This is a genomic window from Streptomyces sp. NPDC102437 (assembly GCF_044765565.1).
GTDB lineage: Bacteria > Actinomycetota > Actinomycetes > Streptomycetales > Streptomycetaceae > Streptomyces.
In genome coordinates, this window is record NZ_JBIWKI010000004.1 from 176,325 (window position 1) to 232,573 (window position 56,249).

General features: G+C 71.5%; 51 protein-coding genes (2 of these 51 cut by a window edge). 27 read left to right on the forward strand and 24 right to left on the reverse strand.

The features are described from left to right. Positions 1 to 1,235 carry the 5' portion of a glycoside hydrolase family 20 protein gene (locus ACIRJP_RS07510; protein WP_404169401.1) on the reverse strand. It extends 382 nt beyond the left edge of the window, so the window shows 1,235 of its 1,617 coding nt (coding positions 1-1,235); the start codon lies at positions 1,233 to 1,235; its stop codon lies off the left edge, out of view. A 299-nt stretch (positions 1,236 to 1,534) separates the two neighbouring features. Between ACIRJP_RS07510 and ACIRJP_RS07515 the strand changes: the two genes are divergently transcribed. The 7 genes from ACIRJP_RS07515 (at position 1,535) to ACIRJP_RS07545 (ending at position 7,279) form a co-directional block, all read left to right on the forward strand. Then, a complete protein-coding gene (locus ACIRJP_RS07515) occupies positions 1,535 to 2,065 on the forward strand; it encodes a 2-oxo-4-hydroxy-4-carboxy-5-ureidoimidazoline decarboxylase (RefSeq protein ID WP_404169721.1) in 531 nt (176 codons plus the stop codon). A gap of 205 nt (positions 2,066 to 2,270) precedes the next feature. After that, the gene (gene sdhC, locus ACIRJP_RS07520; protein WP_072486591.1) at positions 2,271 to 2,651 is read left to right on the forward strand and encodes a succinate dehydrogenase, cytochrome b556 subunit; all 381 of its coding nucleotides are present in this window, start codon (positions 2,271 to 2,273) and stop codon (positions 2,649 to 2,651) included. A 5-nt stretch (positions 2,652 to 2,656) separates the two neighbouring features. After that, positions 2,657 to 3,133 carry a succinate dehydrogenase hydrophobic membrane anchor subunit gene (locus ACIRJP_RS07525; RefSeq protein ID WP_124716825.1) on the forward strand — a complete coding sequence of 159 codons (477 nt, stop codon included), beginning with the start codon at positions 2,657 to 2,659 and terminating at the stop codon, positions 3,131 to 3,133. Between the two features lie 29 nt (positions 3,134 to 3,162). Then, entirely contained in the window at positions 3,163 to 4,917 is a 1,755-nt protein-coding gene (gene sdhA, locus ACIRJP_RS07530; protein ID WP_383719675.1) for a succinate dehydrogenase flavoprotein subunit, read from the forward strand. Next, complete coding sequence (locus ACIRJP_RS07535; RefSeq protein ID WP_404169406.1) at positions 4,917 to 5,675, forward strand: succinate dehydrogenase iron-sulfur subunit; 759 nt, start codon at positions 4,917 to 4,919, stop codon at positions 5,673 to 5,675. The genes sdhA and ACIRJP_RS07535 overlap by 1 nt, the downstream gene beginning before the upstream one ends. A gap of 173 nt (positions 5,676 to 5,848) precedes the next feature. Then, positions 5,849 to 6,451, forward strand: coding sequence for a hypothetical protein (locus tag ACIRJP_RS07540; RefSeq protein WP_404169409.1), 603 nt, complete (start codon positions 5,849 to 5,851; stop codon positions 6,449 to 6,451). A gap of 12 nt (positions 6,452 to 6,463) precedes the next feature. Then, positions 6,464 to 7,279, forward strand: a complete 816-nt coding sequence (locus ACIRJP_RS07545) for a hypothetical protein (protein WP_404169412.1) — start codon at positions 6,464 to 6,466, stop codon at positions 7,277 to 7,279. Positions 7,280 to 7,286: 7 nt separating this feature from the next. On the opposite strand, the gene ACIRJP_RS07550 is transcribed toward ACIRJP_RS07545, so the two are convergent. Next, a complete protein-coding gene (locus ACIRJP_RS07550; RefSeq protein WP_404169415.1) occupies positions 7,287 to 7,796 on the reverse strand; it encodes a MarR family winged helix-turn-helix transcriptional regulator in 510 nt (169 codons plus the stop codon). Positions 7,797 to 7,884: 88 nt separating this feature from the next. On the opposite strand from ACIRJP_RS07550, the gene ACIRJP_RS07555 reads away from it, so the two are divergent. From ACIRJP_RS07555 to ACIRJP_RS07570, 4 genes are all read left to right on the forward strand, one after another. Then, positions 7,885 to 9,135, forward strand: a complete 1,251-nt coding sequence (locus tag ACIRJP_RS07555) for an MFS transporter (RefSeq protein ID WP_404169418.1) — start codon at positions 7,885 to 7,887, stop codon at positions 9,133 to 9,135. Positions 9,136 to 9,202: 67 nt separating this feature from the next. Then, positions 9,203 to 9,634, forward strand: a complete 432-nt coding sequence (locus ACIRJP_RS07560; RefSeq protein WP_404169421.1) for a hypothetical protein — start codon at positions 9,203 to 9,205, stop codon at positions 9,632 to 9,634. 5 nt (positions 9,635 to 9,639) lie between these two features. Beyond that, positions 9,640 to 10,074, forward strand: a complete 435-nt coding sequence (locus ACIRJP_RS07565) for a thiol-disulfide oxidoreductase DCC family protein (RefSeq protein WP_404169424.1) — start codon at positions 9,640 to 9,642, stop codon at positions 10,072 to 10,074. A 23-nt stretch (positions 10,075 to 10,097) separates the two neighbouring features. Beyond that, complete coding sequence (locus tag ACIRJP_RS07570; RefSeq protein WP_404169427.1) at positions 10,098 to 10,835, forward strand: TetR family transcriptional regulator; 738 nt, start codon at positions 10,098 to 10,100, stop codon at positions 10,833 to 10,835. Positions 10,836 to 10,910: 75 nt separating this feature from the next. Here ACIRJP_RS07570 and ACIRJP_RS07575 read toward each other — a convergent pair whose 3' ends face one another. The 3 genes from ACIRJP_RS07575 to ACIRJP_RS07585 form a co-directional block, all read right to left on the reverse strand. Continuing rightward, positions 10,911 to 12,467 (reverse strand): ABC transporter substrate-binding protein, encoded by a 1,557-nt coding sequence (locus tag ACIRJP_RS07575; RefSeq protein WP_404169430.1) that lies wholly within the window; start codon positions 12,465 to 12,467, stop codon positions 10,911 to 10,913. Positions 12,468 to 12,655: 188 nt separating this feature from the next. After that, complete coding sequence (locus ACIRJP_RS07580; RefSeq protein ID WP_404169433.1) at positions 12,656 to 13,993, reverse strand: metallophosphoesterase; 1,338 nt, start codon at positions 13,991 to 13,993, stop codon at positions 12,656 to 12,658. A 29-nt stretch (positions 13,994 to 14,022) separates the two neighbouring features. Continuing rightward, complete coding sequence (locus ACIRJP_RS07585) at positions 14,023 to 14,268, reverse strand: SCO4848 family membrane protein (RefSeq protein WP_093549020.1); 246 nt, start codon at positions 14,266 to 14,268, stop codon at positions 14,023 to 14,025. 121 nt (positions 14,269 to 14,389) lie between these two features. Here ACIRJP_RS07585 and ACIRJP_RS07590 point away from each other — a divergent pair, with 121 nt between their 5' ends. Continuing rightward, the gene (locus ACIRJP_RS07590; protein ID WP_404169436.1) at positions 14,390 to 15,655 is read left to right on the forward strand and encodes a D-alanyl-D-alanine carboxypeptidase family protein; all 1,266 of its coding nucleotides are present in this window, start codon (positions 14,390 to 14,392) and stop codon (positions 15,653 to 15,655) included. Here the strand turns inward: ACIRJP_RS07590 and ACIRJP_RS07595 are convergent. Continuing rightward, complete coding sequence (locus ACIRJP_RS07595) at positions 15,603 to 16,523, reverse strand: YihY/virulence factor BrkB family protein (protein ID WP_404169439.1); 921 nt, start codon at positions 16,521 to 16,523, stop codon at positions 15,603 to 15,605. The two genes, ACIRJP_RS07590 and ACIRJP_RS07595, sit on opposite strands and share 53 nt — an antisense overlap. Positions 16,524 to 16,666: 143 nt before the next feature. Between ACIRJP_RS07595 and ACIRJP_RS07600 the strand changes: the two genes are divergently transcribed. Both ACIRJP_RS07600 and ACIRJP_RS07605 read left to right on the forward strand, forming a co-directional pair. Then, entirely contained in the window at positions 16,667 to 18,016 is a 1,350-nt protein-coding gene (locus tag ACIRJP_RS07600; RefSeq protein ID WP_404169442.1) for an FAD-binding protein, read from the forward strand. A 47-nt stretch (positions 18,017 to 18,063) separates the two neighbouring features. Beyond that, entirely contained in the window at positions 18,064 to 18,915 is an 852-nt protein-coding gene (locus ACIRJP_RS07605) for an SDR family NAD(P)-dependent oxidoreductase (RefSeq protein ID WP_404169445.1), read from the forward strand. A gap of 21 nt (positions 18,916 to 18,936) precedes the next feature. Here the strand turns inward: ACIRJP_RS07605 and ACIRJP_RS07610 are convergent, their stop codons facing one another. Both ACIRJP_RS07610 and trpS read right to left on the reverse strand, forming a co-directional pair. Beyond that, a complete protein-coding gene (locus ACIRJP_RS07610; RefSeq protein WP_358944098.1) occupies positions 18,937 to 19,527 on the reverse strand; it encodes a 2'-5' RNA ligase family protein in 591 nt (196 codons plus the stop codon). A gap of 113 nt (positions 19,528 to 19,640) precedes the next feature. Further along, positions 19,641 to 20,654, reverse strand: a complete 1,014-nt coding sequence (trpS, locus tag ACIRJP_RS07615; protein ID WP_404169449.1) for a tryptophan--tRNA ligase — start codon at positions 20,652 to 20,654, stop codon at positions 19,641 to 19,643. Positions 20,655 to 20,795: 141 nt separating this feature from the next. Here trpS and rocD point away from each other — a divergent pair, with 141 nt between their 5' ends. From rocD to ACIRJP_RS07635, 4 genes are all read left to right on the forward strand, one after another. Further along, entirely contained in the window at positions 20,796 to 22,001 is a 1,206-nt protein-coding gene (gene rocD, locus ACIRJP_RS07620) for an ornithine--oxo-acid transaminase (RefSeq protein ID WP_404169452.1), read from the forward strand. Between the two features lie 70 nt (positions 22,002 to 22,071). Then, positions 22,072 to 22,860, forward strand: coding sequence for an SMI1/KNR4 family protein (locus ACIRJP_RS07625; protein WP_404169455.1), 789 nt, complete (start codon positions 22,072 to 22,074; stop codon positions 22,858 to 22,860). Positions 22,861 to 23,150: 290 nt separating this feature from the next. Beyond that, positions 23,151 to 24,023, forward strand: a complete 873-nt coding sequence (locus ACIRJP_RS07630; protein WP_404169724.1) for a hypothetical protein — start codon at positions 23,151 to 23,153, stop codon at positions 24,021 to 24,023. A 49-nt stretch (positions 24,024 to 24,072) separates the two neighbouring features. Beyond that, complete coding sequence (locus ACIRJP_RS07635) at positions 24,073 to 24,711, forward strand: LysE family translocator (protein ID WP_404169458.1); 639 nt, start codon at positions 24,073 to 24,075, stop codon at positions 24,709 to 24,711. 58 nt (positions 24,712 to 24,769) lie between these two features. Here ACIRJP_RS07635 and ACIRJP_RS07640 read toward each other — a convergent pair whose 3' ends face one another. Then, positions 24,770 to 26,188 carry a PLP-dependent aminotransferase family protein gene (locus ACIRJP_RS07640; protein ID WP_404169460.1) on the reverse strand — a complete coding sequence of 473 codons (1,419 nt, stop codon included), beginning with the start codon at positions 26,186 to 26,188 and terminating at the stop codon, positions 24,770 to 24,772. A 47-nt stretch (positions 26,189 to 26,235) separates the two neighbouring features. Between ACIRJP_RS07640 and ACIRJP_RS07645 the strand changes: the two genes are divergently transcribed. Together ACIRJP_RS07645 and ACIRJP_RS07650 are read left to right on the forward strand one after the other, a co-directional pair. Continuing rightward, positions 26,236 to 26,751: a carboxymuconolactone decarboxylase family protein gene (locus tag ACIRJP_RS07645; protein WP_382932645.1), complete on the forward strand. Its 516-nt coding sequence runs from the start codon at positions 26,236 to 26,238 to the stop codon at positions 26,749 to 26,751. 58 nt (positions 26,752 to 26,809) lie between these two features. Continuing rightward, complete coding sequence (locus ACIRJP_RS07650; protein WP_404169463.1) at positions 26,810 to 27,544, forward strand: isocitrate lyase/phosphoenolpyruvate mutase family protein; 735 nt, start codon at positions 26,810 to 26,812, stop codon at positions 27,542 to 27,544. Positions 27,545 to 27,562: 18 nt separating this feature from the next. On the opposite strand, the gene ACIRJP_RS07655 is transcribed toward ACIRJP_RS07650, so the two are convergent. The 4 genes from ACIRJP_RS07655 to ACIRJP_RS07670 form a co-directional block, all read right to left on the reverse strand. After that, positions 27,563 to 28,939, reverse strand: coding sequence for a B12-binding domain-containing radical SAM protein (locus tag ACIRJP_RS07655; RefSeq protein WP_404169466.1), 1,377 nt, complete (start codon positions 28,937 to 28,939; stop codon positions 27,563 to 27,565). 149 nt (positions 28,940 to 29,088) lie between these two features. Next, on the reverse strand, positions 29,089 to 30,078 hold the full coding sequence (locus tag ACIRJP_RS07660) for a malate dehydrogenase (RefSeq protein ID WP_404169469.1): 990 nt from the start codon (positions 30,076 to 30,078) through the stop codon (positions 29,089 to 29,091). 555 nt (positions 30,079 to 30,633) lie between these two features. Beyond that, on the reverse strand, positions 30,634 to 31,230 hold the full coding sequence (locus tag ACIRJP_RS07665) for a DUF3017 domain-containing protein (RefSeq protein ID WP_404169473.1): 597 nt from the start codon (positions 31,228 to 31,230) through the stop codon (positions 30,634 to 30,636). A gap of 29 nt (positions 31,231 to 31,259) precedes the next feature. Continuing rightward, positions 31,260 to 32,123, reverse strand: a complete 864-nt coding sequence (locus tag ACIRJP_RS07670) for a bifunctional methylenetetrahydrofolate dehydrogenase/methenyltetrahydrofolate cyclohydrolase (protein WP_404169476.1) — start codon at positions 32,121 to 32,123, stop codon at positions 31,260 to 31,262. 224 nt (positions 32,124 to 32,347) lie between these two features. Between ACIRJP_RS07670 and ACIRJP_RS07675 the strand changes: the two genes are divergently transcribed. Continuing rightward, complete coding sequence (locus ACIRJP_RS07675; RefSeq protein WP_404169478.1) at positions 32,348 to 33,103, forward strand: RDD family protein; 756 nt, start codon at positions 32,348 to 32,350, stop codon at positions 33,101 to 33,103. Between the two features lie 112 nt (positions 33,104 to 33,215). On the opposite strand, the gene purH is transcribed toward ACIRJP_RS07675, so the two are convergent. Together purH and purN are read right to left on the reverse strand one after the other, a co-directional pair. Next, the gene (gene purH / locus ACIRJP_RS07680; protein WP_376313030.1) at positions 33,216 to 34,769 is read right to left on the reverse strand and encodes a bifunctional phosphoribosylaminoimidazolecarboxamide formyltransferase/IMP cyclohydrolase; all 1,554 of its coding nucleotides are present in this window, start codon (positions 34,767 to 34,769) and stop codon (positions 33,216 to 33,218) included. Next, on the reverse strand, positions 34,756 to 35,412 hold the full coding sequence (gene purN / locus ACIRJP_RS07685) for a phosphoribosylglycinamide formyltransferase (RefSeq protein ID WP_266730257.1): 657 nt from the start codon (positions 35,410 to 35,412) through the stop codon (positions 34,756 to 34,758). Before purN ends, purH begins: the two co-directional genes overlap by 14 nt. Before the next feature lie 333 nt (positions 35,413 to 35,745). On the opposite strand from purN, the gene ACIRJP_RS07690 reads away from it, so the two are divergent. After that, positions 35,746 to 36,660 carry a hypothetical protein gene (locus ACIRJP_RS07690; RefSeq protein ID WP_404169482.1) on the forward strand — a complete coding sequence of 305 codons (915 nt, stop codon included), beginning with the start codon at positions 35,746 to 35,748 and terminating at the stop codon, positions 36,658 to 36,660. Positions 36,661 to 36,680: 20 nt separating this feature from the next. Here the strand turns inward: ACIRJP_RS07690 and ACIRJP_RS07695 are convergent, their stop codons facing one another. Continuing rightward, a complete protein-coding gene (locus ACIRJP_RS07695) occupies positions 36,681 to 38,300 on the reverse strand; it encodes a DUF6350 family protein (protein WP_404169727.1) in 1,620 nt (539 codons plus the stop codon). Positions 38,301 to 38,425: 125 nt separating this feature from the next. Here ACIRJP_RS07695 and ACIRJP_RS07700 point away from each other — a divergent pair, with 125 nt between their 5' ends. Continuing rightward, positions 38,426 to 39,751, forward strand: a complete 1,326-nt coding sequence (locus ACIRJP_RS07700) for a helix-turn-helix domain-containing protein (protein ID WP_404169485.1) — start codon at positions 38,426 to 38,428, stop codon at positions 39,749 to 39,751. Positions 39,752 to 39,913: 162 nt separating this feature from the next. Here the strand turns inward: ACIRJP_RS07700 and sucD are convergent, their stop codons facing one another. From sucD to ACIRJP_RS07730, 6 genes are all read right to left on the reverse strand, one after another. After that, a complete protein-coding gene (gene sucD, locus ACIRJP_RS07705; RefSeq protein WP_266730260.1) occupies positions 39,914 to 40,798 on the reverse strand; it encodes a succinate--CoA ligase subunit alpha in 885 nt (294 codons plus the stop codon). Positions 40,799 to 40,819: 21 nt separating this feature from the next. Continuing rightward, on the reverse strand, positions 40,820 to 42,001 hold the full coding sequence (gene sucC / locus ACIRJP_RS07710; RefSeq protein WP_266730262.1) for an ADP-forming succinate--CoA ligase subunit beta: 1,182 nt from the start codon (positions 41,999 to 42,001) through the stop codon (positions 40,820 to 40,822). Between the two features lie 199 nt (positions 42,002 to 42,200). After that, positions 42,201 to 43,520, reverse strand: a complete 1,320-nt coding sequence (locus ACIRJP_RS07715) for a VWA domain-containing protein (protein ID WP_404169489.1) — start codon at positions 43,518 to 43,520, stop codon at positions 42,201 to 42,203. Further along, positions 43,517 to 45,949 carry a DUF5682 family protein gene (locus ACIRJP_RS07720; RefSeq protein ID WP_404169492.1) on the reverse strand — a complete coding sequence of 811 codons (2,433 nt, stop codon included), beginning with the start codon at positions 45,947 to 45,949 and terminating at the stop codon, positions 43,517 to 43,519. The genes ACIRJP_RS07715 and ACIRJP_RS07720 overlap by 4 nt, the downstream gene beginning before the upstream one ends. Then, positions 45,946 to 47,058 (reverse strand): AAA family ATPase, encoded by a 1,113-nt coding sequence (locus ACIRJP_RS07725; RefSeq protein ID WP_404169495.1) that lies wholly within the window; start codon positions 47,056 to 47,058, stop codon positions 45,946 to 45,948. Before ACIRJP_RS07725 ends, ACIRJP_RS07720 begins: the two co-directional genes overlap by 4 nt. A 125-nt stretch (positions 47,059 to 47,183) precedes the next feature. After that, positions 47,184 to 47,651 (reverse strand): MmpS family transport accessory protein, encoded by a 468-nt coding sequence (locus ACIRJP_RS07730; protein WP_404169498.1) that lies wholly within the window; start codon positions 47,649 to 47,651, stop codon positions 47,184 to 47,186. Between the two features lie 132 nt (positions 47,652 to 47,783). Between ACIRJP_RS07730 and ACIRJP_RS07735 the strand changes: the two genes are divergently transcribed. After that, positions 47,784 to 49,262 (forward strand): SWIM zinc finger family protein, encoded by a 1,479-nt coding sequence (locus ACIRJP_RS07735; protein WP_404169501.1) that lies wholly within the window; start codon positions 47,784 to 47,786, stop codon positions 49,260 to 49,262. Between the two features lie 44 nt (positions 49,263 to 49,306). Further along, positions 49,307 to 50,899, forward strand: coding sequence for a DUF5691 domain-containing protein (locus tag ACIRJP_RS07740; RefSeq protein WP_404169504.1), 1,593 nt, complete (start codon positions 49,307 to 49,309; stop codon positions 50,897 to 50,899). 134 nt (positions 50,900 to 51,033) lie between these two features. Here the strand turns inward: ACIRJP_RS07740 and ACIRJP_RS07745 are convergent, their stop codons facing one another. Further along, positions 51,034 to 51,447: a cobalamin B12-binding domain-containing protein gene (locus ACIRJP_RS07745; RefSeq protein WP_351255716.1), complete on the reverse strand. Its 414-nt coding sequence runs from the start codon at positions 51,445 to 51,447 to the stop codon at positions 51,034 to 51,036. A 355-nt stretch (positions 51,448 to 51,802) separates the two neighbouring features. Between ACIRJP_RS07745 and ACIRJP_RS07750 the strand changes: the two genes are divergently transcribed. Then, a complete protein-coding gene (locus ACIRJP_RS07750) occupies positions 51,803 to 52,720 on the forward strand; it encodes an esterase/lipase family protein (protein ID WP_404169507.1) in 918 nt (305 codons plus the stop codon). A 250-nt stretch (positions 52,721 to 52,970) separates the two neighbouring features. After that, positions 52,971 to 54,545, forward strand: coding sequence for a M23 family metallopeptidase (locus ACIRJP_RS07755; RefSeq protein WP_404169510.1), 1,575 nt, complete (start codon positions 52,971 to 52,973; stop codon positions 54,543 to 54,545). Between the two features lie 54 nt (positions 54,546 to 54,599). On the opposite strand, the gene pcrA is transcribed toward ACIRJP_RS07755, so the two are convergent. After that, on the reverse strand, positions 54,600 to 56,249 hold the 3' portion of the coding sequence (gene pcrA, locus ACIRJP_RS07760) for a DNA helicase PcrA (protein WP_404169513.1). The gene runs 825 nt beyond the window's last position; only the last 1,650 of its 2,475 coding nucleotides appear in the window; the start codon falls outside the window, past its right edge; the stop codon is at positions 54,600 to 54,602.

The following is a 56,249-nucleotide window of genomic DNA, read 5'->3' on the forward strand; positions in this document are numbered from 1 at the left end:
CCCGTCCAGTACTCGACCTCGATGTCCTTGTCGGCGTGCACGGTCCCGTCGCGGAAGAAGCCGTCGTTCCACGCCTTGGGCCGCTTGCCGTGCGGGCGCACCACCGCCGCGCGGTCGTTCAGCCAGCCGGTGGCGAGGTCCTTGATGCTCGCCCCCGCCCCGTACTTCTGCTGGGCGGCGCGTTGCAGCTGCGGGTACGAGGCGGCCGGGTCCCGCGCCATCAGGGCGAGGTACTCGTCGGCGCCCAGGTGCCAGTACGCGCCGTGAAACAGCTCGGTGAACTCGCCGAGGAGCTGGTCGACGAGCTCGGCCGAGCGCGGGTCGGAGATGTCGAGCGATCCGGGCGAGCGCGTCCCCGCCACATTGCGCAGCTGGAGGTCGGGGTGGGCCCGCAGCACCGCGCCGAGATGGCCCGGGGAGTCGATCTCCGGGACGACCTCGATGTGCAGCCGGGCCGCGAGATCGACGATCCGCCGCACTTCCGCCTGGGTCAGGTGCTGCGGCGACACCACCTCGGGGTGGGTGCGGGACTCGATGCGGAAGGCCTGGTCGTCGGAGAAGTGCAGGCCGAGCTGATTGAGCTTGAGGTCGGCCATCTCCCGCAGCCGGTCCTCGATCCAGGCCGGGGTGTAGTACTTGCGTGCGATGTCGAGGTTGAGTCCGCGCTGCGGCCGGTCGGGGCGGTCGCGCACCTCGCCCTCCGGCATCGCGCCGTCGGCGCGCACCGACTGCTTCAGGGTGCGGGTCCCGTAGAAGACCCCGGCCTGGTCGGGCCCGCTGATGGTGACGCGTCCGTCGTGGACACCGAGGGTGTACGACTCGGGGGCGCCCTTGCCCGGGACCAGGGCCAGCTCCACGTCGCCCGCGCGGGCCGGGACGTCGCCCCGGTAACGGATCTTCAGCTCCTGGGCGAGCAGCTGTCCCTCGTCGACGAGCGTCCCGCTGCCGCGGGCGATGACGACCCCGGTGTCCGGGCCGGGGCGCCAGCCGGGCCCCCGGGCCGCGATGTGCTCGCGTACCGCGGGGATGGTGCGCGGGGCGGTGGAGAGAGGGTAGCTCCGGGTGGGCGAAGGGGTCGGCGTGGCGGCCGGGGAGGACGCGGGGGTGCGGGCGTTCGAGGACTGTCCGGCGAGTCCGTTGTCGGAGCCTTCCGGCCAGACGACGACGGCGATCGTCGCGGCGGCCGCCGCGGTGAGGACCGCACCGGCCACGAGAGCGCCACGTGAGGGCGACATCTGTCAGAAACCTCCGATATTTACGGACAACGAGGTAGAAGCAGGGAGACAGCCGGGCATTCTCCTTGGAATACGGCGCGTCAGACAGTCCGAAACTTTCCCGTCCGGGTGAAGTTCGCGCATCTGTCGGACGTCCGTTGCCCCGCCTCGCTAGCTTTGAGGCACATTCGTCTCTCCTTTCACCCCCGCATCTGCCTGGTTTCATCCCCCTCCCCCCCCAGGGTCACAGATGCCGTTGACCCGCCGAGGAGCCCACGCTGTCCAGGTCCAGCGAGTCCCACGCCGGCCTCCCGGAGCAACTGCGCCAGCCGGCCACCCGGACGGCCGTACCCGTCCAGAACTCCGCCGCCGAGGAGGTCCCCGCCCATGTCCCGGGCCTCGACCACTTCAACGCCGTGCCGCCCGCCGAGGCCGAGGCCGCCCTGCTGGAGTGCTGCGGCAGCCGCCGCTGGGCGCAGCGGCTGGCCGCCCACCGCCCCTATCCCGACCTGGACGCGCTGCTGGCCGCGGCCGACGAGGCGGGCTACGACCTGGCCCCGGCAGACCTCGCCGAGGCGCTCACCGCCGAGGTCTCCCCCGGGCTGCACCACGCCGCGCCGCACTCCGCCCACCTGGCGCTGCGGGCCGCGCACGCCGCGTACGAGTCGCGCTTCGGGCATGTCTTCGTGATCTGCCTGGACGGCCTGGAGCCGGCCGAGCAGCCGGACCAGGTGCTCGCCGGGATCCGGGCCAGGCTGGCCCACGAGCCCGACCAGGAGCGGGTGGTGACCGCGGAGGAGATGCGCCGGCTCGCCCGGGGCCGCATCATCGAGCTGGTATCGGGTTCATAACGGAACGGGCTCGGTAAAGGCGTGTAGCGGCTCTTTCTAGCCCGTCCGTGCCTGTTTGATTGCCACTTTGATCACACCGCGGGCCCCCGCGCGAACGAACCGACAAACCGTCGCTACGATGGCCGGGGCCGGTGGACCGTACCCGGCCGGGTCAGACCGACAGCAAGCCGGCCGGCCCCAATCCCCGCTCCCGGAGGGTTCTTCCGTGCCGGCTGGAACGCTGTACCGCGGCCGGGAAGGCATGTGGTCCTGGGTGGCTCATCGAGTCACCGGTGTCCTCATTTTCTTCTTCCTGTTCGTACACGTCCTGGACACCGCTCTCGTCCGCGTCTCCCCCGAGGCCTACGACGACGTCGTGGCCACGTACAAGACGCCGATCGTCGCGCTCCTCGAATACGGCCTGGTGGCCGCGATTCTCTTCCACGCGCTGAACGGTCTCCGGATCGTCGCCGTGGACTTCTGGGCCAAGGGCCCGCGCTACCAGAAGCAGATGCTCTGGTCGGTCGTGGGCATCTGGGTCGTGCTGATGGTCGGGGCGCTGTACCCGGTCCTCGGCCACGCCGTACGCGAAGTATTCGGGAGCTGAGGCCAATGTCCACCGAGTCCTCCGCCGCGATCGGCTCCGTCGAGGGCGTCAGCCTGTACGACGTAGACAACCCGGCCCCGGTCATCGAGCCGCCGCGCAAGCGGACCGGCAAGACCCCCAAGGGTTCGCGCACCAACTTCGAGATGTACGCCTGGCTCTTCATGCGCCTGTCGGGCATCGTCCTGGTCGTCCTGGTCCTGGGCCACCTGCTGATCCAGCTGGTGCTGGACGGCGGCGTCTCCAAGATCGGCTTCGCCTTCGTGGCGGGCCGCTGGGCCTCGCCGTTCTGGCAGCTCTGGGACCTCGGGATGCTGTGGCTGGCCATGCTGCACGGCGCCAATGGTCTCCGTACGGTCATCAACGACTACGCCGAGCGGGAGAACACCCGTTTCTGGCTGAAGATGCTGCTGTACACCGCCACGGTGTTCACCGTCCTGCTGGGCACGCTGGTGATCTTCACCTTCGACCCGAACATCCGCTAGGCGCCGGGCCAGAGGGACCAGAGGAAATCATGCAGATCCACAAGTACGACACCGTCATCGTCGGCGCCGGCGGCGCCGGTATGCGCGCGGCCATCGAGTCCACGAAGCGCAGCCGTACCGCCGTGCTCACGAAGCTGTACCCGACCCGCTCCCACACGGGCGCCGCGCAGGGCGGCATGGCCGCCGCGCTCGCCAACGTGGAGGAGGACAACTGGGAGTGGCACACCTTCGACACCATCAAGGGCGGCGACTACCTGGTCGACCAGGACGCCGCCGAGATCCTGTCGAAGGAGGCCATCGACGCCGTCCTCGACCTGGAGAAGATGGGCCTGCCGTTCAACCGCACGCCCGAGGGCAAGATCGACCAGCGCCGGTTCGGCGGTCACACCCGTAGCCACGGCGAGGCCCCGGTCCGCCGGTCCTGCTACGCCTCGGACCGCACCGGCCACATGATCCTCCAGACGCTGTACCAGAACTGCGTCAAGGAGGGTGTGGAGTTCTTCAACGAGTTCTACGTCCTGGATCTGCTGCTCCAGGAGGTGGACGGGGTCAAGAAGTCCGCCGGCGTCGTCGCGTACGAGCTGGCGACCGGTGAGATCCACGTCTTCCAGGCGAAGGCGATCATCTTCGCCTCCGGCGGCACCGGCAAGTTCTTCAAGGTGACGTCCAACGCGCACACCCTGACCGGTGACGGCCAGGCCGCCGCCTGGCGCCGGGGCCTGCCGCTGGAGGACATGGAGTTCTTCCAGTTCCACCCGACGGGCATCTGGCGCATGGGCATCCTGCTGACGGAGGGCGCCCGCGGTGAGGGCGGCATCCTCCGCAACAAGGACGGCGAGCGCTTCATGGAGAAGTACGCGCCGGTCATGAAGGACCTCGCGTCCCGTGACGTCGTGTCCCGCTCCATCTACACGGAGATCCGTGAGGGCCGCGGCTGCGGTCCCGAGGGCGACCACGTCTACCTCGACCTCACGCACCTGCCGCCGGAGCAGCTGGACGCCAAGCTCCCGGACATCACCGAGTTCGCGCGTACGTACCTCGGTATCGAGCCCTACACGGACCCGATCCCGATCCAGCCGACCGCGCACTACGCCATGGGCGGCATCCCGACCAACGTCGAGGGCGAGGTGCTGGCCGACAACACCACCGTCGTCCCGGGCCTGTACGCCGCCGGCGAGGTCGCGTGTGTCTCCGTGCACGGCGCCAACCGGCTGGGCACCAACTCGCTGCTCGACATCAACGTCTTCGGGCGTCGTTCGGGCATCGCCGCCGCCGAGTACTCCGCCAAGCACGACTTCGTCGAGCTTCCCGAGAACCCGGCGCAGATGGTCGAGGACCAGGTCGAGCGGCTGCTCTCCTCGACGGGCACCGAGCGGGTCGCGGCACTCCGTCTGGAGCTGCAGGAGTGCATGGACGCCAATGTGATGGTGTTCCGCACCGAGCAGACCATCAAGACGGCCGTCGACAAGATCGCCGAGCTGCGCGAGCGCTACCTCAACGTGTCCATCCAGGACAAGGGCAAGCGGTTCAACACGGACCTCCTGGAGGCCATCGAGCTGGGCAACCTGCTCGACCTGGCCGAGGTCATGGCGACCTCCGCGCTGGCCCGCAAGGAGTCCCGCGGCGGTCACTACCGCGAGGACTTCCCGAACCGCGACGACGTCAACTTCATGCGCCACACCATGGCGTACCGCGAGGTCTCGGCCGACGGCACCGAGTCGATCCGACTCGACTACAAGCCGGTCGTCCAGACCCGCTACCAGCCGATGGAGCGTAAGTACTGATGGCTACCCCGATTCTGGACAAGGTCGAGGCGGAGTCCGCCGCCTCCCCGTACATCACGGTCACCTTCCGGATCCGCCGCTTCAACCCCGAGGTCTCCGACGAGGCCCAGTGGCAGGACTTCCAGATCGAGATCGACCCGAAGGAGCGTGTGCTCGACGCCCTTCACAAGATCAAGTGGGACCTCGACGGCACGCTGACGTTCCGCCGCTCCTGCGCGCACGGCATCTGCGGCTCCGACGCGATGCGGATCAACGGCAAGAACAGGCTCGCCTGCAAGACGCTGATCAAGGACGTCAACCCGGAGAAGCCGGTCACGGTCGAGGCCATAAAGGGCCTGACGGTCCTCAAGGACCTCGTGGTCGACATGGACCCGTTCTTCCAGGCGTACCGCGACGTCATGCCCTTCCTCATCACCAAGGGGAACGAGCCGACCCGCGAGCGCCTGCAGTCCGCCGAGGACCGCGAGCGCTTCGACGACACCACCAAGTGCATCCTCTGCGCCGCGTGCACGTCCTCGTGCCCGGTGTTCTGGAACGACGGCCAGTACTTCGGCCCGGCGGCGATCGTCAACGCGCACCGCTTCATCTTCGACTCGCGCGACGAGGGCGGCGAGCAGCGCCTGGAGATCCTCAACGACCGTGACGGTGTGTGGCGCTGCCGCACCACCTTCAACTGCACGGACGCCTGCCCGCGTGGCATCGAGGTCACCAAGGCGATCCAGGAGGTCAAGCGGGCGCTGATCACGCGCCGCTTCTGACCGCCACCGGCACAGCAGTCGCATCCGGCCCCGTTCTCCGCGGCAACACCGCGGGGAACGGGGCCGCTTGGTGCGCCGCCGGGGTCTTGACGGTACGGTCGTGCGGAACCGGAACCGGTTCGCCGCCGGGGCAGCAGGCCCGGGGCGCACAGCCTGATCGAGAGCGGGGAACCTTGAGCGATCCGAATCCGTACGCGGACGACTCATACAAGTGGGGGCCGGCTCCCCAGCAGCCGGACAATCCGCCCACCGTCGCGGACGGCCAGGCGCAGCCCGGTCCGGGCACCCCGGCGTACGGCTACCCGCAGCCGCTGCCCGAGTCCGCGGTCGAACCCGGCCCCGGTTACGGCTACCCGCAGGGCGTCGCGGCCCAGCCGGCCATGCCCGGTCACGGCTTCCCGCAGCAGCCGGGCGCCCCGATGGGCGGCTCCGGAATGCCGGTCCTGACGTTCGGTGACATCGCCGTGATGCAGGACCAGATCGTGACGCCGTCCGGCCCGATGCCGCTCAAGGGCGCCGTGTGGACGGCGACCGACCTCACCCGCACCGAGGAGAAGATCCCGACGGTGGCGATCGTGCTCGCGATCGTCTTCGCGCTGTTCTGCCTGGTCGGTCTGCTGTTCCTGCTGATGAAGGAGAAGCAGACGACCGGCTTCGTCCAGGTCTCGGTGTCCAGCGGCGGCCGGCACCACTCGACGATGATCCCGGCGGCCGACCAGAACACCTTCCCCATGGTGATGGCCCAGCTCAACACGGCCCGCGCGATGAGCATCTGACGGCCGGCCGCGATGGCCCGCCTCAGCCACACCGTCACCGTCCTCGCACCGGACCGCGAGCTGCTCCACGCCTGTGCCCCGCTGCTCTGGGACCTCGCCGAGTCCACCCGGGCCCGGGGCCGGGACATCGTGCTGCCGGACGGGCGAAAGGTCCCCGGCCTCGCCCTGGTCAAGGGGCGCCATCTGCGGGCGGGCGCCCGGTACGAGTCCAGCGGCTCCGGCACGGGGGAGACGGAGACGACGGTGATACGGGAGTGGCGGCGCGGCAGTGCGATCGCCGTCGAGCAGCTGCTGCGGTCACCGGAGCTGTCCGGGCGGATGTCCATGCGGCTGCGCGGCCCGGACCGTCCGGCGGCGCTGGAGATCGCGGGTCGGGTCCGGGGTCCCGAGGGCTCGGGTTCGCTGCATCGCCTGTCGGGCAGGGCGTCGCTCGATCTGACCGCCTGGTGGGCGGCGGCCGCCCTGGCGCCCGGGGCGCCCCCGGTGGCCCGCGCACCGGCCGAGGCACGGCTGAGGCACCGGCTGGGGATCGCCCGCCTGTATCTGCGGCCGCGCCCGGCGGAGCAGGGCCTGTGGCACGTCGATGTCACGCTGAGCGTGCACGGGCGGCTGCTGCTGCGGCCGGTCGCCGCGTTCGCGCTGCTGCTCGCGGGCGTGCCGCTGCGCCGCGGCTTCCGTTCCTCGGTGGAGCGGGCGGCCGGGCAGTGGAACGAGGCGCTCGGGCAGATACTCGCGATGAGCCCCGACGAGCTGCGCGCGGAGCTGGCCGGACACCTCGTCACCGGCCCCGACGACGTCGGAGCCGACGGCACGGAGCGGACCGGCTGAGCGCCCGTCAGTCCCAGGGTGCGGCGCCCCGGTCCTCGGCGACCACCATGATGCGCCGCAGCATGTCGTTGAGCAGCGCACGTTCGTCCCTGCCGAGCACGCCGAGCAGCCGGTACTCCTCGTGGCCGAGCACATCCATCGCGCCCAGCCAGGTCGAGCGGCCCGCGTCGGTGAGTTCCACGTCGACCCGTCGGCGGTCGGTGGTGGAGGGGGTACGGCGGACGAAGCCGCGCCGTTCGAGCGCGTCCAGCCGGCCGGTGACGGAGGCGGGCGCGAGGTCCAGGTCGGCGGCGAGCTCGGAGGGGGCCGCCTTGCCGCCGCGTCCGGCCAGCTTGTGGAGCGTGTCGAACTCCTGGCGGTCCAGGTCGAAGTCGACCAGGGACTGCTCGCGTACCCGGCGCAGGTGGACGGAGAGTTTCTTCATGCGGGTCACGGCACCCTCGACATCGGGATCGAGGCCGGGAAGGACGGGCTTCCAGCGCTCCACATGTCCGTCGGTCCAGTCGCGTCGCTCCATGGGGAAAGCGTACGCCGGGACCACAACTACCCTTCGGGATCAAATATTTCGTTGACGAATAGTTCGGTAACGAAATAGATTCCGGCGCATGCCGCATCCTCTGCTCACGCGCGCCTTCCGCCTGCTCTTCATCGGCCGCACCCTCTCCCTCCTCGGCGACGCCGTCATCCCCACCGCCCTCTCGCTGGCCGTCTACCTGGCCACCGGCTCGACCGGGGCGCTCGCACTGGTTCTGGGCTGCGCGATGGTTCCCAAGCTGCTCCTGCTGCCGCTGGGCGGCGTCGTGGGCGACCGCTTCAACGCCCGTACGGTCGCACTCACCACGGACCTCGTGCGGTGCGCGACCCAGCTCTTCGTCGGCGCGGAGCTGCTCGGCGGCTCCCCCGCGCTCTGGCAGATCGCGCTCGCCGAGGCGGTCGGCGGCGCCGCCGGGGCATTCGCGATGCCGACCGTGTCACCGCTGATCCGCGGCACCGTGGCCGAATCCGGGCTGCTGCGCGCCAACTCCCTGATGGCGGTGGTCAACAGCGCCACCCGGCTCGGCGGCCCGGCCCTCGCCGGGGTGCTGATCCTCACCGCGGGGCCGGGCTGGGCCTTCGTGCTGGACGGTGCCAGCTTCGCGGTGAGCGCCGCGCTGCTGTCCGCCGTCGAGGTCCGGCACGTACCCATCCCCCGGCGCTCGCTGTTCACCGACCTCAAGGAGGGCTGGGGCGAGGTCCGCAGCCGCGACTGGTACTGGACGAGCCTGATCGGGCACGCCACCTGGAACGGCGCGGCGGCCGTCCTGATGACCGTCGGCCCGGCGCTCTTCGTCCGGGAGCTGGGCGGCAAGGGCGTCTGGGTCGCCCTGCTCCAGACCGGCGCGGTCGGCCTGCTCCTCGGCTCGCTGCTGGCCGGCCGGGCCCGCCCCCGCCGCCCCGTACTGGTGGCCAACCTGGGGCTCGCCACGTACGCCCTGCCGCTCGGCCTGCTGGCCGCCCACGCGCCCGTCGCGCTCTCCATCGCCGCGTACGGCGTCGCCCAGGCCGGCCTCGGCTTCCTCGGCCCGGTCTGGGAGACCTCGGTCCAGTCCGCCGTACCGGCCCACGCGCTGGCACGGGTGACCTCGTACGACTGGCTGCTCTCCCTCGGCGCGATGCCGCTCGGCTACGCCCTGGCCCCGCTCGCGGCCTCGGCCTGGGGCACCGAAGTGCCGCTGGCCGTCGCCGCGGTGGCGGTCGGCGCGGCCTGCCTGGGGACGGCGGCGGTGCCGGGCGTACGGCGCTTCGCGGCGTCCGGCGATAAGGCGGGGCGAGCACCCGGCGAGAAGGCGGGACGAGCACCCGAACTCCCCGCTTGAACATGTTCAATTACAGGTCTACAGTCCATGACAACAGCTTTTGAACGCGTTCAAGGGAGGGTGGGGCATGGACCTCACTGTTGTCGCGTACGTCATCTATCTGCTGATCAGCGTGGCGCTGACCGTCTGGGTCGCACGCACGCTCAGCCGCAACGGCAAGGTGTTCCTCGCCGATGTGCTGCACGGGAACGAGAAGCTCGCCGATGCCGTCAACCACCTGCTGGTGGTCGGCTTCTACCTGGTCAACCTGGGCTTCGTCACCCTCTACCTGAGGAACTCCGACGCCGTCACCGACGCCCGCGGACTCTTCGAGGCACTGTCGGTGAAGCTCGGCGTCGTCCTGCTCGTCCTCGGTGTGATGCACCTCGGCAATGTGTATGTGCTCAACAAGATCCGTCGCCGCGGTCTGATGGAGCGCGAGCAGACTCCGCCCGTGACCCCGCAGGGCTGGACGGGACCGGGCAACGGCCCGTGGGCGGCGCCCGCCCCGAGGGCCTGAGCGCCATGACGGGCCTGCCCGGCGGGCAGCGGCTCTCCGTCGAGCGCCTGACGGTGCTGTACGACGCCCGGTGCTCACTCTGCCTGCATCTGCGGCAGTGGCTGACGAAGCAGCGGCAGCTCGTCCCGCTCGACCTCGTCCCGGCGGCCTCCGAGGAGGCGCGCCGCCGCTTCCCCGGGCTCGACCACGCCGGGACGCTGGACGAGATCACGGTGATCGGCGACCGGGGGCAGATCTACCGCGGGACCTCCGCGTGGATCGTCTGCCTCTGGGCGCTGGCCGAGCACCGGCCCAGGGCCCACTGGCTGACCACCCCGGCGGGCCGCCCGTTCGCGCGGGCCACCGTGCTCGCCGCCGCGAAGTACCGTTCCCTGACCGCCGCGCCGTGCGGCCGGGAGGGCGGGGACGGTGCCTGTACGGTCCCCGGACCCGAGGGCTGACCGCGACGGATACCCTCGGGACTGTGGTGAAGGAAGCGAAGGACGTGAAGGAAGTCAAGGCTCCCAAGAGCGAGCAGACCCGCACACTCATCCTCGAAACGGCGCTCCGGCTCTTCCAGGAGCGCGGTTACGACAAGACGACGATGCGGGCCATCGCCCAGGAGGCCGGCGTCTCCGTGGGGAACGCCTACTACTACTTCACGAACAAGGAACATCTCGTCCAGGGCTTCTACGACCGGCTCGCGGCGGAGCACGCGGCGGCCGTGCAGCCGGTCCTGGACGGTGACAAGGACCTCGCGGTGCGCATGCGCGGGGTCCTGCTCACCTGGCTGGACGTGGCGGAGCCGTACCACCGCTTCGCCGCCCAGTTCTTCAAGAACGCCGCCGACCCGGAGAGCCCGCTCAGCCCGTTCTCGGCGGATTCGGTCGCGGCCCGCGAGGCGGCGATCTCCATCCACCGGCGGTGCCTGGACGGGTCCGACACCAAGACCGACCCCGAACTGGCCGAACTGCTGCCGGAGTTGATGTGGCTGATACAGATGGGCCTGGTGCTGTACTGGGTGTACGACCGCACGGAGCACACCGAACGCAGCCGCCGCCTGGTCGAGCGCTCCGCCCCGATCGGCGCCCGCGCCATCGCCCTCTCCCGGTTCCGGGTGCTGCGGCCGCTGGTGCGGCAGATCCACGAGGTGCTGGAGGAGTTCCTGCCCGGCGCCGTGAAGGCGCGGGACCGGGGCCGGGCAGGCCCTGGCAAGCCCTGACGAGCCCTCGAAGGACGACGGGGCGGCCGGCCGGCGTTCGCCGGCGGACCGCCCCGTGTGCTGCCTTGCGGACCGTCAGATCCGCCTCAGTTCCCAGAGGCGCCAGAGGCCGGTGCCGTCCGAGAGGTACTGCGAACCGGAGACGTCCGTCGTGCTGACGACGTAGTCCTTCTTCTGCCACAGCGGGACCAGCGGCACGTCCTCGCCGACCTGTGCCTGGAGCTCCTTGAAGTCGGCCGCGGTGCGCCCGCGGTCGCTGTACTGGAGCGTGGCGCCGATGAGGCTGTCCACCTTCTTGCTGGAGTAGCCGTTGTGGAGGCTGTTGTTTCGGCCGACCAACGGCTGGCTGAAGGTGTCGGGGTCCGGGTAGTCGGGGAGCCAGCCGACCGTGTACGCGTCGTACTTGCCGGCCGCGTAGTCCTTCTGGAACTTCTGCCAGTCGACGGCGTGGACCGTGACCTTGAAGAGCCCGTCGGCCTCCAGCTGTTGGCGGAGCTCCGCGGTCTCCTTCGCATAGGTCTCGTCCCCACCGCGGTAGCCGAAGCTGATGTTCAACGGGGTCTGCACGCCGGCGTCCTTCATCAGTTGCTTGGCGCGCTCCGGGTCGGGCGTGGGGTAGGCGTCGAAGAACGGCGTGCTGTGCCCGATGTAGCCCTGCGGGATCAGCGAGTAGAGCGGCGCGACCGCGCCCTTGTAGATGCCGGTCACCAGCGGCCCGCGGTCGATGAGCGAGGCGATGGCCTGCCGGACCTTCTTGTCGGCCAGCGGCGAACCCGGCCGGACGTTGAAGACGAGATTGCGGATCTCGGCGCTGTCCGCCTCGGTGACGCGCAGGTCGGGGTCGCCGGGGTTCAGCTCGGCGATCGTGGCCGGCGGCAGTTCGCGGTGCGTGACGTCGACCTGCTTGGCGTTCCAAGCGGCCAGGAGATCGTCCGACTTGTCGTAGTAGTGCACGGTGACCGGGACACCGGTCTTGCTCAGCGCGCCCTTGTAAAGGGGGTTGGGGACCAGTTCGGCGATCTCGCCCGACCGGTACGACTTCAGGAGGTACGGGCCCGAGCCGTCGATGGTGTTGCCCTTGCGGAGCTTGTCCGCCGGGTACGACTCGCGGTCGACGATCGAACCGGCGCCGGTGGCGAGCTTCTGCGGGAAGGTCGCGTCGCGCGAGGAGAGGTTGAAGGTGACGGTGCGTCCGTCCGCCACCACGTTCTTGAGGCTCGGGAAGAGCACCCAGGGACCGACGTCCGTCTTTATCTTGATCATGCGCTCGATGGAGTACTTGACGTCCTCGGCCGTGATCTTGCGGCCGTTGGAGAACGCCAGGTCGTCACGGAGCTTGCACTGGTACGTCTGGAGCTTCTGGCCGATGAACCCGCAGCTCTCGGCGGCGTCCGGCTCGGGCACGACCGCACCCGACTTGAACGTCAGCAGGGACTGGTAGATGTTGCTGTACATCGCCCAGGAACCCGCGTCGTACGCACCGGCCGGGTCGAGCGAGGTGACTTCGTCCGTGGTGCCGACCGCAATGGGGTCCTTGTTCACCTCGTCCGAGGGGAGCAACTGCCAGGCGACAGCGCCTGCGATGACCAAAACCGCGAGAATCGCGAGAATCCGTAGCCGGACCGACCGCATTGACGTGCTCTCCCTTACCAGCCCCACCTCGGCAACCGCGCCCAGACACGCACATCACCGCATGCCCACGATCAGCCAATCACACGATTTTCACATCTGGAAGAGCGAAACTGTGATTCATAGCCTTTTGTTCGACAGTTGAAACCTTGGGTGCATCCGAACGTCTGAAACCTGTTGTCGACGGAGAGTCACGCCCGCAGCGAGGCGAGTTTCACGACGGTGATGTCGGACGGTGCGCCGACCCGTACCGGCGGGCCCCAGGCGCCCGCGCCCCGTGAGACGTACAGCTGGGTGTCGCCGTAGCGGTCGAGCCCGGCGCCGGTGGGATTGGCCAGATCCGCGATGAAGTTGCCCGGCCAGAGCTGGCCACCGTGGGTGTGGCCGGAGAGCTGGAGGTCCACGCCGTGGGCGACGGCGTCATGGATGACGACGGGCTGGTGGGCCAGCAGGACGGCGGCGCGGCTAGGGTCCCGGTCGCCGAGCGCACGGGCGAAATCAGGACCCTGCCCCTCGCTCTCCCCGGCGACGTCATTGACGCCCGCAAGATCGAATCCGTCGATCTCCACCCGGGCGTTCTCCAGTGGATGAAGACCCAATTCCCTTACCTGGTCGACCCATTGGGCGGCGCCGGAGTAGTACTCATGATTTCCGGTGACGAAGTAATTCCCGTGCCGGGCCCTCAGCCTGGCGAGCGGCTCAGCGGCCGGCCCGAGGTCGGCGACGGTTCCGTCGACGAGGTCGCCCACGACGGCGACCAGATCCGGCTGTGTCCGGTTGATCGTGTCGACGATCCGCCGGGTGTGGTCGCGGCCGAGGATGGGGCCGAGGTGGATGTCGCTGACGACGGCGATCCGGAAGCCGTGCGCGGAGCGGGGCAGCTTGGCGAGCGGGACGGTGATCCGCTTCACCCGCGGCCCGCGCAGCACCCCGTAGGTGCCGTGGCCGACCGTGCCGAGCCCGGCGACGGCGGCGGCCCCGCCGACGGCCCGCGCGACGAACAGGCGTCGGGTGGGGGCGTCGGTGCGGGGCGGGGCGGGGGCGTCGGCGACGAGGGTGACCGGGGCTCCGGAAGCACTCGCACTCGACGAGATTTCTGATTCTTTTACGTCATTTGCCGGGTCCGCGCCGGATCCACCGTCCGCTGACGCCGCGTCCGTACCCGTACCCGTGTCCGCGCCCTCCGGCCGCCCGGCCCGGTCCGCCCGGCGCGCCAGTACCCGGCGCAGAACCGGCCGTACCGCCTCACCCACCAGCAGAGCCAGCGTCAGGTACAGCACGGCGGCCAGCCACAGGTAGCCCGGCCAGGCCAGTACCTTCTGGAGCCAGAAGGGCGCGCCCGCACGGCCGGAGACCAGTGCGCCGACGCTGAGCAGCGGCAGCACGTACGCGGCCACCGTGCCGGTCCTGCGCACGGCACTGCCCTCGGCCGTGGTATCACCGACGAAGCGGCGCCACAGATAGCGGTGCACTCCGGCCAGCAGCGCGAGCACCACGATCATCATCAGCACGAGACCGGCCACCGTCACTTGTTCTCCTCAGCCTGCCCTACGGCCGGTTATGCGCGTTCGCGGCGCAGGGCCCTGACGCCACGGAACCCGATCACTCCAACCGCCGTCCCCAGGAGAAAGGACGTGATGGCGAGCAGCAGATGCACCCAGAAGTACGCAGTCGGGTCACCCGCGTCGTCGAAGGCGAGTCCGCTGCCGTCCTTCCACAGGTTCTTGACGAAAGTGATCCAGATGAACCAGCTCCACACCCCGAAGGCGAGCAGGAACCAGGAGACGGGGCGGCTGAGCTTCATGGACTCAGTATCGCCGTCGCCCTCCGGCGGAGCCGCCCGGGGTGGGCTGTCCTGGCGGTACGCCCGGCGGGTCAAGGCATCCGCACCCATTTTCATATCTTCTACATGTACGTTTCCGACCGTGCCTGCTCTCAAAAAGACCGCGATGACGGTCATCTCTGCCGCACTGTTGTCCACTTTTGTTGTCAGCCCGGCATCGGCGGTCGGAAAGGACGCCTCCGACGACCAGCCGAAGCCGCCCGCGGGCATGTCCAAGGTCGGCGGCGAACTGCTGGGCCGGGCCGGTACGCAGGTGCAGCTGGGGCCGGACGCCCCGGTGCTGCCGAAGGACCTCACGGGCCGGTCCTGGATCGTCGCGGACGCGGAGAGCGGCGAGGTCCTCGCCTCGCACAACCCGCACTGGCGGCTGCCTCCCGCCTCCACCCTGAAGATGCTCTTCGCGGACACCGTGATGCCCGCACTCCAGCCCAAGACCCAGAAGTACACCGTCAAGGACGAGGATCTGGCCGACCTCGGCGAGGGCAGCAGCCTGGTCGGCGTCAAGGAGAAGCTCACCTACACGGTCCACGATCTGTGGCTCGGGGTGTTCCTGCGTTCGGGCAACGACGCGGTGCATGTGCTCTCCGCGATGTACGGCGGCGTCCCCAAGACCGTCGACGCGATGCAGGCGCACGCCGAGGAATTGCAGGCGCTCGACACCGAGGTGGTCTCGCCCGACGGGTACGACGCGCCCGACCAGGTCTCCAGCGCGTACGACCTGACACTGTTCGCCCGCAGCGGGCTGCAGAAGGCGGACTTCCGGGAGTACTGCTCCACGGCCGAGGCGCAGTTCCCCGGCGCGGAGAAGGACGGGAAGCGCGAGAGCTTCGCCATCCAGAACACCAACAAGCTGCTCACCGGCGCGGGCGGCGTCGACCCGTACAAGGGCATCGCCGGCGTCAAGAACGGCTACACCACGCACGCCGGCAACACCTTCACCGGTGTCGCGGAACGCGACGGCAAGGTGCTGCTCGTCACCGTCATGAACCCGTCGTCCGAAAAGCCCCACGCCGTCTACGAGGAGGCCGCCGGCCTCCTCGACTGGGGCTTCGACGCGAGCGGCAAGGTGACCCCGGTCGGCGAGCTGGTGCCCCCGAAGTCCGCCGACACCAGCACCGGGTCCGGCAAGGGACCCGCGGCCGAGCAGGGGAAGGGCGAGGGCCGCAACGGCCCCGCGCAGTCCGCGAAGGCCACCGCGTCCGAGGGCGGCGGCGGGGGCGGGGGCGGGGGCGCCGGGATCGCGCTGGGCATCGCCGGGGGCGCCCTTGTGCTGCTGGCCGGCGCGGTGTTCCTGGTCAACCGGCGCTGGCCGCTGCCGGCCCTGGTGCGTCGCCTTCCTCGCCGCTGACGACCCCGGACGCCTCGTCCGCGCTGTTCTGCGTCGCCGTCCAGGCGGCGCAGAACAGCAGCAGTTTCGCCGAGAGGTTGATCCACAGCAGCAGCGCGACCGGCACCCCGAAGGCGCCGTACATGCTCTTCGCCGCCACGCCCTTCATGTAGCTGCCGAGCAGCAGCTTGAGCAGTTCGAAGCCGATCGCGCCGATCGCCGCGGCGACCAGCAGCGCGCGCCGCGGGGGCTCGACGCCGGGCAGCAGGGTCAGCAGATAGAGCAGCAGCAGGAATGCGGCGAGCGCGGCCACGACCAGGGTGGCCACCTGGAGCGCCACACCGCCGGCGCCGCGGTCCGAGATGCCGAACAGGTCCGCCGTCCAGCCGACCGCGACCGAGCCGGCCGACGACACGGTGAGCGTCGCGAGCACCGCCCCGCCCAGGCCCAGCAGCAGCCCCGCGTCCTTGAGTTTGCGCAGGACCGGATTGCCCGGGCTCACCCCCAGGTCCCAGACGGCGCGCAGACAGTCCCGCATCGAGCCGATCCAGCCGATGCCGGTGAGGAGCAGCACCGCACCGGCCACCACGCCCACCGTGCCCGCGTGGGCCACCAGGCTCCCGATGCCGAGTTGGTCGGAGATGCCCGGCACCTGCTCGGCCAGCTTGTCCTCGATCTTGTGGAGCTGCTCGGTGGAGAGCAGCGCGGCACCGATCGCCGCGCCGAGCGCGATCAGCGGGAAGAGCGCCAGAAAGCTGATGAAGGTGATCGCGGCGGAGAGCCTGGCCCAATGGACCCGCTCCAGCGTCTCGTAGGAGCGCCAGATGTGCGTCACCATCAGCCGGGAGACGATCGGCCCGATGACGGGGAGGTTCTTCAGCCAGTCCATGACCTACGGCTTACCCTCCCGGGCGCGGAAAACCGGCGCCGGGCCTTGCCGCCGCAGCGCCTGACACCACTTCAATCACCCATACCGGTGAGTGTTGTAACAAATACCTCGAAAGGGTTTTCTCGGGCGATACGGTCACCGTCATGTCCGTCGACACCGTGTCCCTGACCGGCTGGGGCCGCACCGCCCCGACAACCGCCCTGCGATTTTGCCCCCGTTCGTACGAGGAGGCGGCGGCGACGGTACGCGGCTGCGGACCCCGCGGCTCCATCGCCCGGGGCCTCGGCCGGGCGCACGGCGACGCGGCCCAGAACGCGGGCGGCTCCGTCCTCGACATGACCGCGCTGAACCGGATCCGCACCATCGACGCCGGCGCCGGACTCGTGGTCTGCGACGCCGGGGTCAGCCTGCACCGGCTGATGGAAGTCCTGCTGCCGCTCGGCTGGTTCGTCCCCGTCACGCCCACGACCCGCTACGTCACCGTGGGCGGCGCGGTCGGCGCCGACATCCACGGTCACAACCAGCACGTCGCGGGCTCCTTCTCCCGGCACGTCCAGGAGCTGGAGCTGCTGACCGCCGGGGGCGAGATCCGTACGGTCCGGCCCGGCACCGACCTCTTCGACGCGACCGCGGGCGGTCTCGGCCTGACCGGGGTGATCCTCTCGGCCACGCTCCGCTGCCACCGTGTCACCAGCTCGTGGATGTCGGTCGACACCGAACGCGCCGTCGACCTGGACGACCTGCTGGAACGGCTCGTCGCCGGGGACCACCGCTACCGCTACTCGGCCGCCTGGATCGACCTCCACGCCCGCGGCCGGGCCACCGGGCGCTCCGTACTCACCCGGGGGGAGCACGTACCCCGGTACGCACTCCCGGCGCGCGCCCGGCGCACGCCGCTATCGTTCCGCCCTGGTCCGATCCCGGCCGCCCCCGCCCTCGTACCGGAGGCGCTGCTCGGCAGCGCCCCGGCCGCGTTGCTGAGCGAGCTCCGGTACCGCGGCGCGCCCAGGTACCGGATCGGCGAACTCCAGCGGGTCGCCGCGTTCTTCCACCCCCTGGACGGCCTGCCGCACCGGCACCGGGTCCACGGGCGGGCCGGGTCCGTGCGGTACCAGTTCGCCGTCGGCCACGGCCAGGAGGAAACACTGCGCCGGATCGTGCACCGGATCGCCCGGCGACGCTGTCCGGCGACGAACGCCGTGCTCAAACGGTTCGGCGCCGGGGATCCCGGCTGGCTGTCGTTCCCGGTGCCCGGCTGGTCGCTCGCCCTCGGCCTGCCCGCCGCCCTGCCCGGACTGGCCGGGTTCCTGGACTCGCTGGACGAGGAGGTGGCGGCGGCCGGCGGCCGGGTCTGCCTGGCGAAGGACTCCCGGCTCCGGCCGGAGGTGCTGGCCGCGATGTATCCGAGGCTGGCGGACTTCCGGTCGCTGCGCGCCGAGCTGGACCCGGACGGGGCCTTCCGCTCGGACCTGTCGCGCCGCCTGTCGCTCTGACCGCCGCCGCTCTCTCCCCCTCCCCCCACGTCGCAAGGAGTATTCCCGTGAAGGACGCCTTCGGAGCCCCGCAGTCCCTGCTCGTCCTCGGCGGCACGTCGGAGATCGCGCTGGCCACCGCCCGGCGGCTGATCGCCCTGCGGACCCGCACGGTCCGGCTGGCCGGGCGCCCCGGCCCCGCCCTGGACGCGGCCGCCGCCGAACTGCGCGCCCGAGGCGCCGACGTCCGCACCGTCGGCTTCGACGCCCTGGACATCGAGTCGCACGAGAGTGCCCTCGGCAAGATCTTCGCCGAGGGCGACATCGACATGGTGCTGCTCGCCTTCGGCATCACCGGCGACCAGGGGCGCGACGAGGAGGAACCGCTCGCCGCGGCCCGGGTCGCCCAGACCAACTACACCGGCGCCGTCTCCGCCGGGCTGGTGTGCGCCGGCGCACTCCAGGCGCAGGGGCACGGCTCGCTGGTCGTCCTCTCCTCGGTCGCGGGTGAACGAGCCCGCCGCGCCGACTTCATCTACGGGTCCAGCAAGGCGGGCCTGGACGCGTTCACGCAGGGGCTGGGAGACGCGCTGCACGGGACCGGGGTGCATGTGATGGTCGTGCGCCCCGGCGTCGTACGACCGGAGCGGGCGGCAAAGACGGCGCCGGTCGCGGAAACGGTGCCGGCCGGGTCACCGGTGGGAGCCCGGATCGCCGCGGCGCGGTCGGCCTCGGCCCGGTTCGCCTCTGCGCCGCTGGAGGCGCCGGCCCTCACCACGACGCCGGACGCGGTCGCGGAGGCCATCATGACGGGACTGCGGCGGCGCTCGGAGACCGTGTGGGTGCCGGGCTCGCTCCGTGCGGTGATGTCGGCGCTGCGGCACGTGCCGCGACCGCTGTTCCGGCGGCTGCCGATCTGAGACGGAGCCACCGGGAGGCGGTCAGGAGTGCAGGGAGGGCTCGTCCACGGAGGAGCTGCCCTGCGCGGGCACGGCGGGCGCGCAGCCCCCGGCGCCGAACGGGAACTCGTTGATCTTGCGCCAGACGCTGTCCGAGCCCTGCTCGTACAGCGCGAAGGAACCGCAGGTCCAGGCCGCCTCGTAGTCGGCGAGCTCGGCGTACGCCCGGTCCATCGCCTCCTCGGCGATGTCGTGCGCCACGGTCACGTGCGGGTGGTACGGGAACTGGAGCTCGCGCACCAGCGGCCCGGAGGCGTCCCGGACCCGCTTCTGCAGCCAGGTGCAGGCCGAGGCGCCCTCGACGACCTGGACGAAGACGACCGGCGAGAGGGGACGGAAGGTCCCCGTGCCGGACAGCCGCATCGGGAAGGGGCGGCCGCCCGTCGCGATCTGGGCGAGGTGCGCCTCGATCGCGGGCAGGTCGGCCGCCTCGGCCTCGGTCGGCGGGAGAAGGGTGACGTGCGTGGGAATGCCGTACGCGGCAGGGTCCCCGAAGCTCGCGCGCCGCTCCTGGAGCAGGCTGCCGTAGGGCTCCGGGACCGCGATCGAAACGCCGAGCGTTACGGTCCCCACGTCGTCCTCCTCAATGCTCGATGGTCGGTGGCCTGCTTGCGGCCACCCACCGGGTTCAGCTTCCCGTCGCCAGTGTGACGCCTGCGGCAGCGAAACCGCCAGGGTCCTTGGACTCAGTGCTTCGCGGGCAGAAAGCCCATCCGGTCGTACGTCAGGGCCAGGGTCTCGGCCGCGACGGCACGGGCCTTCTCCGCGCCCTTGGCCAGGATCGAGTCCAGCGTCTCCGGGTCGTCCAGGTATTCCTGGGTGCGCGTCCGGAAGGGTGTGACGAACTCGACCACGACCTCGGCGAGGTCGGTCTTGAGCGCACCGTAGCCCTTGCCCTCGTACTTCTGCTCCAGATCCGCGATACCGGTGCCCGTGAGTGTCGAGTAGATAGTCAGAAGATTGCTGACGCCGGGCTTCTCCGCCTGGTCGAAGCGGATGACCGTGTCAGTGTCGGTGACCGCGCTCTTCACCTTCTTGGCGGTGGCCTTCGGCTCGTCCAGAAGGTTGATCAGGCCCTTCGGGGTGGCCGCCGACTTGCTCATCTTCGCCGACGGGTCCTGGAGGTCGTAGATCTTCGCCGTCTCCTTGAGGATGTACGGGTTCGGCACGGTAAACGTTTCGCCATAGGTGCCGTTGAACCGCTCGGCCAGGTCGCGGGTCAGCTCCAGGTGCTGGCGCTGGTCCCCTCCGACCGGAACCTGATCGGCCTGGTACAGCAGGATGTCGGCCACCATCAGCATCGGGTACGTGAAGAGACCGACCGTGGTCCGGTCGGCGCCCTGGTTGGCGGACTTGTCCTTGAACTGCGTCATCCGCGAAGCCTCGCCGAAGCCGGTGAGGCAGTTCATGACCCAGCCGAGCTGGGCGTGCTCGGGGACGTGGCTCTGGACGAAGAGCGTGCAGCGCTCCGGGTCGAGCCCGGCGGCGAGGAGCTGGGCGACGGCGAGCCTGGTGTTCGCGCGCAGCTCCGCGGGGTCCTGCGGGACAGTGATCGCGTGCAGGTCCACAACCATGTAGAAGGCGTCGTGGGTGTCCTGCAGCGCCACCCACTGGCGGACCGCGCCGAGGTAGTTGCCGAGGTGGAACGAGCCTGAGGTGGGCTGGATTCCGGAGAGCACACGGGGGCGTTCAGAGGCCATGGAACTCATTGTCTCAGGTGTGGGCGACTGGCCCCGACCGGCCTGGCGCGCCGGGGAACACAGGTTTCCTCGCCACTGAACCGACCAACGATACAAAGTGGGCACCACCCCCGCCCCCGCCGCACGACGAACGGAGATCCCGTGTCGACCACGGAAACCGCCATCGCCTCCGCCGAGGCGCACAGCGCGCACAACTACCGTCCGCTGCCCGTCGTCGTCGCCACGGCGGACGGGGCCTGGATGACCGATGTCGAGGGCCGCCGCTACCTCGACATGCTCGCCGGCTACTCGGCGCTCAACTTCGGTCACGGCAACCGGCGCCTGATCGACGCGGCCAAGGCGCAGCTGGAGCGGGTGACGCTCACGTCACGTGCTTTCCACCACGACCGGTTCGCCGACTTCTGCACGCAGCTCGCCGAGTTGTGCGGCATGGAGTCGGTGCTGCCGATGAACACGGGCGCCGAGGCCGTGGAGACCGCGGTGAAGACGGCCCGCAAGTGGGGTTACCGGGTGAAGGGCGTCCCGGACGGCATGGCGAAGATCATCGTCGCCGCGAACAACTTCCACGGCCGGACGACCACGATCATCAGCTTCTCCACGGACCCTGAGGCACGCGAGGACTTCGGCCCGTACACGCCGGGGTTCGAGATCGTGCCGTACGGGGATCTCACGGCGCTGCGGGAGGCGATGACCGAGAACACCGTGGCGGTGCTCATGGAGCCGATCCAGGGCGAGGCCGGGGTGCTGGTGCCGCCGCCCGGCTATCTCCCCAAGCTGCGGGAGCTGACCCGCGAGCGGAACGTGCTGTTCATCGCGGACGAGATCCAGTCGGGCCTGGGCCGCACCGGCCGGACCTTCGCCTGCGAGCACGAGGGCGTGGTGCCGGACATGTACGTGCTCGGCAAGGCGCTGGGCGGTGGTGTGGTGCCGGTGTCGGCGGTGGTCTCGTCGCAGGAGGTGCTCGGGGTGTTCCGGCCCGGTGAGCACGGTTCGACCTTCGGCGGCAATCCGCTCGCCTGCGCGGTCGCGCTGGAGGTCATCGCGATGCTGCGGACCGGCGAGTTCCAGCAGCGGGCGACCGAGCTGGGCGAACACCTGCACCAGGAGCTCGGGCTGCTGGTGGGCGGCGGTGCGGTGGAGGAGGTGCGCGGCCGGGGGCTGTGGGCGGGGGTCGACATCGCCCCGGGCCGCGGCACCGGCCGGGAGATCTCCGAGAAGCTCATGGAGCGCGGGGTGCTGGTCAAGGACACCCATGGCTCGACGATCCGGATCGCGCCGCCGCTGGTGATCAGCAAGGAGGACCTGGACTGGGGCCTGGAACAGCTCCGGGCCGTCCTGCGCGGCTGAGCCTCCGGGCGGCCGGGCGGGCCCCGGGCCCGTCCGGCAGGCTCGGGGCCGCCCTGGCAGACTCCGCACCGTGAGACCCGACCTGACACTGCTGCGGGAACTGATCGAAGCATCACCGGGGTTCGGCCGCGGGCGCGCGGGCGCCGTACCGGAACCCCTGATCCGCGAGGCCGAGGCACGGGTAGGCCCGCTGCCGCCCTCGTACCGGTGGTGGCTGGCCGAGTACGGCCACGGCCGGGCCGGGCACGCGGACATCGCGACGGTCGGGCCCGCAGGGTCCGCCGACGACATGTACGAGGCCGTCACCGCCGGGTGGCGACTGGAAGGCGACCGGCTCTGCTTCGCCATGGAGCCGGACTGCGGCGACGGCTACCACTTCGTCCTCGGCCGGACCGGCGAGGCCGGGGACGGGACCGGGACCGGGGCCGGGGAGTACCCGGTGGTGCGCCGTGACGGTACGGACGGCTGCGAGTACCCGGTGGCGGAGTCCTTCGCCGGGTTCCTGACCGTCCGGGCGGCCCGGTCGCGCGGGCTGCGGGACGGGCCCAATCCCGCGGTCGCCCGGCTGTGGCGGTCGACGCCGGGCGTGCTGCTCGACAACGGCGTGCACATCTACGGTCCGCACCTGATCCAGGAACGCAACGAGACCTTCGAGGTGCCCCGGTACGCGCCCGGCTGGGTGCTGGTCGGGGACGACAGCGGGGGCGACGGGCTCCTCATGCGCCGCCACGGCCGCGACCGCGCCTGCGTCCACCGGCTCGGCCTGGGCGCGGTCCGCGAGGACGTCGCGGCGGAGGGCCGGTGGGTCACGGACGATCTGCTCGGCTGGCTGCGCGCGGGCGCGCCCCTGCCGGGCTGAGGAGCCGAAACCGCCATGGTCGGCCGCGGACCCGCTGGAGCTTCCGCCCGGCACCTCACCTTCACCGTGCCTTGCCTTGCCGTTCTTGCACTCTTGACCCCCTCCCCCGCATGAGTACAGGGGATTCTCTCCCTGGCGTCCGCGCGTGCGGTGCGCCTCGAGTCGGGTTCCTGGTTCCTCCCCGTCGACGGGCGATTCATCAAGCTGATCACGGATCAAACCGCCGCGGGTTGCGGCCGAAAGCGGATCACTGAACGTCCGCAAGTAGAGTCCTCGACGTGCTCCTCGGGATGATCTGCGCACTCGGCGCCGCCGTCTGCTTCGGCACCGCCTCGGTCCTCCAGGCCGTCGCCGCGCGGGCCGCCGCCGAGCCGGGGTCGGGCGCGGGGGTCGATCCGGCGCTGCTGCTGCGCGCCCTGCGCCAGTGGCGGTACGCCGGCGGACTCGCCCTGGACGGCTGCGGTTTCGTCCTCCAGATCATCGCCCTGCGGTCCCTGCCGATCTACGCGGTCGGCGCCGCCCTGGCCGCGAGCCTCGCGGTGACGGCGGTGGTCGCCGCGCGGCTCCTCGGGGTGCGGCTGAGCGGCGTCGAGTGGACCGCGGTCGGCGTCGTCTGCGCCGGGCTCGGCATGCTGGGGCTCGCGTCCGGCGGCGAGGGCCACGGGAGCGGTTCCGCCGCCCTGGCCTGGTCGATGCTGGGGATCGCCCTGGGCATCCTGCTGATCGGCACGGCGGCCGGCCGCCTCCCCGAGCGGCCGCGGGCGCTCGTGCTGGGGCTCGGCGCCGGATGCGGCTTCGGGGTGGTGGAGGTCACGGTCCGGCTGATCGACGACGTGTCCCCGGCGGCGCTGCTCGCCGACCCGGCCGTGTACGCGCTGCTGCTGGGCGGCGGTTCGGCGTTCCTGCTGCTCACCTCGGCCCTGCAGCGTGGTTCGGTGACGACGGCGACGGCCGGCATGGTGCTCGGCGAGACGGTCGGTCCGGCGCTGGTCGGCGTCGTCTGGCTCGGCGACCGCACCCGCGAGGGCCTGGAGTGGGTGGCGGTCGCCGGTTTCGTGGTGGCGGTGGCGGGCGCACTGGCCCTGGCCCGCTTCGGCGAGGCCCCGGCACGGACCCCGGGTCCGGCAGCGGGCGCGGCCGAGCGGGGCCGCTGCGGGAAATGACCCGCACCGGATGCCCGGCGGGCCGGGCCGCGCCGTAAGCTGGCCTTCCATGGCAATTGGCACCGCGCTGTGGTCCTTCGCCCTCGTGGTAGGGCTTCTCACTCTCACTCCCGGACTCGACACCGCTCTGATCCTGCGCACCTCGGCCCTCGGCCGGCGCAGAAGAGCGTGGGGCGTCGTCCTCGGAATCCAGTCCGGCACCCTGCTGTGGGGCGCGCTCACCTCGCTCGGGGTCACCGCACTCTTCACGGCCTCCCATCTCGCCTATGTGACGTTGCGCTGGGCCGGCGCGGCATACCTGGTCTGGACGGGCCTGCGCATGCTCCGCGACACCTTCCGCGGGCTGCCCGCCGACGGCACGGACGAATCCGTCCTCCCGGCCGGCACGGACTCGTTCGCCGGCGGATGGCGGCAGGGGGTCCTCACCAATCTGCTCAACCCGAAGATGGGCGCCTTCTACGTCGCCGTCCTGCCCCAGTTCATCCCGGCCGGCACCAGCCACTTCACCATGGGCCTCCTGCTCACCTCCGTACACATCCTGATGGGCCTGGTGTGGTCGGCCGTGCTCGTCGGCTTCGCCCGCGTGCTGCACGGCCGGCTCCGCAGACCGCAGGCCCGCCGGGTGCTCGACCGGATCACCGGGACCGTCATCGCCGCCTTCGGTGTCCGGCTGGCGCTCGGCGACTGAGCTCCTTGGCGGCCGGGCATCCCGCCCCGTCGCCCGGAGTCCGTCGGGCGGCCGGAGGTCACCCGGCGGACTCCCGGGGCAGCACCCGGCAGAGCGCGTCCAGCGCACCCGACCAGGCGCTGTCGGTGGGCGTCCCGTAGCCGATGACCAGCGCGTCGCGTCCCGGCGCCGCGTCCGGGTGCCGGAAGCGCGAGATCCCCTCCAGCGCCAGGCCCTGCCAGGCCGCCGCCCTGAGCACCGACGGCTCGGTGCCCTCGGGCAGTTCGAGCACGGCGTGCAGCCCGGCCGCGATGCCGCTGACCCGGACACCCGGGGCCCGTTCCGCCAGTGCCGCGACGAGCTGGTCGCGGCGGTGCCGGTAGCGCAGCCGCATCGAGCGCACATGACGGTCGTACGCACCCGACCCGATGAACTCCGCGAGCGTCAGCTGGTCCAGCGCGCTCGACGACCAGTCGCTCGCTCCTTTGACCTCGCACACCTCCCCCACCAGCGCCTCCGGCAGCACCATCCACCCCAGCCGCAGCCCGGGTGCCAGCGATTTGCTCGTCGTGCCCAGGTGCACCACGCGTTCGGGGTCGAGGCCCTGGAGCGCGCCCACCGGCTGCCGGTCGTAGCGGAACTCGCCGTCGTAGTCGTCCTCCAGGATCAGCCCGCCCGTGCCGCGCGCCCAGTCCACGGCCGCGGCCCGCCGGTCGGGGTGGAGCGGCACCCCTGTGGGGAACTGGTGCGCGGGCGTCATCAGGACCGCGCCCACGCCCCGCATCCCGGCCAGCTCACCGGTCCGCGCCCCGAGCGGGTCGACCGGCAGGCAGGGCAGCCGCAGCCCGGCGTCCGCGAGCAGGTTCCGGTGGATGTCCAGCCCGTACGACTCGACGGCCGCCTCCCGCACCCGCCGCTTGCGCAGCACCGGCCCCATCAGCTTCAGCGCGTGCGCGAAGCCGGCGCAGATCATGATCCGCTCCGGGTCCGCGTACACACCGCGGGCCCGTGCCAGATAGCCGGCGAGCACGGTGCGCAGTTCGATGCGCCCGCGCGGATCCCCGTACCCGAACGCGTCGTTCGGCGCCGCCGTCAGGGCGCGCCGGGACGCCTTGAGCCAGTCGGCGCGCGGGAACGTCGAGAGGTCGGGCGAGCCGCCCAGCAGGTTGTGGACCGGCCGGGACCGGGCCGCGCGGGCCCGCACGGCCCGGGTGGACGGCCGGCGCGGCTCGGCCCGCTGCGCCACCCGGGTGCCCGAGCCCTGCCGGGCGGTGAGCCAGCCCTCCGCGACCAGTTCGGCGTAGGCGTCGGCGACGGTGTTCCGGGCGATGCCCAGGTCGGCGGCGAGGCTGCGGGACGACGGCAGCCGGGTGCCGGGCGTCAGGCGCCCCGTCCGTACGGCCTCGCGCAGCGCGTCCATGAGCCCGGCCCGCAGTCCTGCCGCACCGGTCGTCTCAAGATGCAGGTCGGCACCGAAAGTGGCCCATGAATCCGTCATGGGAATGGACCATACCCGTGCGCCACCCACCCCGTAACGTCGTACCCATGACGACGAACGAGCACAGCCACCCGACCTCCGAGCTCACCTCCGAGCACACCCCCCGCCTGCAGAACTGGGCCGGGCTCGCCCCCGATGTCTACAAGGCGATGGTCCGGCTGGACGCGGCGTCCCGTAAGGGCCTCGACCCGGTCATCGGGGAGCTGGTGAAGATCCGCGCCTCGCAGCTGAACCACTGCGCGTTCTGCCTGGACATGCACACCAAGGACGCGCTCGCGGCCGGTGAGTCCGTCCAGCGGATCGTCCAGCTCAGCGCCTGGGAGGAGTCGCAGCACTTCTACACGCCCAAGGAGATCGCGGCCATCGAGCTGACCGAGGCCGTGACGGTGCTGACCGACGGTTTCGTGCCGGACGAGGTGTGGGAGAAGGCGGCGAAGCACTTCGACGAGACGGAGCTCGCCCATCTCGTCGCCGCGATCACGACGATCAACGCCTGGAACCGCTTCGCCGTGACCACCCGCATGGTCCCCGGTCACTACCAGCCGGGCGACATCAAGCACTGACACCCCGCAGGCCCAGACACGCACCGCCACTGCCCCGACCCACCTCCAGGAGCCCCGCGTGACCGCATCCGTCCTCCGCGCCCTGCATCACGACCGCGCCCCCGGCGACCCACTGGTCGTCCCCGGCCCGTGGGACGCGGCGAGTGCGCGCGTCTTCGTCGAGGCGGGCTTCCCGGCGCTCGCCACCCCGAGCGCCGGGGTCGCGGCCTCGCTCGGTCACGAGGACGGGGCGACGCCCGCCGACGAGATGTTCGCGGCCGTGGCCCGGATCGTGCGGGCCGTCCCGGCCTCCGTGCCCGTCTCGGCGGACATCGAGGCGGGGTACGGACTGGACCCGCGGGAGCTGGTGGAGCGGCTCCTCGGCACCGGGGCGGTCGGCTGCAATCTGGAGGACTCGGCCGACGGCACCCTCCTCGACGCCCAGCGGCAGGCGGACCGGCTCGCGCAGGTGCGGGCGGTGGCGGGCGACGCGCTCTTCATCAACGCCCGCGTCGACACCTACGTCCGGGGCGTCCCCGAGGGCACCGACCAGGAGGCGGAGACGGTCCGCCGCGCACTGCTGTACGTGGCGGCGGGCGCGGACTGCGTCTACCCGATCATGGCCCCGCCCCAGGCGCTGCCCGCCCTGGCCGCCGCCGTCCCGGCCCCGCTCAACGCCCTGGCCCGCCCCGACGGCCCGGCCCCGCGCCGGCTCGGCGAGCTGGGCGCCACCCGGATCACCTTCGGCCCCGGGCTGCAGCGCCGGACCATGGCGGCGCTGCGCGAGAACGCGGACGCGCTGCGGAAGAACTGAGCGTACGGAGCCGATCTCTCAGGCCCGTCTGCCGCCGAAGGCCGCCAGGGTCCGTTCCAGCATCGGCATGGCCCGGACCACCCGGCGGGAACGGATCAGGGCGTCCCAGGCGGGCTCGAACTTCTTCCAGCCGCCCGAGTACGCCAGGTGCCTGAGCCGTTCGTGCGTGCCCGGCTGGGCGGCCGCCCCGCGCCAGATGTTGGACCACCGGTAGAAGTCCCGGTACGCCCGCCAGTACCCGTCCTCCAGCTGGCGCGGCGTCATGCCCTTCGGGCGGTAGACGACATGGCGGGTGTCGTAGAGGTCCCAGTCCCGGTGGACGATCCGGTCCTCGGCCTCCATCTGTTTCCACAGACCGGTGGAGGGATACGGCGTCATGATGTGGAACGTGGCCGTCTCGATGCCCTGCTCGACGGCCCACTCCACCGTACGGTCGAAGACGTCCGGGCCGTCGTGGTCGAGCCCGAAGACGAAGCTGGCGTTGACCATGACCCCGGCGTCGTGGAGCCGGCGGACGGCGGCCGCGTAGTCCTTGCCGATGTTCTGGTCCTTGCGCCGCTCGGCGAGGTTCGCGCTGTTGACGGTCTCGAAGCCGACGAACAGGCTGCGCAGCCCCGCGTCCACGGCCCGCTCCAGCAGATCCGGCTGGAGCACGGACTTCACGGTGCCGGCGGCCTGCCAGATCCGCCCCGTGCCGGCCATCCCGTCGAAGAGCGCCTCGGCGAAGCGCCTGTTGCCGAGCAGATGGTCGTCGAGGAAGTACAGGTGCCTGCCGGGCAGCCGCTCGATCTCGGCGAGCGCGTCGTCCACGGCCTGGGTGTAGAAGGACTTCCCGCCCTCGAAAAAGGCATCTTTGTAACAGAAGTCGCAGTGGTGCGGGCAGCCGCGCGAGACGACGATCGAGTTCGGTACGAGATACAGCTGCCGCTTGATCAGGTCGCGCCGCACGGGCGGCAGCCCGGCCAGGGTGCGCAGCTTCGAGTCGTACCGGCGGGCCGGCGCCCCGTCGCGGAACTCCTTGAGGAACAGCGGCCAGGTGTCCTCGCCCGGCCCGGTGAAGATCGTGTCGGCGTGGGCCGCGGCCTCGTCCGGGAGCGAGGTCACATGGAGGCCGCCCATGGCGACGTGGACGCCCCGGGCACGGAAGTGGTCGGCGATCTCGTAGCCGCGTCGGGCGGAGGTGATGTATGGCTGGACGACGAGCAGGTCGGGGGTGTCGAGCGCCTCGATGTCCACCCGTTCGACATGCTCGTCGAGGAGCGTCACCTCGTCGTCCGGGTCGAGATACCCGGCGAGGGTCGCCAGGCCGAGCGGCGGGAAGAGCGAGTACTTGATGGGGCGGAACAGCGGGCTGGTCGCCTCGGTCAGTGCCGGAAGGATCATCGTCACGCGCATGACAGCGCAGACTCGCGCAGTGGTGCGGTCAGTTCCCCGCCGGCGCCGCCCGGACACGCCACCGCCCCCGGCAGCGGGTGCGGCCGGGGGCGGTGGGGTGCGCCTGGAGTGGCGTACGGGTCAGGCAGATCCGATCAGACCGGATCGGGTCAGATCAGGCCGAGCTCGCGAACGGCGTCGCGCTCCTCGGTGAGCTCCTTCACCGAGGCGTCGATGCGCTTGCGGGAGAACTCGTTGATGTCCAGGCCCTGGACGATCTCGTACTTGCCGTCCTTGACGGTGACCGGGAAGGAGGAGATGAGGCCCTCGGGGACGCCGTAGGAGCCGTCCGACGGGATGCCCATCGAGGTCCAGTCGCCCTCGGCGGTGCCGTTGACCCAGGTGTGCACGTGGTCGATGGCGGCGTTGGCGGCCGAGGCGGCCGAGGACGCGCCACGGGCCTCGATGATCGCGGCGCCGCGCTTGGCGACGGTCGGGATGAAGGTGTCGGCCAGCCACGTCTCGTCGTTGACGACCTCGGCGGCGTTCTTGCCCGCGATCTCCGCGTGGAAGATGTCCGGGTACTGGGTCGCCGAGTGGTTGCCCCAGATGGTCAGGCGCTTGATGTCGGAGACCGTGGTGCCGGTCTTCTTCGCCAGCTGCGTCAGCGCCCGGTTGTGGTCCAGACGGGTCATCGCGGTGAAGCGCTCGGCCGGTACGTCCGGGGCCGAGGCCTGCGCGATGAGCGCGTTGGTGTTGGCCGGGTTGCCGACGACGAGGACCTTGATGTCGTCCGCGGCGTTGTCGTTGATGGCCTTGCCCTGCGGCTTGAAGATGCCGCCGTTGGCGGAGAGCAGGTCGCCGCGCTCCATGCCCTTGGTGCGCGGGCGGGCGCCGACCAGCAGGGCGACGTTGGCACCGTCGAACGCCTTGTTGGCGTCGTCGGTGATCTCGATGCCGCGCAGCAGCGGGAAGGCGCAGTCGTCGAGCTCCATGGCGGTGCCCTCGGCGGCCTTCAGGGCCGGAGTGATCTCCAGGAGGCGCAGGTTGACCGGCACGTCCGGGCCGAGCAGGTGGCCGGAGGCGATGCGGAAGAGCAGCGCGTAGCCGATCTGGCCGGCTGCGCCGGTCACGGTGACATTCACGGGAGTGCGGGTCATGGCGATCTCCGTTAGACAGCTGGCGGTGGGGGTCCCTGCCCCTGGTGCTGGATATCCCTCGCCATCTGAATCTTGATGTGAAGAGATATCCAGCGATCAGGCTATCCGACCCGGAACCTCCCGGCGGCCCTGCCCCCTGTGGCACCGCACACAACCCGTCACACAGCGCTCACCCGGCCGAATCCCGGTCACCTGTGCCGGTCGAGGGGTCGTCGGTGCGGGGCGCACAGGGGGACTCGGAACCTCGCCCCCGATTGCCGCGCGCCCCCGCTCCGAGCCCCGTTCCACGCCCTCGGGCCGGGGCTCCGTTGCCGGACGATCACACGGTGGCGGAATGGTCACTTCCGTGCCACAGGCGACAGGCATCCCTTGAACCGTCTCACCCCGTCGACCAGGCTGAATTCCGGCCGGGGCAAGGCCGCTCAAGTCACCGCGTTCCGGAGCGTTCACGTTCCGGCGGGCCCCGGTACCGGTGTCCGTCCCCCCTCGGGGGAGGGGACGGACACCGCCTTTTCCGCGAGCACGGCGGACCCGCGAGCGCGACGGACCGCGGGCTCAGCGGATGGTGAAGTGGACCGCCTGCTCCAGGAACGGAATGTCCAGCCACGGCTTGGGCTGCGCCACCAGCGCGAGCATCACGATGAGGAAGCCAAGCAGCCCGTAGGTCACCAGGTCGGTGAAGCGGGAACGTACCGCCAACATGCCCACCGACGGCACCACGAGCCGCAGCACGGCACCCCCGATGAGGGCCGCGCCGATCAGCATCGTGCCGACCCGGAAGGCCTCCGCGAACGGGTCGACGGCCACGATCAGCAGCCCGATCCCAGCCGTGCAGAGCACGGCGAGCAGCGGCCACTGACGGGCCGGGGCGGGCGCGTCCCCGGACGCGGCCCTGCCCCCGCCCTCGGGGCGTGCGGTGTCCCGGGTGAGCGACGGGAAGCGCCGCGAAGGACGCGGGCCGGTGCCCGTACCGCCGTCGCCATCGCCATCGCCCGCACCTTCACGCGCGTCGCCGTCACGGGTCGCGGCCTGGTCCGGTGCGGCCCCGTCCGCCGTCCTCTCACCTGTGCCCGGCGCGTCCGCGCGGGACGGCGCCTCGGACGTGCCGTCCGCCGAGGCGGACGGGTCGGCCGGACTCGTACCAGCACCCATGGGGTTCCCTCCGGATCGGGTCGGCCGGCTCAGACGGCCGCGGCCGCGTTGCGCTCGGCCGCCTCGACCACGTTGACGAGCAGCTGGGCGCGGGTCATCGGGCCGACACCGCCCGGGTTCGGGGAGAGCCAGGCAGCGACTTCGGCCACGCCCGGGTGGACGTCCCCGACGATCTTGCCGTTCTCGTCCCGGCTGACGCCGACGTCGAGCACGGCAGCGCCCGGCTTCACGTCCTCGGGCTTGATGATGTGCGGCACCCCGGCGGCGGCGACGATGATGTCGGCCTGCTTGAGCTGGACGGAGAGGTCACGCGTACCGGTGTGGCACTGGGTGACGGTGGCGTTCTCGGACTTACGGGTCAGCAGCAGCGGGATGGAACGGCCGATGGTGACACCGCGGCCGACGACCACGACGTGCGCCCCGTTGATCTCCACGCCGTGGTGGCGGAGCAGCTGGACGACACCCTGCGGGGTGCAGGGCAGCGGGCCCGTCTCGTTCAGCACGAGGCGGCCGAGGTTCATCGGGTGGAGGCCGTCGGCGTCCTTGGCCGGGTCCATCAGCTCCAGGACGCGGTTGGTGTCGATCCCCTTGGGGAGGGGCAGCTGCACGATGTAACCGGTGCACTCGGGGTTGGCGTTGAGCTCCCGTACGACGTCCTCGATCTCCTCCTGGGTGGCGGTGTCGGGGAGTTCGCGCTGGATGGAGGCGATGCCGACCTGCGCACAGTCGCGGTGCTTGCCGTTCACGTACCACCGGCTGCCCGGGTCGTCCCCGACGAGCAGGGTTCCCAGGCCAGGGGTGATGCCCTGTGCCTTGAGGGCCGCCACGCGGACGGTGAGATCGGACTTGATCGCGGCTGCGGTGGCCTTGCCATCGAGAATCTGGGCAGTCATGTCCCCATACTCGCGGATGACCCCGCCCGCATACCAATTCAGGCCGCAGGCGGTGGCTCGATGTTGCACTTGCGCAACAACCACCGTCACGGCTGGACAAACTTACATTGCGCTTATAACGATTATGGCCGCAGTGCCGCAGAAGTACCGGGGGGCGGACCACTGACTCTTCTTTCCTCCGTGCGGCCGCATCGTCCCCGCACGCACGTTGGAGGAACGCCCAGATGAGTTTCGGCGACCCGAACCAGAATCCGAACAACCCGTACGGCCAGCAGCCGGGCCAGCCGCCGCAGGGCCAGCCCGGTTACGGCTACCCGCAGGCACCGCAGGGCGTACCGCAGCAGGGCCAGCCGGGCTACGGCTACCCGCAGCAGCCGGGCCAGCCGCAGGGCTACCCGCCCCAGCAGCCGGGCGGCACCCTCCAGGCCAACAACGGCTACATCAACGTCGCGGGCCTCGGCACCGTCGAACTCGCCACGATGGGGCGTCGCCTGGGCGCGCGTGCGCTGGACGGTGTCGCGTACGGCATCCTCTACATGATCTTCTCGGCGATCGGCATCGCGGGCCTCGTGGGCGCCTCGAAGTCCATCGACGACTGCAGCGGCTACACGTACGGCACCGACTCCTACAACACCTGCGTGAACGACGCGGCCAATGCCAGCGTCGGCATGCTCGCGGGCTTCTTCGGCTTCATCGCCGTGTTCGCGCTGATCGCGCTGCTCTACGAGTGGCTGATGGTCTCCATCTGGGGCGCCACGCTCGGCAAGATGGTCCTCAACGTCAAGGTCGTCAAGGAGAGCACCGGCCAGGCCCCCGGTCTGGGTGCGGGCTTCATCCGCTGGATCATCCCGATGGTCGGCTCGCTCTTCTGCGGTCTGGGCACGCTGCTGGTCTACCTCTCGCCCTTCTTCGACAACTCGGGCAAGCTCCAGGGCTGGCACGACCGCGCGGGCAGCACGATAGTCATCAAGACGAAGTGAGCATGCTGAGGGTGTAACACCCTCACCGCATCCCGAAGGCCGCCAATCCCCCGCTCATTCCGGGGAGTTGGCGGCCTTCCGTCTTACCCGGGCAGCCCGGGTGCGACGCGTATCAGTGGAAGAAGTGGCGCGTACCCGTGAAGTACATCGTCACGCCCGCCTTCTTCGCGGCCTCGACGACCAGCTCGTCACGGACCGAACCGCCGGGCTGGGCCACGGCCTTGATGCCCGCGGCGGTCAGGATCTCCAGCCCGTCCGGGAACGGGAAGAACGCGTCGGAGGCGGCGTACGAACCGCGCGCCCGCTCCTCGCCCGCCCGCTCGACGGCCAGCTTCGCGGAGTCGACGCGGTTGACCTGGCCCATGCCGACGCCGACCGAGGCGCCGTCCTTGGCGAGCAGGATCGCGTTGGACTTGACCGCGCGGCAGGCCTTCCACGCGAAGGCGAGTTCCTTCAGCTCGTCCTCGGTCAGGGCCTCGCCGGTGGCGAGGGTCCAGTTGGCCGGGTCGTCGCCGTCGGCCTGGAGGCGGTCGGTGACCTGGAGCAGCGCGCCGCCGTCGATGGGCTTGACCTCGACCGGGGCGGTCGGGGCGTCGGGGCAGCGCAGCACGCGGATGTTCTTCTTGCGGGCCAGGACCTCGACCGCGCCGTCCTCGTACGCCGGGGCGACGATGACCTCGGTGAAGATCTCCGCGACCTGCTCGGCCATGGCGACGGTCACCGGACGGTTGACGGCGATGACACCGCCGAAGGCCGACAGCGGGTCGCAGGCGTGCGCGTTGCGGTGCGCCTCGGCGACGTCGTCGGCGATCGCGATGCCGCACGGGTTGGCGTGCTTGATGATCGCGACGCACGGCTCGGCGTGGTCGTACGCGGCCCGGCGCGCGGCGTCGGTGTCCGTGTAGTTGTTGTACGACATCTCCTTGCCGTGCAGCTGCTCCGCCTCGGCCAGGCCGCCGGTGCCGGACGTGTAGAGCGCGGCGGGCTGGTGCGGGTTCTCGCCGTAGCGCAGGACGTTCTTGCGCTCGTACGTCGCACCGAAGAAGTCGGGGAAGCCCGAGTCGTCGGCGGCGGCGTAGTCGTCGGCGAACCAGGAGGCCACGGCCACGTCGTACGCGGCGGTGTGCTGGAACGCCTCGGCGGCCAGGCGCTTACGGGCGGTCAGGTCGAAGCCGCCCGCCTTGACCGCGGCGAGGACGTCGGCGTACCGCTCGGGGCTGGTCACGACGGCCACGGACGGGTGGTTCTTGGCGGCGGCGCGGACCATGGACGGGCCGCCGATGTCGATCTGCTCCACGCACTCGTCGGCCGAGGCGCCGGAGGCGACGGTCTCCTTGAACGGGTAGAGGTTGACGACCACCAGGTCGAACGGCTCCACGCCCAGCTCGGCGAGCTGCTCGCGGTGGGCGTCCAGACGGAGGTCGGCGAGGATGCCTGCGTGGACGCGGGGGTGCAGCGTCTTGACGCGGCCGTCGAGGCACTCGGGGAAGCCGGTGAGCTCCTCGACCTTGGTGACCGGCACCCCGGCGGCGGCGATCCTCCCGGCGGTGGAGCCGGTGGAGACCAGCTCGACACCGGCCTCGTGCAGACCGCGGGCGAGGTCTTCGAGCCCCGTCTTGTCGTAGACACTGACCAGGGCGCGGCGGATGGGCTTATTCACCGACATGACCGAGATGAACCTTTCGTCCCTCAATGCGATAGCCGTCACGGGCGAGCCGCCCCACGGCCTCGACGAGCAGCTTGCGCTCGACTTTCTTGATGCGTTCATGGAGGGCCTCTTCGCCCTCCGCCGTGTCCTCTTCGGTCACCTCGACCACGCCCTGCGCGATGATCGGACCGGTGTCGACGCCGTCGTCGACGAAGTGGACGGTGCACCCGGTGACCTTCACGCCGTACGCGAGCGCGTCGCGCACTCCGTGGGCACCGGGAAAGCTGGGAAGCAGGGCGGGGTGGGTGTTGATGAACCGGCCGCCGAACCGGGCGAGGAACTCCTTGCCCACGATCTTCATGAATCCGGCGGACACCACGAGGTCGGGGCGGTGCTCGGCCGTCGCGGCCGCGAGCGCCGCGTCCCACTCCTCGCGGGTGGCGTGGTCCTTGACCCGGCACACGAAGGTCGGCAGTCCGGCGCGCTCCGCACGTTCCAGCCCGACGATGCCGGGGCGGTCGGCGCCGACCGCGACGATCCGTGCGCCGAAGCCCTCGGGATCGTCACCGATGGCGTCGAGCAGGGCTTGAAGGTTCGTGCCTGAACCGGAGACCAGTACGACCAGGCGCACCGGAGCGGCTGAGGGGGGCGGGGAGGCCACTGCTGGGCCCTTTCTCGCGTGGTGGTTCTCGCATGGTGGAGCAGAGCGACGCTGAATTTGTATGGTCGTACGAAAGAACTGAGCCCCTCGATACGGGGAACTCTACGAACCAGCCGACCGTCAGCAACGATACCGGCACCTCGGAGGACCCCCACGGGACGGGGGTGGACGGCGGTCGGCCGGACTCCGGGGAGGAACGGCGGGCCCGGGGAACGGATATCGGCCGTTCGGGCCCCGCTCCCAGCTTTCGGCCGCTCCTGGGCGGGAGGTAGCGTCAGGGACAGCGAACCGTCCACAGGGCGGAAATGACGAGATGGGGAAGACGTTCACCACATGCCGGACCGACGCCGCCGCACCGCCTTCCGCCACCCGCTGCCCGAGCGGGCCTCACTGCTGATGCGAGAACGCCAGTCCCCCACGGGCTCCTCCTCTTCTTCCGGCGCGTCCGGGGCGTCCGGGACCTCCGGCCAGGCGGACGAGAACCCGTTCGCCGCTCCGCCCGAGAACCGGCCCGACCAGCCCTGGCAGCCCCGCCGCCCCTCGAACACCGGAAACGGGAACGGGGGCGGCAACGGGGACGACTCCTCCGAGGGCGGCTCCTCCGAAGACCGGCCCGCCTGGGGCGGCCAGTGGAGCAGCCGGCAGCCCGGCCGCCAGAGCGGCGGCTTCGGCGGCCGCCCCGGGGGCCAGGGCGGTTCGAACGGCCAGGGCGGGCCCGAAGGCAGCCCCGGCGGGCTGCGCTGGGACCCGACCGACCCCGCCCAGCGCCGCGCTCGTTACGCCCTGCTCGGCGGCATGTGGGCCTTCTTCTTCGCCCTCTTCGACCTGCCCGAGGTCGCCCTGCTGCTCGGCGCGCTCTCCGTGTACTGGGCGATCAGCTCGCTCCGGGCGAAGCCGAGGAGCGCCTCCGCCACGGCGGCCGACGGCTCCGGCCGGGCGTCGGACCCGGCTCGGGCATCCGGTCCGGACCGGGCGACCGGTGCCGCCGCTGCCGGGCGGGCTCCGGCGGCCGGCTCCGCGCCCGGTGCGCCCGCCACTCCCGGTGGCCGGCAGCAGACCACGGCCGCGGTCAGCGGCCTGGTGACGGCGCTGCTCGCGCTCTCGATCGTCGCGACGACCTACACCATGCAGCTGGTCTACCGCGACTACTACACCTGCGTGAACGACGCCCTGACCAAGACCGGTCAGCTGTCCTGCAACGACCTGCTGCCGAAGCCGCTGGAACCCTTCTTCGGCGTCAAGAGCTAGGGACTCGCGCCCCGGGCGTCTCAGGTGTTTCCGGACGGTCCGGCCTCTCCAGGCCGGGCCGTTCGCTCGTGCCAGGGGTCGGTCGGCAGGAAATCGTACGGTACGAAGAGCTCGTCCTCGTCCGTGTCCGCGTCCGGAACGGACATGCGGGCGGCGGGCTGCGCGGACGCCGACGGAGCCGATGGCGCTGCGACGGGCGTGGACCGGGAAGGGCTTACGGACGCGGCGTCTGACTCGCCGCCCTGTCCCGGCACCGACTCCGGAACCGGAACCGTTTGCGGCACCGGCTTCCCGGCTTCCCGGCCCTTCTCCCCCTCCACCGCTCCCGCCTTCGCCTTCCTCCGTACCGCGCCCGTGAGCCACCCCCACGTGCCCGCGCCGCGCTCCCGCAGCCGCCAGGACCGGAACAGCAGCGCACCGGGAACGCCGATCAGTGCCGTCCACAGCAGGGCCGCCGCACCCGTGAGCCACCACACCGGCCCGAACTCCGCCAGCGCCCGGGTACCGAGCGGCCCCCCGGCAGCCGCGGCGAGCACCGCCGTACCGGCCCCGCACCCCACCGCGGCCAGGGCGGCCGTCAGCGCGGTCTCCCGCAGGCTCCAGGCGCCCTCCGGTGCGGCGTGCGCGGGCGCGGCCCGCCGCACCGTGAACCAGGCGATCGTCATCCCGGCCGCGACCGGAACCGCGGCGGCCGACCAGTTCAGGGCCGTTCCCGGGCCCGCGGCGGGCAGCGCGGCGAGCAACGGGAAGCCGGGCAGCGCCGGGCGCCCCGAGAAGGCGAGCGGGGTGACCGTGGACGCCGTACCGAGGGCGAAGCCCGGCCCGAGCCCGTACGCCGCACCCCATACCGCCGCATTCGGCACCAGTACCAGCGCGAGCAGGAAGACCGAGGCCCGGCCCGCCCGGTCGCCCGAGAGCTGGACGAACGACTGCTGGGCGTGGTGGGCATGCCACACCAGCGCCACCGCGACGAGCAGCGCCCCGCCGCCGAGCAGCACCGTCACTCCAGCGGCCGCCGCCCGCCAGGCCGTCCCCGCGTGCTCCCGGAACCGGCCGCGTGCCAGCGCCTCGTGCAGGCTCACCGGCGCCCAGGACGGCAGCGGCCCGACCGGCCGCCCGGCCGCCGTCCAGATCCCGGCCGCCGCCGCGCCCGCCACCACAATGGCCGACGGGAAGAGCAGCGACGGCGGGTGCACGGACAGCGAACCGTCCCACCCGTAGTACGCGACAGCCGCTCCGACCAGCAGATATCCGGTGACGACCATGCCGAACGCCCCCGCCGCCGAGGGGACCGGGCGCCCTTCCTCCGGCACCAGGAGGTCCCGCGCCGCACGGTGGACCAGCCACACCGGCACCACGGCGAGCAGCAGCGGAACGAGGCCGATCGGGGCGGGCACCCCGCTGAGCGTGCCGGCCCTGATCAGCTCCGCGCCATGGGCGAGCAGCCAGAGCCCGGCCGCCGCGTGGAGCGCCCCGCCGGGGCTGCTGTCGGAGGTGGGCGAGCTGATCCACAGCACCAGGACGAGGACGGTGATGGATCCCAGTCCCAGCCCGGCCGCAACGGCTCCACGCAGAAGCGCGAACGCCAGCACGGCGGACCGGCCCTGCTCGGCCGACAACGACGGGCTGCTTCCGGTCACTTGGGTCACCCGGCCATGCTCCCAACGACACGCGCTTATTTCTCGTAACAGGCAAATGGCCGCCGTGTCGCTCAATATGCGTTTATGTACTTTTTCATCCAGTGCAGCTCGGTCGGGGGTCCTGCATGACAGAGAGCTCGGCCGATTCGGCCTTCGCGCAACCGCTTCCCTCCCCCGAGGAACGACGCAGACTGCGCGAGGCGAAGTCACTGAGTGAAGAGCAGGTCGCCGCGGCGATGGGCGTCACCCGCGCCACGGTCCGGTCCTGGGAGACCGGCCGCACCACGCCCCGGGGGCGGAAACGCGAGGCGTACGCCAGGCTGATAAGCGGTGGTCGGCCGAGCACGCAGGCCACCCCGCCGAGCGGCCGGACCAAACCGGGCGCGCCGAACACCCGGCCGAAGGCCGCGGTCAAATGTGCGGCCCGCCCGGCGGCGCCGAAGACGGTCGCGAGGCTGTCGAAGCCGGTGATGTCCACGAAGCCGCCGTCGCGTCCGCCGACCCCCGTCGAAGCCACCGGGAGCACCGACATGGCCCCGAGCGAGCCCGGCACCACCCCCGATCCGCCCAACACATCCGTGATGCCCGAACCGGCCCCCGCAGCCGAAACCGCCGGACCGGCCCCCGGCCGCCTCTCCCCCGACGAGGCCTTCGATGCCTTGTACGCGCACGCCGCCGACGCCCTGTTCCGCCAGACGTTTCTGCTGACCGGGCGCCGGGGCCTCTCCCGGAAGTCCGTCGCACGGGCCTTCGCGCTGGCCTGGGAGCGCTGGCCCGAGGTCGCGGTGGACCGTGACCCGGCAGGCTGGGTGCGGGCCGCCGCGTACGAGTACGCCATGTCGCCGTGGCACCGGCTGCGCCGCGCCCACCGGCGGCTCGACCCGCCGCAGGCCGAACCCGGTCCGCGGGCCCTGCTCGACGCGCTGCTGGAGCTGCCGCCGTCGTACCGCCGCACCCTGCTGCTCTACGACGGTGTCGGCCTGGACCTGCCGGAGACGGCGGCGGAGACGGAGGCGAGCACCCCGGCGGCGGCGGGCAGACTGATGAACGCCCGCGCCGCGGTGGCCGAGCGGCTGCCCGAGCTGGCGGCGGACTCTTCGTCCGCGGAGCAGTCGGCGCTGCTGCACGAGCGGCTCGGCGCGCTCGCCCTGGCCCAGCCCTCCGGCTCGCTGCCCCCGTCCGCCACGATCCGCACGATCAGCGAGCGCAAGGCCCAGCTGTGGACCCGGGCGGCCATCTCGTTCACGGTGCTGATCATCGGGCTGACGCTGTTCACGCTGGGTAGGGCCCCGACCCGGTACGAGACTCCGCAGTCGCCCGCCCAGCAGGTCGGCGGGGTGCCGCCACGCGGCGGTCCGCAGAAGCTGACGCCGCAGGACCTGAAGCTGCGCAAGCAGCTCCACGGCGAGCTCGTGCGGGGACCCGCCCGGCTGGTCCCCCGGGTGGGCTGACCCCTCCGGGGCGCGGAGGAGCCCCGGGGACGCGAAGCGGAGGAGACACGAAACGGCGCGGGTCCGTACCCCTTGATCGGGTACGGACCCGCGCCGTCTGTGCGGTGACGCGATGCTGCTGTCCTGCTTGTCCTGCGGTAGTGCTCCGGCGCGGTGAAGCGATCAGGCGCCGAGGATCTCGCGAGCCAGCTTGGCGGTCTCGGTCGGCGTCTTGCCGACCTTGACGCCGGCGGCCTCAAGGGCCTCCTTCTTCGCCTGGGCGGTGCCGGAGGAGCCGGAGACGATGGCGCCGGCGTGGCCCATGGTCTTGCCCTCGGGGGCGGTGAAGCCCGCGACGTAACCGACGACCGGCTTGGTGACGTTGGCCTTGATGAAGTCGGCCGCACGCTCCTCGGCGTCACCGCCGATCTCGCCGATCATCACGATCAGGTCGGTCTCGGGGTCGGCCTCGAACGCCGCGAGGGCGTCGATGTGCGTCGTACCGATGACCGGGTCGCCACCGATGCCGACGGCGGAGGAGAAGCCGATGTCACGGAGCTCGTACATCATCTGGTAGGTCAGCGTGCCGGACTTGGACACGAGACCGATGCGGCCGGGCTTGGTGATGTCGCCCGGGATGATGCCGGCGTTGGACTGGCCGGGGGTGATCAGGCCGGGGCAGTTCGGGCCGATGATCCGGGTCTTGTTGCCCTTCGAGCTCGCGTACGCCCAGAAGGCGGCCGAGTCGTGGACGGCGATGCCCTCGGTGATGACGACCGCGAGGGGGATCTCGGCGTCGATCGCCTCGACGACGGCGGCCTTGGCGAAGGCCGGCGGCACGAAGAGGACGGACACGTTCGCGCCGGTCTTCTCCATCGCCTCGGCGACGGAACCGAAGACCGGTACCTCGGTGCCGTCGAAGTCGACGGAGGTGCCGGCCTTGCGCGGGTTCACGCCGCCGACGATGTTGGTGCCGTCACCGAGCATGAGCTTGGTGTGCTTCATGCCCGTGGCACCGGTCATGCCCTGGACGATGACCTTGCTGTCCTTGGTGAGGAAGATAGCCATGGTGGTCTGAGTCCCTCTTCCTTACTTCGCAGCCGCGGCGAGCTCGGCGGCCTTGTCGGCCGCGCCGTCCATGGTGTCCACGCGCTGGACCAGCGGGTGGTTGGCGTCGGAGAGGATCTTGCGACCCAGCTCCGCGTTGTTGCCGTCGAGGCGCACGACCAGCGGCTTGGTGACTTCCTCGCCCTTGGACTTGAGCAGCGCGAGCGCCTGGACGATGCCGTTGGCGACCTCGTCGCAGGCGGTGATGCCACCGAAGACGTTGACGAAGACGGACTTGACGTCCGGGTCGCCGAGGATGATCTCCAAGCCGTTCGCCATGACCTCGGCGGAGGCGCCGCCACCGATGTCGAGGAAGTTGGCGGGCTTCACGTTGCCGTGGTTCTCACCGGCGTACGCGACGACGTCCAGGGTCGACATGACCAGACCGGCGCCGTTGCCGATGATGCCGACCTCGCCGTCGAGCTTGACGTAGTTGAGGTTCTTGGCCTTGGCGGCAGCCTCGAGCGGGTTGGCTGCGGCCTTGTCCTCAAGAGCCTCGTGGTCGGGCTGACGGAAGTCGGCGTTCTCGTCGAGAGACACCTTGCCGTCCAGCGCGATGATGTCGCCGGAGGCGACCTTGGCGAGCGGGTTCACCTCGACGAGGAGCGCGTCCTCGGCGACGAAGGTGTCCCACAGCGTCACCAGGACCTCGGCGACCTTCTCGGCGACCTCGGCCGGGAACTTCGCCTGGGCGACGATCTCGCGGGCCTTCTCGATCGTGACGCCGTCGACGGCGTTGACCGGGACCTTCGCGAGGGCCTCGGGGGTCTTCTCCGCGACCTCCTCGATGTCCATGCCGCCCTGCACCGAGGCCATGGCCAGGAAGGTGCGGTTGGTGCGGTCGAGGAGGTACGAGACGTAGTACTCCTCAAGGATCTCCGGCGCGGTCTCGGCGATCATCACCTTGTGGACCGTGTGGCCCTTGATGTCCATGCCGAGGATGTCGGTCGCGCGGGCGACCGCCTCGTCGGGGGTGGCGGCCAGCTTGACGCCACCGGCCTTGCCGCGGCCACCGACCTTCACCTGCGCCTTGACGACAGACTTGCCGCCCAGCCGCTCGGTCGCCTCGCGGGCTGCCTCAGGCGTGTCGATGACTTCACCGGCCAGCACCGGTACACCGTGCTTGGCGAAGAGGTCCCTCGCCTGGTACTCGAACAGGTCCACGCGCGTCCGTCCCTTAATCAATGGTCTCGCGGTTGGTTTTCTGCGTGGGCGTGCCGCGAGGGGCAACGTGACTGTTCTGTCACCAGGAAGGCGCACACGGTGACCCCGGGTACGCGGCATGTCCATCTCGCAGGTTATCCCCGTGGTCCGCAGGACCCTAAATCAGAGATCACACCTGAGCGGTGATTACGGTCACAGATCACGCCGGTGGCCGTGTGTGAGTGGACAGCACGGCCCCTTGCCACCGGTGGTTCTCCGTGTCCGGAACGGGAAGCGGACGCTTCTCGACGGCCGCCGCCACCACCTCCGGGAAGAGGTCCGGGGTGCATGCGAAGGCCGGTGCGCCCAGGGCCCCGAGTGCCGCCGCGTGGTCGCGGTCGTAGGCGGGCGCGCCCTCGTCGGACAGCGCGAGCAGCGTCACGAACTGCACGCCGGAGGCCTTCATCGCGGCGACCCGCTTCAGCATCTCGTTGCGTATGCCGCCCTCGTAGAGGTCGCTGATGAGCACGACCACGGTCTCGGCCGGGCGGGTGATCCTCGACTGGCAGTAGGCGAGCGCGCGGTTGATGTCGGTGCCGCCGCCGAGCTGGGTGCCGAAGAGTACGTCGACGGGGTCGTCGAGCTGGTCGGTGAGGTCGACCACCGCCGTGTCGAAGACGACGAGCCTCGTCCGCAGGGTGCGCATGGAGGCGAGCACCGCGCCGAAGACGGAGGCGTGGACGACGGAGGCGGCCATCGACCCCGACTGGTCGATGCAGAGGATGACGTCCTTCTTCACGGACCGGGCGGCCCGCCCGTAGCCGATGAGCCGCTCGGGGACGACGGTGCCGTACTCGGGGAGGTAGTTCTTGAGGTTGGCCCGGATGGTGCGGTCCCAGTCGATGTCGTGGTGACGGGGCCGGTCGATCCTGGCCGAGCGGTCCAGCGCGCCGGTGAGCGTGGCCCGGGTGCGGGCGGCGAGCCGCTTCTCCAGGTCCTCGACGACCTTGCGCACGACCGCTCTCGCGGTCTCCTTCGTCGTCTCGGGCATGGCCTTGTTGAGCGAGAGGAGCGTGCCCACGAGATGGACGTCGGCCTCGACCGCCTCCAGCATCTCCGGTTCGAGGAGCAGCGCGGAGAGACCGAGCCGGTCGATCGCGTCGCGCTGCATGACCTGGACGACGGAGCTGGGGAAGTACGTGCGGATGTCGCCGAGCCAGCGGGCCACGGAGGGAGCGGAGGCCCCGAGTCCGGCCGTGCGGCTGTTCCTGCCCCGGCCACCCTGCTTGCCTCCGTCGCCGTAGAGCGCGGTCAGTGCGCCGTCCATCGCGGCGTCGCGCCCGGTGAGGGTGCAGCCGGTGCTCTCGGCGCTGTCCCCGCCCAGGACCAGCCGCCACCTGCGCAGCCGCTCGTCGTTCGCCGGGCCGGGCTGCGGCGTGCGCGGTGCGTGGGGCGGGTGCGCTGTGCCGGCCGGGTGCGGCGGGGCCGGCGTGGTGCCGGCCACGGCCTCGCCCGTGGTCGTGGTCGTGTCCGTGGTCATCCCGTTGCCCCCAGCGGTTCCTCGGCGTTCGCGGCCCTCCCGGACCGGGCCCCGTCGTCCGGGCCCGGATCGTTGTGCAGTCCGAGCAGCAGGCGCAGCACCGGCTCGACCGCGTCGGCCCGCGCCTCGTCGAGCCCCGGGCCGAATCCGGGTGCCGTCGCGCCGCCCGTGCCGGTACCGGTGGCCGGCGGTCCTCCGGCGGCCGGGCCGCGCCGCACGAGCTCGCCCAGGGTGCGCCGTACGCCGGCCTCGTACGCCGAGAACGTGCGTCGCAGCAGTGGCAGCACATCGGCGAACCGGTCGGCGGGCACTGCGGTGAGCCAGGCGTCGACCAGGCCGAGCAGCCGCTCGTCGTGGACGAGCAGCATGCCTCCGCCTGCGGCTCCGCCGACGAATCCCTCGATCCACTCCGCGGCGTCGGCCGGGGGCGTGCCGGGCGAGAGGGCCAGCCCCATCAGCCGTGCCGCGCCGTCCTGCGGGAGCTGTCCGTCGTCGAGCAGCAGGCGGGTCGCGCGCCCCCGGACGACTCCGGCCACCGTGTCCCGGGCGGCGAGCTTGTGCAGTACGGCCGTCCAGCGCTCGCGCAGTCCGTCCGCGTCCGTACCGGCGTCGGCCGTTACGGCCCCGGTGAGCAGGCCGATCGCGGTGTGGACCCCGTCCACCCGGCCGCGCAGTTCGGCGGCTCCGTCGGCGTCGAGCCCGGTGCAGGCGGCCGGCAGGGCGACGCAGATCCGCTCGGCGAGCCCGGCCGCGACCTCCGCGAGTGCCGCGGTGTCCGTGGACCGCACATCGCCGTAGCGCAGGGTGCGGGCCAGCGCGGGCAGCGCGTCGGCGAGACGGCCGACGTCCGTGTCGAGCGCGGCTCGGTCGGCGAGGGCCCGCATCACGACGGGGAGCGCGTCGGGCAGTTCGGCCAGGAGGCACTGCTCGGCCAGTGCCGTGACCTCGGCGAGCGCGGTCGCCGAGGCCGCCTGCGCCCCGGCCTTGGCGGTGGCCGCGGAGAGCACGGTGGTGCCCCAGGTACCGGCCTCCGCGACCTGTACGTACAGCTCGGGCTCCCAGCGCAGCCGCCAGCTTTCCCGGAAGGTGCCGGTGCTCGACCGGCCGGCGGCGGGCTCGCCCCAGCCGACGGCGAGAACACGCAGCCGGCGCAGGAGTCTGCTGCGGGCCGCGTCGTTGTCCTTGCGCAGGTCGAGCTCCAGCTCCCGCTCCTGCGCCTCCGGTCTGAGCCGCAGCGTGCGCTGCAGGCGGGTGAGGTCGCGCTGCAGGGGCACGGCGGGGGCGGTGTCCGGCACTTCGCCGAGGGTCTCGCCGACGATCAGCCGGTCCCGGACGAGCGCGAGCGGCACATCGGAGCCCTCGCACATCACGGCGCGGACCGCGTCGGTCGTCTCGCTCAGTCCGGCGAGCGGGCGCCCGCGCATGGCGGCCAGGGTCTCGGCGAGCCGCACGGCCTCGATGACATGGGCCGACGACACGAACCGGTCCTCGTCGCGCATGAGTCCGGCGACCTTGGTCATCCACCGCTCGATCGGGCGGTCCGGGGCGTCGAAGAGGTGTCCGTACCAGCCGGGCGAGTCGATACCCGCGCCGTAGCCGCTGTGCCGGGCCAGCCGCCGGTGCGACCAGGGCACCCAGGTCAGCTCGGCCTTGACCTTGGGCAGCCCCTTGAGCAGGGCGCGGTCGGCGGTGAGCGTGGTCCCCGTACCGAGCGCGGGCACGTGCCAGGCACCGCAGACGACCGCGACGCCGTCGCCGAACTCCTTGCGCGCCTTGCGCAGTTGGATGCGCATGTGTGCCTCGCGGACGGCGTCCCGGGGATGACCGCCGTCCCCGTACACCTCGCGCAGTGCGGTCATCGCCTCGGCGAGGGCGGTGAACGGCGCCAGTGGGCCGACGGCTCCGCCGTCCTGGGCGCGGTGTTCGACGACGTCCTCCCACCAGCGCTCCGGGTCGTCGTAGCCCGCCGCCTCGGCGAGCACACCGATGGGGTCGATCGGGGCCGACGCGGCGGCCGGGCCAACGGTGTCGGCGTCGGCATCGGGTGCGTGCTCGCCGTTCTCGTCCGCTTCGTTCTCCGCGGCCTGCGCCATGGCCAGGGAGTTCACCGCGGGCAGGTCGATGAACCGGAGCGGAACGCCGTGCTCAAGGGCCCAGCGGATCGCGATCCACTCGGGCGAGAACGCGGCCAGCGGCCAGAAGGCCGCCTGTCCCGGGTCATCGACGGCATGGGCGAGCAGCGCGACCGGTGGCCGCATCCGTTCGTCGGCGGCCAGCGGCAGCAGTGCGTCGGCCTCCGGGGGCCCTTCGACGAGCACGGCCCGCGGGCGGGCGGCGTCCAGCGCCGCGCGGACGGCCCTGGCCGAGCCCGGCCCGTGGTGCCGCACCCCCAGCAGCAGTGGTCCCGCAGGACACCCGGCACCGGTCATGCGGACACCTCGCGGCAGGCCCGGTAGAAGTCCTTCCACCCGTCCCGCTCCCGGACCACGGTCTCCAGATACTCCTGCCAGACCACGCGGTCGGCAGCGGGATCACGGACGACCGCGCCGAGGATGCCCGCCGCCACATCGCCGGGGCGCAGCATCCCGTCGCCGAAGTGCGCGGCCAGCGCGAGGCCGTTGGTGACGACGGAGATCGCCTCGGCCGTCGACAGCGTCCCCGAGGGGGACTTGAGCTTGGTGCGGCCGTCCGTGGTGACTCCGTCGCGCAGTTCACGGAAGACCGTGACGACGCGCCGGATCTCGGTCATGCCGTCCGGCGCGGCCGGGAGGTCGAGCGAGCGCCCTATCTGGTCGACGCGCCGGGACACGATGTCGACCTCGGCGTCCGGGGTGGCGGGCAGCGGGAGCACGACGGTGTTGAACCGGCGGCGCAGCGCGCTGGACAGTTCGTTGACGCCTCGGTCGCGGTCGTTGGCGGTGGCGATGACATTGAAGCCGCGGACCGCCTGGACCTCCTGTCCCAGCTCGGGGACGGGGAGCGTCTTCTCCGAAAGGATCGTGATGAGCGAGTCCTGCACATCGGCGGGGATGCGGGTGAGTTCCTCGATCCGCGCCGTCATGCCGTCGGACATGGCGCGCATGAGCGGGCTGGGCACCAGGGCGTCGCGGCTGGGCCCGTGCGCGAGCAGCTGCGCGTAGTTCCACCCGTAGCGGACCGCTTCTTCCGGGGTGCCCGCCGTGCCCTGGACGAGCAGTGTCGAATCGCCGCTGACGGCGGCCGCGAGGTGCTCCGAGACCCAGGTCTTGGCGGTGCCCGGAACGCCGAGGAGCAGCAGGGCCCGGTCGGTGGCGAGCGTGGTCACGGCGACCTCGACGAGGCGGCGCGGGCCCACGTACTTCGGTGTGATCACGGTGCCGTCCGGCAGGGCGCCACCGAGCAGGTAGGTGGCGACGGCCCACGGGGAGAGATTCCAACGGGCGGGCCGCGGGCGGTCGTCGGCCGCGGCGATGGCCTTCAGCTCATGGGCGAAGGCGTCCTCGGCATGCGGTCGCAGGGCCTGTACGTCGACGGCGGCAGTGGTTTCGGACACGGTCATGGATCCCCCTCCGGATCGGTCGACCCGATGTGGTTCCCACCGTGCACCATGGCACTGACAATCGGCCCCGACCTCAGGTCAGGGCCGATTTCCCGGCCGCGGGCGAAGAGTTGCGGGCCGACGGTTCAGCCGGCCACCGGCGAGACGGCCACGCAGCCGCCCGCGGCGAGCATGCCCTCGCCCTTCGCCTCCTTGATCACCTTTCCCTTGTGCGTGATCGAGCAGGAGATGTCGGCCCCGTTCGCGTCGACGGCGATCGGCATGACCGCGGGCGGCATGATCCCGCGCAGGGTGACGGTCTTCCGCCAGGGCAGGGTGGGCGACTCGACCGTCTCGATCTTCGGTTCCATCGCCTTGCCCCCGCCGCCGTGGAACTGGATCTCGTCGACGCCCGTGCCGGTGACCTCGTAGGTGACCTCGTACGTCTCGTCCACAACCCCGTCCACGGCCTTGTCCACCTGGTCGGCCGTCCCGGAGCAGCCGGCGAGGCCCAGGCCGAGGCCGAGCACGACGGCCGCACAGGCGGCGGTCCGGACGGAGCGAAGGTTACGGACGCTGCGGGTGTTGCGGGTGTTGCGAACTGTGTGGCTCATCGGTCGGCCCCCCGGATCCATGGTTCGGTCAATCGCAGCGAATCGCAAAGCACGAGTAAAGTCAAGATGCGTGCGTGACGACGAATCAGCAGGTCAGAGTGATTGTCAGTGGGGCGCTCTACCGTCATTCCCATGCTGCTATCTCACGGGGGAGAATCCTTGCGCACCGCCGGCCCGGTGGCGCGCTGGACGGTGGAGCAGGTACTGGCCCTTGCTCCCGACGAGGCGTCACGCAAGGCCGGGAGCAAGCTCGGTGCGGCCGGTCCGTGGTCGGGCAGCGGGTGCGACGGCTCGGGTGCGGTGTGGGGACAGTGCAAGGGGAGCGGGAGCAAGCCGTATCTGACGGTGATCGACACCACCGGCCCCGCGTACAAGTGCAGTTGCCCCAGCCGGAAGTCCCCGTGCAAGCACGTGCTGGGCCTGCTGCTGGCCTGGGCGTCGGGCGAGTCGGCCCTGCCCGGGGCCGAGGTGCCCGACTGGGCCGGAGAATGGCTGACGGGCCGCCGTGACCGGTCGGCCGAGAAGGCGGAGCAGCGTACGGGGGCGGATGGCGCCCCGCCCACGGGCCCGGCGGACCCGGAGGCCGCCCGGCGGCGGGCCGAGCGCCGGGCCGAGCGGATCACCGGCGGTGCGCAGGAGCTGAAGGAGCGGCTGACCGATCTGCTGCGCGGGGGGCTGGCGGCAGCCGATCAGCCGGGGTACGGGCTCTGGGAGGAGACGGCGGCCCGCATGGTCGACGCCCAGGCGCCCGGACTGGCGGCCCGAGTGCGGGAGCTGGGCTCCATACCGGCATCCGGTCCGGGCTGGCCGGCCCGGCTGCTGGAGGAGTGTGCGCTGCTGCATCTGCTGGACAGCGCCTGGCTGGGGATCGACCGGCTGCCGGAGCCGCTGGCGGCCACGGTCCGTACCCGGGTGGGGCTGACGGCCCCCGCCGAGGGCCCGCCGATCCGCGACCACTGGCTGGTCCTCGCCCAGTACGACACCCCGGACGGCAAGATCGTCGCCCGCCGCATCTGGCTGTACGGGAAGGAGACGGGCCGCACGGCACTGCTGCTCTCCTTCGGAGCGGCCGGGCGCTCCCCCGGCCTGGCACTGCCGGTGGGCGTCACGATCGACGCCGAGCTGACACCTCATCCAGGTTCCGGCCGGCTGCGGGCAGAGCTGGACCGGCAGTTCGGTGTGCCCTCGCCGACCGGCACACCGCCACCGGGCGACACGGCAGCGGCCGCGACGCGCGCGTACGGAGACGCCCTGCGTGAGGACCCCTGGCTGGACGCCTGGCCGGTGACCTTGCGCGACGTCATACCCGTGCCGTCCGGGGACGGCTGGCAACTTGCGGACGCGGCGGGCGATGCGGCTCTGCCCATCGCCCCGGCGGCTCTGTCCCGGCCCGGGCTGTGGAAGCTCGTCGCGCTCTCCGGCGGCTCGCCGGTCACGGTCTTCGGCGAATGCGGCCACCGCGGCTTCGACCCGTTCGCGGCATGGTCCGACGGGCCCGACGACGGTACGGGAGCCGGAAACGGAACCCGAGCGGGAGCCGGCCCCGGAACCGGAGCCGATGCCGGGATCGGTCGTGCCGACGCGGCGGCCGGGACCGTGCCGCTCATCTGACGATGGAATCGAAACCCGCAGGGGGATCAATGCAAGGGGGACCGATGCCGCGCACCATCACGCCCGCACCGTGGGACGAGCTCGTCACCACGGCGCTGCTCGGCACCGACCGCCGCCCGGCGGCGGGAGACGGCGGCCCTGCCGGGCTGCTGGACGCGGCGGCGCTCCACACCGTGCGGCGCAGGGCGGGCCTGCTGCCCGCCGCCCCCGCCGCCCGGCCCGCACCGGCTCCCGTCGACCCGCGGCCGCCGCTGCCCCCGGCCGCCCGGCACAGGCTCGCCCAACTGCTGGCGGACCGGTCGGCATCGGGCGGCTCGGGCGGCCGTCGCGGTACGGCGCCCGACCTCACGGAGCTGATCCCGCAGTGGCTGGCCACCGCCAACCAGCGTGGCTTCCGGGCCCCGGCCGCGCTGCTCCCCGCCCTGCTCGACGCGGCCAGGGCCCGGACGGACCTGCGGCCGCAGGCCCTGACCTTCGCCGGGCCGCGCGGACTCTGGCTGGCCGGGCTGAACCCCGAGTGGAAGTTCGCGTTGCGCGGTTCGTCCGGCGGCTCGTCGCTGCCCGAGCCGACGGAGCCGGAAGCGGTCACCCGGCTGTGGGAGGAGGGGCTGTTCGCCGAGCGGGTCGCCCTGCTCGGGGCCGTTCGCGCACACGATCCCTCGGCGGCGCTCGCACTGCTCGCGACCACCTGGGCCACCGAGCGGGCCGAGGACCGGCTGATGTTCCTGGACTCGCTGCGCACCGGACTGTCCGCGGTCGACGAGCCCTTCCTGGAACAGGCACTCTCCGACCGAAGCCGAAATGTCCGCTCGACAGCCGCCGAACTGCTCTCCGCCCTGCCGGAGTCGGCGTTCGCCGGCCGGATGGCGGCCCGCGCGCTGTCCTGCGTGAGCCCGGACCTCACCGGCGACGAGGCCTCGATCGCCGTGGAGGCACCGCACGAATGCGACGCCGCGATGGAGCGTGACGGCGTGGTGGCGGCGCCGCCTTCCGGACGAGGGGAACGGTCCTGGTGGCTCGGCCAGTTGGTGGAGGCGACCCCGCTCGCCACCTGGCCGGCGCGGTTCGCCGGCCGCTCCGCCCGGGAGGTCGTCGGCCTGCCCGTCGCGGACGGCTGGGCCGAGGAACTGCACGCGGCATGGTGCCGGGCGACGGTGCGGCAGCGGGACCCCGAGTGGGCCCGCGCGCTGCTCGGCGCCCCCTCCGTACCTCCGTCGAACGGCCCCGGCACCACATCGCTCGCCGAACGGTCGAAGCTCCTCGGTCTACTCCCGGCGGCCGAACGGGCCGGCTGGGTGGCCGACTTCATAGCCGCGCACGGACTGTCGGAGGCCTTCCAGCTCCTGGGGGTCTGCCCGACCCCCTGGGCCGAGCCGCTGGGCCGCGCGGTCGTCGACGCCCTGGACATCGCCCGGGACGCGGGCAGCTACCCCTGGAGCTTCAGCGGTGTGATGGGCCTCGCCGAACGCTGTCTGAACCCCGCCGAGGCGGACCGCCTGGAGGTCCTCACCACTACCCCGGACGAACCGGAGAACGCCTCACCGGGCGCGAACGGCTACTGGTCCGAGGCCTTCCAACGGCTGGTCTCCACTTTGCGGCTGCGCGCGGCGATGGACTCGGAGCTGACCCCGGCCTGACGAGGCCGACGGCAGATCGGGCCGGATGGGGCCCGCCCCTCCCGCGACGCGACGCGACACGACACGGGAACGCGACGGGCCGGGGCAGGCCGGGACGGGGCAGGCCCGAGAGCGACGCCCGGGACCGACAGGGGTCAGGCTTCCGCGGGGTGGCGGACGTTCGCGTTGACCCACTCGACGATCGACGTCGTCGTGGCACCCGGGGTGAAGATCTCCGCGACGCCCTGGTCCTTCAGCGGTGCGATGTCCGCCTCCGGGATGATGCCGCCGCCGAAGACCTTGATGTCCTCCGCCTCCCGCTCCTTCAGCAGCTCGATCACCTTGGCGAAGAGCGTGTTGTGCGCACCGGAGAGGATCGAGAGGCCGATCGCGTCGGCATCCTCCTGGATCGCGGTGTCCACGATCTGCTCGGGCGTCTGGTGGAGCCCGGTGTAGATGACCTCCATGCCCGCATCGCGCAGCGCTCTCGCGATCACCTTGGCCCCGCGATCATGGCCGTCCAGGCCCGGCTTCGCCACCACCACACGGATCGGACCGGTCACACCCATCACTGCCTCCACATGCGTCTCCCGTGCCTGAAGGGCCGGGGATGTGAACGAACGTTATCTACAGCATCCCGCAAGCCGTCGTTTCGCGGTGGACGGGGAGGGGGAAATCACACGTGGGACATGTTCACCGGGCGCCGTTCCCGTAATCACGCGGCAGACCTGCCGTGCGGGACCGGCCGCCAGGGGAGCCGCTACGCAGTTGCCGTACCACCGCGCCGTCAGCCGCGCGGCACGGTGGTACGGCCGGCCCGGCCGGTCCAGCGATCCGGCCGGCCGCGCCTTCGTGACGGCGCCCCATGAGAGGGCATCCGGGGCCGGAGCCGCCTCCCCCGCCTGCCGAAGCAGGAGGTCGGCCATGAAGGACCTGCCTTTTCTCCCCCCGCTGCTGCGCCGACCCTGTCCGCGCCCCACCGTCCGGCTGTCTTCCGCGCTGCTGAAGGCCACCGCACTGGAACTGGCGGTTCTCGCCGGGCATGTACTCATCTACCCCACCGGTATCCCGGGTGAACGGCGGGTCGCGCCCCGCCCCGCCGGGCCGCAGACCACACCCCCCTGCGCCACCGCGCCTTCCGAAGCCGGCGCGCCCCTCGTCGCCCCCGCCCCGGCCGGGGCCGCCGCTCTCCCGGCCGAGGACTACGAGCACCTCCCGGTCGTGCTGCTGCACGGCTTCATCGACAACCGTTCGGTCTTCGTACTGCTGCGCCGCTGCCTCGCCCGGCACGGCTGGCGCCACCTGGAATCGCTCAACTACTCACCGCTGACCTGCGACGTCCGGACGGCGGCCGAACTGCTCGGGCGGCATGTCGAGGAGATCTGCGCCCGCACCGGACACCGCGAGGTCGACATCGTCGGGCACAGCCTGGGCGGTCTGATCGCCCGCTACTACGTACAGCGACTCGGTGGTGACCAGCGGGTCCGTACGCTGATCACCCTCGGTACACCGCACGGGGGCACGGCCGTCGCCCCCCTGGCGAGCGCCCATCCCATCGTGCGGCAGATGCGTACGGGCTCCGCGCCGATCGAGGAGCTACGCAGACCCGCGCCCGGCTGCCGCACCCGGTTCGTGAGCTTCTGGAGCGAGCTCGATCGGGTGATCGTCCCGGCCGAGGCGGCCTGCATCGACCATCCGGACCTGGACGCGCGGAACGTACGCGTCACCGGGATCGGCCATCTCGCGCTGCCGGTGCATCCTGCCGTCGCCGCCGCCGTACGGCAGGCGCTGGAATCCCGCGAACCGACGGCCGAGGCCACCGGCACCATAGGAGCCGCGTGAACCGGCGGAGCCGGACGGGCCCGCGGAGCCGGCAGAGACCCCACAAATAGAACGGGTTTCGAACAAAAGGCCAAGGCTGTGTGCACAGTCCGTCGAAAGACGGCCGATTGCCCGTTTCCTGAGCCGCCCATGCCCGCCGAAGATTGTCGGCGTCACGTACCGCCGGGTACAGTCGCGGCCACTGCTCCCCCTGGGATCCCCCGCCGGACTCCAGAGCACAGGTCCTGCTGCCGAGGCGAGAGAGAAGTTGGTGAACGACCAGCACCCCCACGCCGGGTACGCCGGATACGACAGTGATGCGACCGGCAGCTTCGACAGCGATCCGCTCTTCGGCTCGCTCCCCGGCGGCCACGACGGCGTGTACGGCAGCGGCTACGGCGCCGGGCAGTCCGGGTACAGCGGCCAGTACGACTCCACGCAGTGGGACACAGGCGCGCACCCGACCACCTCGTACGACGCCTGCACCGCGTACCCCGCGCAGCCCCAGCAGCAGTACGAGGCGGGGCCGACGTACGAAACCACGGCCACCTGGACGCCCTCGGCCGACTACGGCACGGAGACGGCCACGGCCACCGCGACCGCCACGTTCGCCGGGATCCCGGCACAGGGCGGCGCCCCGGACGCCACGGGCCAGTGGGACACCAGCGGCTGGCAGACGAACGCCCCGTGGGCCACGGGCGAAACGGCCCTCTACGACTCCGGCGTGTACGACGCCACCGCCTGGAACACCGGCGCCACGCCCGAGCACGAGCAGCAAATCGCGCAAACCACGGAAACCGCACAGGTTTCCTACGAGGCGCAGTCGGCACATGAGGCGCTCGGAACCCATGAGACCTACGCCGACCCGGGCTCCTACGACCTCTACGACCCGTACGCGCCCTATGCCGCCGCCACTGCCGCAGACAGCACGACTGACGCGGGCATCGCGGCCGACACGGACGACATCGCAGCAGACGCCGCGGCAGCGGACGATCTCCATGCCGCGGCCACCATCAGCGTCGCGGCCATCACGGACGTCTCGGAGGCCGCGCCCGAAACGCGCCGCTCCGTCAGCCGATCCGCAACCCGCGGCGGCGGCGCCGGCCGCAGCCGGCGGCGTTCCCCCGCGAAGCGTTCCGCGCTCCTCACCGTCGCCATCCCCTCCGCCTGCGTGATGAGCGTGGCCGGAATCGCCGCGGCCTCGGTCGGAGGGCTGGGCGGCGAGGACAAGAAGGACGACAACACCACCATGGCGGCGGCCGACCCCGGCTCCGTCAAGCCGGTCGCCGCCAACAACAAGCTGGACACCCAGCTCGCCAACCTCAGCGCCGACGCGGAGAACTTCGCCGACCGCGCCAGCCGCACCCAGGAGCGCATCGACCTGCGGGAGCGGCAGGCCGCCGAGAAGAAGAAGCGCGAGGAAGAGGCCGCGCGCAAGGAGGCCCTGCGCCCCAAGTTCGTCATGCCGGTCGAGCGGCACGGCCTCAGCGCGTACTTCGGCCAGGCCGGCGTCAACTGGATGTCCGTGCACACGGGCATCGACTTCCCCGTCCTGCAGGGCACGCCCGTGATGGCCGCGACGGACGGCACCGTGCGCACCCAGCTGAACAGCGCCTACGGGAACATGGCCATCGTCACCATGGCCGATGGAACCGAGACCTGGTACTGCCACCTCAGCGCCACCAAGATCCGCTCGGGCCCGGTCAAGGCCGGTGACGTCATCGCGTATTCGGGCGACACCGGGAACTCGACGGGCCCGCACCTGCACTTCGAGGTGCGCCCCGGTGGCGGAGCTGCAGTGGATCCGCTGCCCTGGCTCCGCAGCCACGGCGTCAACCCCACCTGAGACCCGAGCCCGGCGGGGCGGGGGCCAAAACCCCCGCCCGCTCGCTCGCCCCGTCTACAGCTTCTCGACCGGCGCGTACCGCAGCAGCAGCTTCTTCGGCCGTTCGTCGCCGAAGTCGACCGTGGCCTTCGCCTGGTCACCGATGCCCTCGACCGCCGTGACCGTGCCGAGCCCGAACTGGTCGTGCGTGACCCGGTCCCCGACGGCCAGCGTGACCGTCGGCTTGTCGGAGGTACGCCGGGTGGCGAAGCCCGAGGGCCCGGAGCGCGAACGCGACGAGGACAGCGACGAGGTGATCCCCGACGTCGGTCCGGCCGGTGCCGCCATCGGCCCGGTCCGCTTCCACTCCAGGTGCTGGTCCGGGATCTCCTCCAGGAACCGCGACGGCGGGTTGTACGAGGGCTGCCCCCACGCACTGCGCATGGCGGCCCGGGTCAGGTAGAGCCGCTCGCGGGCCCGGGTGATGCCGACGTAGGCGAGGCGCCGCTCCTCCTCCAGCTCCTTCACCTGTCCCAGCGCCCGCATGTGCGGGAAGACGCCGTCCTCCATGCCGGTCAGGAAGACGACCGGGAATTCGAGGCCCTTCGCGGTGTGCAGCGTCATCAGCGTGATGACGCCGGAGCCGTCCTCGTCCTCGTCGGGAATCTGGTCGGAGTCGGCGACGAGTGCGACCTTCTCCAGGAACTCGGCGAGCGTGCCCGTGCCGGGGGCCGTGCCCGCGGCCGCGTCCGCGCCCTCCTCGCCGGCCGCTCCGCGCTCCTGCTCGAATTCGAGCGCCACGGCGGCCAGTTCCTGAAGGTTCTCGATCCGGGTCTCGTCCTGCGGGTCGGTGGACGCCTGGAGCTCGGCGAGATAGCCCGTGCGCTCCAGGACGGCCTCCAGGACCACCGCGGGACCCGCGCCCGACTCGACGATCGTGCGCAACTCCTCCATCAGCGTGTTGAACCGCTTGACGGCGTTGGCCGACCGGGCCGCCATGCCGTACGCCTCGTCGACCCGGCGCAGCGCCTGCGGGAAGGTGATCTTCTCGCGCATCGACAGAGCGTCGATCATCGCCTCGGCGCGCTCGCCGATGCCGCGCTTGGGCACGTTGAGGATGCGGCGCAGCGGGACGGTGTCCTCCGGATTGGCGAGGACGCGCAGGTAGGCCAGGATGTCCCGGACCTCCTTGCGCTCGTAGAAGCGCACGCCGCCGACGACCTTGTAGGGCAGGCCGACGCGGATGAAGATCTCTTCGAAGACGCGGGACTGCGCGTTCGTACGGTAGAAGATCGCGACGTCACCGGCCTTGGCGTCGCCCGCGTCGGTGAGCCGGTCGATCTCGTCGGCGACGAACTGCGCCTCGTCGTGCTCGGTGTCGGCGACGTAGCCGGTGATCCGGGCGCCCGTGCCGGCGTTGGTCCAGAGGTTCTTGGGGCGGCGGCTCTCGTTGCGCTCGATGACCGCGTTGGCGGCGGACAGGATCGTCTGCGTGGAGCGGTAGTTCTGCTCCAGGAGGATCGTCATCGCGTTCGGGTAGTCCTCCTCGAACTGGAGGATGTTGCGGATGGTCGCGCCGCGGAAGGCGTAGATCGACTGGTCCGCGTCACCCACTACGCACAGCTCGGCCGGGGCGTCGCCCTCGCCCGCCGGGCCGACCAGCTCGCGTACGAGGGTGTACTGGGCGTGGTTGGTGTCCTGGTACTCGTCGACCAGGACGTGCCG

What these genes read in the sequence shown, in the direction of transcription:
- ACIRJP_RS07525 (WP_124716825.1), top strand. Translation starts at nt 2,657, where the DNA reads ATGTCCACCGAGTCCTCCGCCGCGATCGGCTCCGTCGAGGGCGTCAGC.
- sdhA (WP_383719675.1), top strand. Translation starts at nt 3,163, where the DNA reads ATGCAGATCCACAAGTACGACACCGTCATCGTCGGCGCCGGCGGCGCC.
- ACIRJP_RS07535 (WP_404169406.1), top strand. Translation starts at nt 4,917, where the DNA reads ATGGCTACCCCGATTCTGGACAAGGTCGAGGCGGAGTCCGCCGCCTCC.
- ACIRJP_RS07545 (WP_404169412.1), top strand. Translation starts at nt 6,464, where the DNA reads ATGGCCCGCCTCAGCCACACCGTCACCGTCCTCGCACCGGACCGCGAG.
- ACIRJP_RS07550 (WP_404169415.1), bottom strand. Translation starts at nt 7,796, where the DNA reads ATGGAGCGACGCGACTGGACCGACGGACATGTGGAGCGCTGGAAGCCC.
- ACIRJP_RS07555 (WP_404169418.1), top strand. Translation starts at nt 7,885, where the DNA reads ATGCCGCATCCTCTGCTCACGCGCGCCTTCCGCCTGCTCTTCATCGGC.
- ACIRJP_RS07560 (WP_404169421.1), top strand. Translation starts at nt 9,203, where the DNA reads ATGGACCTCACTGTTGTCGCGTACGTCATCTATCTGCTGATCAGCGTG.
- ACIRJP_RS07565 (WP_404169424.1), top strand. Translation starts at nt 9,640, where the DNA reads ATGACGGGCCTGCCCGGCGGGCAGCGGCTCTCCGTCGAGCGCCTGACG.
- ACIRJP_RS07575 (WP_404169430.1), bottom strand. Translation starts at nt 12,467, where the DNA reads ATGCGGTCGGTCCGGCTACGGATTCTCGCGATTCTCGCGGTTTTGGTC.
- ACIRJP_RS07585 (WP_093549020.1), bottom strand. Translation starts at nt 14,268, where the DNA reads ATGAAGCTCAGCCGCCCCGTCTCCTGGTTCCTGCTCGCCTTCGGGGTG.
- ACIRJP_RS07595 (WP_404169439.1), bottom strand. Translation starts at nt 16,523, where the DNA reads ATGGACTGGCTGAAGAACCTCCCCGTCATCGGGCCGATCGTCTCCCGG.
- ACIRJP_RS07600 (WP_404169442.1), top strand. Translation starts at nt 16,667, where the DNA reads ATGTCCGTCGACACCGTGTCCCTGACCGGCTGGGGCCGCACCGCCCCG.
- trpS (WP_404169449.1), bottom strand. Translation starts at nt 20,654, where the DNA reads ATGGCCTCTGAACGCCCCCGTGTGCTCTCCGGAATCCAGCCCACCTCA.
- ACIRJP_RS07630 (WP_404169724.1), top strand. Translation starts at nt 23,151, where the DNA reads ATGATCTGCGCACTCGGCGCCGCCGTCTGCTTCGGCACCGCCTCGGTC.
- ACIRJP_RS07635 (WP_404169458.1), top strand. Translation starts at nt 24,073, where the DNA reads ATGGCAATTGGCACCGCGCTGTGGTCCTTCGCCCTCGTGGTAGGGCTT.
- ACIRJP_RS07640 (WP_404169460.1), bottom strand. Translation starts at nt 26,188, where the DNA reads ATGACGGATTCATGGGCCACTTTCGGTGCCGACCTGCATCTTGAGACG.
- ACIRJP_RS07645 (WP_382932645.1), top strand. Translation starts at nt 26,236, where the DNA reads ATGACGACGAACGAGCACAGCCACCCGACCTCCGAGCTCACCTCCGAG.
- ACIRJP_RS07655 (WP_404169466.1), bottom strand. Translation starts at nt 28,939, where the DNA reads ATGCGCGTGACGATGATCCTTCCGGCACTGACCGAGGCGACCAGCCCG.
- ACIRJP_RS07660 (WP_404169469.1), bottom strand. Translation starts at nt 30,078, where the DNA reads ATGACCCGCACTCCCGTGAATGTCACCGTGACCGGCGCAGCCGGCCAG.
- ACIRJP_RS07665 (WP_404169473.1), bottom strand. Translation starts at nt 31,230, where the DNA reads ATGGGTGCTGGTACGAGTCCGGCCGACCCGTCCGCCTCGGCGGACGGC.
- ACIRJP_RS07670 (WP_404169476.1), bottom strand. Translation starts at nt 32,123, where the DNA reads ATGACTGCCCAGATTCTCGATGGCAAGGCCACCGCAGCCGCGATCAAG.
- ACIRJP_RS07675 (WP_404169478.1), top strand. Translation starts at nt 32,348, where the DNA reads ATGAGTTTCGGCGACCCGAACCAGAATCCGAACAACCCGTACGGCCAG.
- purH (WP_376313030.1), bottom strand. Translation starts at nt 34,769, where the DNA reads ATGTCGGTGAATAAGCCCATCCGCCGCGCCCTGGTCAGTGTCTACGAC.
- ACIRJP_RS07690 (WP_404169482.1), top strand. Translation starts at nt 35,746, where the DNA reads ATGCCGGACCGACGCCGCCGCACCGCCTTCCGCCACCCGCTGCCCGAG.
- ACIRJP_RS07700 (WP_404169485.1), top strand. Translation starts at nt 38,426, where the DNA reads ATGACAGAGAGCTCGGCCGATTCGGCCTTCGCGCAACCGCTTCCCTCC.
- sucD (WP_266730260.1), bottom strand. Translation starts at nt 40,798, where the DNA reads ATGGCTATCTTCCTCACCAAGGACAGCAAGGTCATCGTCCAGGGCATG.
- ACIRJP_RS07715 (WP_404169489.1), bottom strand. Translation starts at nt 43,520, where the DNA reads ATGACCACGGACACGACCACGACCACGGGCGAGGCCGTGGCCGGCACC.
- ACIRJP_RS07720 (WP_404169492.1), bottom strand. Translation starts at nt 45,949, where the DNA reads ATGACCGGTGCCGGGTGTCCTGCGGGACCACTGCTGCTGGGGGTGCGG.
- ACIRJP_RS07725 (WP_404169495.1), bottom strand. Translation starts at nt 47,058, where the DNA reads ATGACCGTGTCCGAAACCACTGCCGCCGTCGACGTACAGGCCCTGCGA.
- ACIRJP_RS07730 (WP_404169498.1), bottom strand. Translation starts at nt 47,651, where the DNA reads ATGAGCCACACAGTTCGCAACACCCGCAACACCCGCAGCGTCCGTAAC.
- ACIRJP_RS07735 (WP_404169501.1), top strand. Translation starts at nt 47,784, where the DNA reads ATGCTGCTATCTCACGGGGGAGAATCCTTGCGCACCGCCGGCCCGGTG.
- ACIRJP_RS07740 (WP_404169504.1), top strand. Translation starts at nt 49,307, where the DNA reads ATGCCGCGCACCATCACGCCCGCACCGTGGGACGAGCTCGTCACCACG.
- ACIRJP_RS07745 (WP_351255716.1), bottom strand. Translation starts at nt 51,447, where the DNA reads ATGGGTGTGACCGGTCCGATCCGTGTGGTGGTGGCGAAGCCGGGCCTG.
- ACIRJP_RS07750 (WP_404169507.1), top strand. Translation starts at nt 51,803, where the DNA reads ATGAAGGACCTGCCTTTTCTCCCCCCGCTGCTGCGCCGACCCTGTCCG.